The 54,658-nt window shown below is 72.1% G+C and carries 53 protein-coding genes and 1 pseudogene (2 of these 54 running past the window's edge); 24 read left to right on the top strand and 30 right to left on the bottom strand.

Annotated elements, in window-relative coordinates; genetic code table 11:
- A protein-coding gene (locus ACFVYR_RS04105) for a DUF4360 domain-containing protein (RefSeq protein WP_384248287.1) crosses the window boundary here: on the top strand, positions 1–76 show its 3' portion. It extends 572 nt beyond the left edge of the window; the window shows 76 of its 648 coding nt (coding positions 573–648); the start codon falls outside the window, past its left edge; its stop codon occupies positions 74–76.
- A gap of 20 nt (positions 77–96) precedes the next feature.
- Here the strand turns inward: ACFVYR_RS04105 and ACFVYR_RS04100 are convergent, their stop codons facing one another.
- Positions 97–2,379, bottom strand: coding sequence for an alpha-N-acetylglucosaminidase (locus ACFVYR_RS04100; protein ID WP_384248285.1), 2,283 nt, complete (start codon positions 2,377–2,379; stop codon positions 97–99).
- A 349-nt stretch (positions 2,380–2,728) separates the two neighbouring features.
- Between ACFVYR_RS04100 and ACFVYR_RS04095 the strand changes: the two genes are divergently transcribed.
- Positions 2,729–3,484: an IclR family transcriptional regulator gene (locus ACFVYR_RS04095; protein ID WP_384248283.1), complete on the top strand. Its 756-nt coding sequence runs from the start codon at positions 2,729–2,731 to the stop codon at positions 3,482–3,484.
- A 171-nt stretch (positions 3,485–3,655) separates the two neighbouring features.
- The gene (locus ACFVYR_RS04090) at positions 3,656–4,018 is read left to right on the top strand and encodes a hypothetical protein (RefSeq protein ID WP_384248281.1); all 363 of its coding nucleotides are present in this window, start codon (positions 3,656–3,658) and stop codon (positions 4,016–4,018) included.
- Positions 4,019–4,152: 134 nt separating this feature from the next.
- Here the strand turns inward: ACFVYR_RS04090 and ACFVYR_RS04085 are convergent, their stop codons facing one another.
- Positions 4,153–4,794: a TetR/AcrR family transcriptional regulator gene (locus tag ACFVYR_RS04085; RefSeq protein ID WP_384248280.1), complete on the bottom strand. Its 642-nt coding sequence runs from the start codon at positions 4,792–4,794 to the stop codon at positions 4,153–4,155.
- A gap of 204 nt (positions 4,795–4,998) precedes the next feature.
- On the opposite strand from ACFVYR_RS04085, the gene proP reads away from it, so the two are divergent.
- Together proP and ACFVYR_RS04075 are read left to right on the top strand one after the other, a co-directional pair.
- Positions 4,999–6,471 carry a glycine betaine/L-proline transporter ProP gene (gene proP / locus ACFVYR_RS04080; protein ID WP_384248278.1) on the top strand — a complete coding sequence of 491 codons (1,473 nt, stop codon included), beginning with the start codon at positions 4,999–5,001 and terminating at the stop codon, positions 6,469–6,471.
- Between the two features lie 84 nt (positions 6,472–6,555).
- Positions 6,556–6,787: pseudogene (locus ACFVYR_RS04075) on the top strand (MATE family efflux transporter); the annotation flags it as partial.
- Positions 6,788–6,818: 31 nt separating this feature from the next.
- Here the strand turns inward: ACFVYR_RS04075 and ACFVYR_RS04070 are convergent.
- Genes ACFVYR_RS04070 through ACFVYR_RS04060 form a run of 3 tightly spaced genes read right to left on the bottom strand, consistent with a single transcriptional unit; the run spans position 6,819 to position 8,208 of the window.
- Complete coding sequence (locus ACFVYR_RS04070) at positions 6,819–7,124, bottom strand: DUF397 domain-containing protein (RefSeq protein WP_384248277.1); 306 nt, start codon at positions 7,122–7,124, stop codon at positions 6,819–6,821.
- Positions 7,121–7,378: a DUF397 domain-containing protein gene (locus tag ACFVYR_RS04065; protein WP_384248276.1), complete on the bottom strand. Its 258-nt coding sequence runs from the start codon at positions 7,376–7,378 to the stop codon at positions 7,121–7,123. Before ACFVYR_RS04065 ends, ACFVYR_RS04070 begins: the two co-directional genes overlap by 4 nt.
- The gene (locus ACFVYR_RS04060) at positions 7,375–8,208 is read right to left on the bottom strand and encodes a Scr1 family TA system antitoxin-like transcriptional regulator (protein ID WP_384248274.1); all 834 of its coding nucleotides are present in this window, start codon (positions 8,206–8,208) and stop codon (positions 7,375–7,377) included. The genes ACFVYR_RS04065 and ACFVYR_RS04060 overlap by 4 nt, the downstream gene beginning before the upstream one ends.
- 156 nt (positions 8,209–8,364) lie before the next feature.
- On the opposite strand from ACFVYR_RS04060, the gene ACFVYR_RS04055 reads away from it, so the two are divergent.
- The 3 genes from ACFVYR_RS04055 (at position 8,365) to ACFVYR_RS04045 (ending at position 11,874) form a co-directional block, all read left to right on the top strand.
- A complete protein-coding gene (locus ACFVYR_RS04055) occupies positions 8,365–8,796 on the top strand; it encodes an ATP-binding protein (protein WP_384248272.1) in 432 nt (143 codons plus the stop codon).
- A 151-nt stretch (positions 8,797–8,947) separates the two neighbouring features.
- A complete protein-coding gene (locus tag ACFVYR_RS04050) occupies positions 8,948–10,258 on the top strand; it encodes a phytase (protein WP_384248271.1) in 1,311 nt (436 codons plus the stop codon).
- A gap of 137 nt (positions 10,259–10,395) precedes the next feature.
- Positions 10,396–11,874 carry a S41 family peptidase gene (locus ACFVYR_RS04045; RefSeq protein WP_384248269.1) on the top strand — a complete coding sequence of 493 codons (1,479 nt, stop codon included), beginning with the start codon at positions 10,396–10,398 and terminating at the stop codon, positions 11,872–11,874.
- A gap of 19 nt (positions 11,875–11,893) precedes the next feature.
- On the opposite strand, the gene ACFVYR_RS04040 is transcribed toward ACFVYR_RS04045, so the two are convergent.
- The gene (locus ACFVYR_RS04040) at positions 11,894–13,342 is read right to left on the bottom strand and encodes an MFS transporter (protein ID WP_384248268.1); all 1,449 of its coding nucleotides are present in this window, start codon (positions 13,340–13,342) and stop codon (positions 11,894–11,896) included.
- Positions 13,343–13,445: 103 nt separating this feature from the next.
- Between ACFVYR_RS04040 and ACFVYR_RS04035 the strand changes: the two genes are divergently transcribed.
- Complete coding sequence (locus ACFVYR_RS04035; protein ID WP_384248267.1) at positions 13,446–13,841, top strand: winged helix-turn-helix transcriptional regulator; 396 nt, start codon at positions 13,446–13,448, stop codon at positions 13,839–13,841.
- Between the two features lie 86 nt (positions 13,842–13,927).
- Here the strand turns inward: ACFVYR_RS04035 and ACFVYR_RS04030 are convergent, their stop codons facing one another.
- Positions 13,928–14,623, bottom strand: coding sequence for a DNA-binding response regulator (locus ACFVYR_RS04030; RefSeq protein WP_384248265.1), 696 nt, complete (start codon positions 14,621–14,623; stop codon positions 13,928–13,930).
- Positions 14,624–14,721: 98 nt separating this feature from the next.
- Here ACFVYR_RS04030 and ACFVYR_RS04025 point away from each other — a divergent pair, with 98 nt between their 5' ends.
- Positions 14,722–15,678 carry an aldo/keto reductase gene (locus ACFVYR_RS04025; protein ID WP_384248264.1) on the top strand — a complete coding sequence of 319 codons (957 nt, stop codon included), beginning with the start codon at positions 14,722–14,724 and terminating at the stop codon, positions 15,676–15,678.
- On the opposite strand, the gene ACFVYR_RS04020 is transcribed toward ACFVYR_RS04025, so the two are convergent.
- Positions 15,648–16,475, bottom strand: coding sequence for an endonuclease I family protein (locus ACFVYR_RS04020; RefSeq protein WP_384248263.1), 828 nt, complete (start codon positions 16,473–16,475; stop codon positions 15,648–15,650). The genes ACFVYR_RS04025 and ACFVYR_RS04020 overlap by 31 nt on opposite strands.
- 279 nt (positions 16,476–16,754) lie before the next feature.
- Between ACFVYR_RS04020 and ACFVYR_RS04015 the strand changes: the two genes are divergently transcribed.
- Positions 16,755–18,248, top strand: coding sequence for an MFS transporter (locus ACFVYR_RS04015; RefSeq protein WP_384248261.1), 1,494 nt, complete (start codon positions 16,755–16,757; stop codon positions 18,246–18,248).
- A 139-nt stretch (positions 18,249–18,387) separates the two neighbouring features.
- On the opposite strand, the gene ACFVYR_RS04010 is transcribed toward ACFVYR_RS04015, so the two are convergent.
- The 8 genes from ACFVYR_RS04010 to ACFVYR_RS03975 all read right to left on the bottom strand — a co-directional run bounded on the left by ACFVYR_RS04010 (position 18,388) and on the right by ACFVYR_RS03975 (position 26,201).
- Entirely contained in the window at positions 18,388–19,017 is a 630-nt protein-coding gene (locus ACFVYR_RS04010; protein WP_384248260.1) for a hypothetical protein, read from the bottom strand.
- A gap of 58 nt (positions 19,018–19,075) precedes the next feature.
- Positions 19,076–20,002, bottom strand: coding sequence for a TIGR03619 family F420-dependent LLM class oxidoreductase (locus tag ACFVYR_RS04005; protein WP_384248258.1), 927 nt, complete (start codon positions 20,000–20,002; stop codon positions 19,076–19,078).
- 87 nt (positions 20,003–20,089) lie between these two features.
- Positions 20,090–20,695, bottom strand: a complete 606-nt coding sequence (locus ACFVYR_RS04000) for a histidine phosphatase family protein (protein ID WP_384248257.1) — start codon at positions 20,693–20,695, stop codon at positions 20,090–20,092.
- 125 nt (positions 20,696–20,820) lie between these two features.
- Entirely contained in the window at positions 20,821–21,615 is a 795-nt protein-coding gene (locus tag ACFVYR_RS03995; protein ID WP_384248256.1) for a hypothetical protein, read from the bottom strand.
- Positions 21,615–22,913, bottom strand: a complete 1,299-nt coding sequence (locus tag ACFVYR_RS03990; protein WP_384248255.1) for a VWA domain-containing protein — start codon at positions 22,911–22,913, stop codon at positions 21,615–21,617. The genes ACFVYR_RS03995 and ACFVYR_RS03990 overlap by 1 nt, the downstream gene beginning before the upstream one ends.
- 172 nt (positions 22,914–23,085) lie before the next feature.
- Positions 23,086–24,312, bottom strand: coding sequence for an FAD-dependent monooxygenase (locus tag ACFVYR_RS03985; protein ID WP_384248678.1), 1,227 nt, complete (start codon positions 24,310–24,312; stop codon positions 23,086–23,088).
- A 35-nt stretch (positions 24,313–24,347) separates the two neighbouring features.
- The gene (locus ACFVYR_RS03980; protein WP_384248253.1) at positions 24,348–24,929 is read right to left on the bottom strand and encodes a peptidase; all 582 of its coding nucleotides are present in this window, start codon (positions 24,927–24,929) and stop codon (positions 24,348–24,350) included.
- Positions 24,930–24,989: 60 nt separating this feature from the next.
- On the bottom strand, positions 24,990–26,201 hold the full coding sequence (locus ACFVYR_RS03975; RefSeq protein ID WP_384248251.1) for a pyridoxal phosphate-dependent aminotransferase: 1,212 nt from the start codon (positions 26,199–26,201) through the stop codon (positions 24,990–24,992).
- A gap of 84 nt (positions 26,202–26,285) precedes the next feature.
- Here ACFVYR_RS03975 and ACFVYR_RS03970 point away from each other — a divergent pair, with 84 nt between their 5' ends.
- Positions 26,286–26,918: a winged helix-turn-helix transcriptional regulator gene (locus tag ACFVYR_RS03970; RefSeq protein WP_384248250.1), complete on the top strand. Its 633-nt coding sequence runs from the start codon at positions 26,286–26,288 to the stop codon at positions 26,916–26,918.
- A gap of 30 nt (positions 26,919–26,948) precedes the next feature.
- On the opposite strand, the gene ACFVYR_RS03965 is transcribed toward ACFVYR_RS03970, so the two are convergent.
- From ACFVYR_RS03965 to ACFVYR_RS03955, 3 genes are all read right to left on the bottom strand, one after another.
- Complete coding sequence (locus tag ACFVYR_RS03965; RefSeq protein WP_384248248.1) at positions 26,949–27,893, bottom strand: aldo/keto reductase family oxidoreductase; 945 nt, start codon at positions 27,891–27,893, stop codon at positions 26,949–26,951.
- A gap of 105 nt (positions 27,894–27,998) precedes the next feature.
- Entirely contained in the window at positions 27,999–28,988 is a 990-nt protein-coding gene (locus ACFVYR_RS03960) for a phospholipase (RefSeq protein WP_384248246.1), read from the bottom strand.
- Positions 28,989–29,142: 154 nt separating this feature from the next.
- Positions 29,143–29,928 (bottom strand): putative protein N(5)-glutamine methyltransferase, encoded by a 786-nt coding sequence (locus ACFVYR_RS03955; RefSeq protein ID WP_384248245.1) that lies wholly within the window; start codon positions 29,926–29,928, stop codon positions 29,143–29,145.
- 478 nt (positions 29,929–30,406) lie between these two features.
- Between ACFVYR_RS03955 and ACFVYR_RS03950 the strand changes: the two genes are divergently transcribed.
- Positions 30,407–32,572 (top strand): glycosyltransferase family 4 protein, encoded by a 2,166-nt coding sequence (locus ACFVYR_RS03950; protein WP_384248244.1) that lies wholly within the window; start codon positions 30,407–30,409, stop codon positions 32,570–32,572.
- Between the two features lie 12 nt (positions 32,573–32,584).
- Here ACFVYR_RS03950 and ACFVYR_RS03945 read toward each other — a convergent pair whose 3' ends face one another.
- The 3 genes from ACFVYR_RS03945 to ACFVYR_RS03935 all read right to left on the bottom strand — a co-directional run bounded on the left by ACFVYR_RS03945 (position 32,585) and on the right by ACFVYR_RS03935 (position 35,112).
- Entirely contained in the window at positions 32,585–33,025 is a 441-nt protein-coding gene (locus ACFVYR_RS03945) for a hypothetical protein (RefSeq protein WP_384248242.1), read from the bottom strand.
- 42 nt (positions 33,026–33,067) lie between these two features.
- The gene (locus ACFVYR_RS03940; RefSeq protein ID WP_384248241.1) at positions 33,068–33,865 is read right to left on the bottom strand and encodes an ANTAR domain-containing protein; all 798 of its coding nucleotides are present in this window, start codon (positions 33,863–33,865) and stop codon (positions 33,068–33,070) included.
- Positions 33,866–34,428: 563 nt separating this feature from the next.
- Entirely contained in the window at positions 34,429–35,112 is a 684-nt protein-coding gene (locus ACFVYR_RS03935; RefSeq protein WP_384248239.1) for a hypothetical protein, read from the bottom strand.
- A 151-nt stretch (positions 35,113–35,263) separates the two neighbouring features.
- On the opposite strand from ACFVYR_RS03935, the gene ACFVYR_RS03930 reads away from it, so the two are divergent.
- Positions 35,264–36,166 carry a HipA family kinase gene (locus ACFVYR_RS03930; protein WP_384248675.1) on the top strand — a complete coding sequence of 301 codons (903 nt, stop codon included), beginning with the start codon at positions 35,264–35,266 and terminating at the stop codon, positions 36,164–36,166.
- 128 nt (positions 36,167–36,294) lie between these two features.
- On the opposite strand, the gene aceB is transcribed toward ACFVYR_RS03930, so the two are convergent.
- From aceB to ACFVYR_RS03915, 3 genes are all read right to left on the bottom strand, one after another.
- Entirely contained in the window at positions 36,295–37,914 is a 1,620-nt protein-coding gene (aceB, locus tag ACFVYR_RS03925) for a malate synthase A (protein WP_384248238.1), read from the bottom strand.
- Positions 37,915–38,139: 225 nt separating this feature from the next.
- On the bottom strand, positions 38,140–38,817 hold the full coding sequence (locus tag ACFVYR_RS03920; RefSeq protein ID WP_384248236.1) for an NTP transferase domain-containing protein: 678 nt from the start codon (positions 38,815–38,817) through the stop codon (positions 38,140–38,142).
- A gap of 361 nt (positions 38,818–39,178) precedes the next feature.
- Entirely contained in the window at positions 39,179–40,675 is a 1,497-nt protein-coding gene (locus ACFVYR_RS03915; RefSeq protein ID WP_384248235.1) for a PLP-dependent aminotransferase family protein, read from the bottom strand.
- Between the two features lie 102 nt (positions 40,676–40,777).
- Here ACFVYR_RS03915 and ACFVYR_RS03910 point away from each other — a divergent pair, with 102 nt between their 5' ends.
- On the top strand, positions 40,778–41,299 hold the full coding sequence (locus ACFVYR_RS03910) for a universal stress protein (protein ID WP_384248233.1): 522 nt from the start codon (positions 40,778–40,780) through the stop codon (positions 41,297–41,299).
- 32 nt (positions 41,300–41,331) lie between these two features.
- On the opposite strand, the gene ACFVYR_RS03905 is transcribed toward ACFVYR_RS03910, so the two are convergent.
- Together ACFVYR_RS03905 and ACFVYR_RS03900 are read right to left on the bottom strand one after the other, a co-directional pair.
- On the bottom strand, positions 41,332–41,991 hold the full coding sequence (locus ACFVYR_RS03905) for a response regulator (RefSeq protein ID WP_384248231.1): 660 nt from the start codon (positions 41,989–41,991) through the stop codon (positions 41,332–41,334).
- Positions 41,988–43,241: a sensor histidine kinase gene (locus ACFVYR_RS03900; protein ID WP_384248230.1), complete on the bottom strand. Its 1,254-nt coding sequence runs from the start codon at positions 43,239–43,241 to the stop codon at positions 41,988–41,990. The genes ACFVYR_RS03905 and ACFVYR_RS03900 overlap by 4 nt, the downstream gene beginning before the upstream one ends.
- A 320-nt stretch (positions 43,242–43,561) precedes the next feature.
- On the opposite strand from ACFVYR_RS03900, the gene ACFVYR_RS03895 reads away from it, so the two are divergent.
- On the top strand, positions 43,562–44,653 hold the full coding sequence (locus ACFVYR_RS03895; protein WP_384248229.1) for an ABC transporter permease: 1,092 nt from the start codon (positions 43,562–43,564) through the stop codon (positions 44,651–44,653).
- Positions 44,650–45,399 (top strand): ABC transporter ATP-binding protein, encoded by a 750-nt coding sequence (locus ACFVYR_RS03890; protein ID WP_384248227.1) that lies wholly within the window; start codon positions 44,650–44,652, stop codon positions 45,397–45,399. The genes ACFVYR_RS03895 and ACFVYR_RS03890 overlap by 4 nt, the downstream gene beginning before the upstream one ends.
- Before the next feature lie 134 nt (positions 45,400–45,533).
- Here ACFVYR_RS03890 and ACFVYR_RS03885 read toward each other — a convergent pair whose 3' ends face one another.
- Complete coding sequence (locus ACFVYR_RS03885; protein ID WP_384248225.1) at positions 45,534–46,349, bottom strand: IclR family transcriptional regulator; 816 nt, start codon at positions 46,347–46,349, stop codon at positions 45,534–45,536.
- Positions 46,350–46,709: 360 nt separating this feature from the next.
- Here ACFVYR_RS03885 and allB point away from each other — a divergent pair, with 360 nt between their 5' ends.
- Entirely contained in the window at positions 46,710–48,083 is a 1,374-nt protein-coding gene (allB, locus tag ACFVYR_RS03880; RefSeq protein ID WP_384248223.1) for an allantoinase AllB, read from the top strand.
- Positions 48,084–48,088: 5 nt separating this feature from the next.
- Positions 48,089–49,204, top strand: a complete 1,116-nt coding sequence (gene alc / locus ACFVYR_RS03875) for an allantoicase (RefSeq protein WP_384248222.1) — start codon at positions 48,089–48,091, stop codon at positions 49,202–49,204.
- An 86-nt stretch (positions 49,205–49,290) separates the two neighbouring features.
- Here alc and ACFVYR_RS03870 read toward each other — a convergent pair whose 3' ends face one another.
- Complete coding sequence (locus ACFVYR_RS03870) at positions 49,291–50,031, bottom strand: 3-oxoacyl-ACP reductase family protein (RefSeq protein ID WP_384248221.1); 741 nt, start codon at positions 50,029–50,031, stop codon at positions 49,291–49,293.
- 304 nt (positions 50,032–50,335) lie between these two features.
- Here ACFVYR_RS03870 and ACFVYR_RS03865 point away from each other — a divergent pair, with 304 nt between their 5' ends.
- Complete coding sequence (locus ACFVYR_RS03865) at positions 50,336–50,944, top strand: dihydrofolate reductase family protein (protein ID WP_384248220.1); 609 nt, start codon at positions 50,336–50,338, stop codon at positions 50,942–50,944.
- A gap of 152 nt (positions 50,945–51,096) precedes the next feature.
- Positions 51,097–51,528 (top strand): ribonuclease, encoded by a 432-nt coding sequence (locus ACFVYR_RS03860; protein WP_384248219.1) that lies wholly within the window; start codon positions 51,097–51,099, stop codon positions 51,526–51,528.
- A 25-nt stretch (positions 51,529–51,553) separates the two neighbouring features.
- On the opposite strand, the gene ACFVYR_RS03855 is transcribed toward ACFVYR_RS03860, so the two are convergent.
- Complete coding sequence (locus tag ACFVYR_RS03855; RefSeq protein WP_384248218.1) at positions 51,554–51,760, bottom strand: hypothetical protein; 207 nt, start codon at positions 51,758–51,760, stop codon at positions 51,554–51,556.
- A 158-nt stretch (positions 51,761–51,918) separates the two neighbouring features.
- Between ACFVYR_RS03855 and ACFVYR_RS03850 the strand changes: the two genes are divergently transcribed.
- From ACFVYR_RS03850 to ACFVYR_RS03840, 3 genes are all read left to right on the top strand, one after another.
- Positions 51,919–53,208, top strand: coding sequence for a sensor histidine kinase (locus ACFVYR_RS03850; protein ID WP_384248216.1), 1,290 nt, complete (start codon positions 51,919–51,921; stop codon positions 53,206–53,208).
- Positions 53,205–53,876: a response regulator gene (locus tag ACFVYR_RS03845; RefSeq protein WP_384248215.1), complete on the top strand. Its 672-nt coding sequence runs from the start codon at positions 53,205–53,207 to the stop codon at positions 53,874–53,876. Before ACFVYR_RS03850 ends, ACFVYR_RS03845 begins: the two co-directional genes overlap by 4 nt.
- Positions 53,877–53,965: 89 nt before the next feature.
- On the top strand, positions 53,966–54,658 hold the 5' portion of the coding sequence (locus ACFVYR_RS03840) for a cytochrome P450 (protein ID WP_384248214.1). Its footprint extends 507 nt past the window's final position; only the first 693 of its 1,200 coding nucleotides appear in the window; its start codon is at positions 53,966–53,968; the stop codon falls past the right edge of the window.

Raw genomic sequence — 54,658 nt, 5'->3', positions numbered from 1 at the left:
CATGACGATGGACTCGACGGACGGGGACATCAGCACGGTGTACCACCTGGCGTGGAAGGAGTGCCCGCGCGCCTGAGTCCTGAGCGCGGCGCCCCTTCAGGGGCGCGGGGAACTGCGCGCTCGGCCACGATGGGCCCGCGGGTCGTGAACCGGCCTGCGGGCCCCACGCACGGCGCCGCCCGAGAGCCGCCCCCGCACCACCGCGGCGACCGCGTACGTGCTGCCCGAAGGGCGGGTCGCCAGGTGGCCCGGGTGGTGGGCCCAGGTGTTGTCGACGGTGAACCAGTCGATCTCGGCGGGCTCGCGGCCCTCCGCGAGGGCGGTGCTGAGTTCGTCGAAGTAGAGGGACCAGCGGTGGCGGTAGAGGCCGCCGACCAGACCCGCCCACTCCCGGTTGGCGTAATCGTGCAGCCCCGCCTTACTGGCCGCGCGGTCGCCCCACACCGTCAGCAGGGAGAGCTGGTCGTACGCCAGCCGATCCCGCTCCTCCTCGCCCACGCCCCACATACGTGCGTCCGCGACCCAACGGCCCAGCAGATGACGGGAGTCGGTCGCCAGGAGCCGGTCGAGCAGGGTCATGAGGGAGAGCCAGTCGCGGGTGAGCGTGTGGAAGCGGGCGGTGTCGCCGGCGTCGTACGCCTCCTCGATGCGCGGCAGCAGGACGCGGCTGCGATGGGAGAGGGCCTGCCGGGCGACGTCGAGCAGGTCGCGCCGGTACGCCGACGAGCGCCGCAGATCCCGCCGTACCGCGAGGAGTTCGCCGAGCGCGGGTTCGAAGTCGTCCGGGTCGTAGCGCAGGGACTTCGGCGACCAGGCCGCCGCCGACTTCGCGGCGAGGTCGGGCCGCGCCCCGAAGAGTCCGTCGGCGCCCTCGGCCCACCCGTCGGCGCGGGTCGTGCCGTAGGCGGTGCGGCGCAGCACGTCCCAGGCGGCCGACGCGTGCGGATCGGCGGCTCCGTAACGGTAGGCCGACCACTCGGCGAACCAGGTGGAGAGGTCCAAGCCGCCGACCCGCCAAGCCAGTTCGGAGAAGAGCTCGAAAGCAGCGGGGTTGTTGTCGGCGGCCTCCGGCATGAGTGAAATGCCGCGCAAGGCGCTGCCGTCCTTGGTGCGCCACTTCTCGAAGAGGTCGGCCCAGTCCGGGGTGTTGGCGCCGAGAGCCGTATGGCCGCCGAAGTTCCAGATCGAGCCGAAGGTGTACGGCGTCGAGCCCCAGTCCGACTCGCGGTCGGTGATGTGCGGGAAGCGGTCGGAGAGGCCGTCGACGACGAGCATCCGCTGCTTGCCGACGGCGTCGGTGATGGCCTTCGGTGGATTGTGCTGCCAGCCGAGGATGACCCAGGTAGCGCCGGGGTGTGCGGTCCGCAGGGCCTTCTCGACCCCCTTGGCGGCCTCGCCCACGGGCACGTCGCCGGGCCTTCCGCCTTCGTGGAGAAGGTCCATCTTGTACATCGTGGTCGGTCCGAACAGCTCGTCCTGCACGCGGTAGAACGCCGCGGCGACGCGCGCGAAATGGCCGGTGCGCGGATCCAGCCAGTCCGGTCGCCCGAAGCCCACCCAGTCACCCTGCGGAACCGTTTCCGCGCCGGGGTTCCTGTCGGCGAAACCGTCCGGCACGGTGCCGTAGTAGCCGGGCAGGACCGGCGTCATGCCGAGCTCGCGGAGCCGGTCGCAGATGCGGCGGCCGAGACGCGCGCGGGCGTCGAGCAGCTGCCGGGAGACCGGGTACGGGAACGACGACATGTTCTGCAGGAGCCACCACGGCTGGTGGGCGGGGGCGGGGATCCACGCCCGCAGCTCGTCGCCCGGGTAGCCGAACTCCTGGAAGGCGCGGTGGTGGACGGCGTCCGCGCCCGCGTAGACGAGGACTTCGTTGTAGCCGTGCAGGGCGAGCACGTCGATCTCGTGCTCCCAGTAGTTCCAGTCGTGGTACGCGCCGGTGTAGCCGTCGTTGGTGTCGTTGAGGACGAAGCGGTGGGGGGTGTTGGCGGCGCCGGTGAGCGGGCGGGGAGGGGCCGGGAGGCGGTCGGGGAGGTGGTCGGTGCGGCTGCCCGCCCAGGTGATGTTGGCATGCGCGACGTGCTTCAAGTAGTGGTGCAAACCGGTGAGTTGGGTGGCAGGGCCGGCCGCCGTGATCGTGATGCGGCCGCGGTGTCCGGTGATCCGGAAGGAGTCGTCGGCGCCGGCTTCCTTGGGGACGGTCCTGTACGTGATCTGGTCCCAGTGGCGGGGGAGCAGGCGCCGGGTCGCCTCGGCGGCGGCCGTCCGGCGCGGAGCGGGCGCGCCGTCGGCCGTGCTGCCGGAGCAGGCGACGGCTGCGGCTGCGGCACCGGCCGTACCGGCGAGACCGGTGAGGAGAGTGCGGCGGGGGAGAGGCATACGGGCTCCGGGGTCGGGAGGGGTGCGTGCGGTGCGTATGCGGGTGCGGGTGCGGGTGCGGGTGCGGGCGCGAGCCCGAGGGCGCGGTACGCGGGGCATGGGGCGCGGGGCGCGGTGTGTGTTCCCGAGGTGTCTCTTCCCCAGCCCGATCCTTGGCCACGCCTTCCTGGAGACGCGCTCGCGGGGGCATCGAGCCGGGAAATGGGCCTGCCTCACCCCCGTGCGGCGGAGCAGACTGGGACCGGCAGCAGGCAAGGGGCGACGGCAACAGCCCACGGGCAACGGGGTATCGACCACCGGGCAACGGCAACAGCCCACGGGCAACGTGTACCAACCAACGGGGGAGACCATGAAACGCGGACGCGCACCCACGCACGAGAGCAGCACCGACATCCCGGCAGGCCGGGGCGTACTGGAAGGGGCGTTCCTGCTGCTGGACGAGCTCGCCAGAACGGGCGACGCGGGACTGACCGACCTCGCGGCGGGCGCCGGTCTGCCGAAGGCCACCGCGCACCGGCTCCTGGACCAACTCGCCGCGGTCGGCGCGGTCGAGCGCGCGTCCGGCCGCTACCACATGGGCGCGGCGTTGGCCCGCCTGGCGCGGTCATGGGGTGCCAGTCACCCGCTGGGCAGGGCCGCCGTGCAGCCTCTGCGGCGCCTGTCGGCAGCGACCGGGGCCGCTGTGGCCCTGGCGGCTCCTGTCGGCGGCAGCATGGTGGTCGTCAGCGGAATGCCCGGTCCCGGGGACGAGGCGTTCCCCCACATGCCCGGCATGGTCCTGCCGCCCGGCAACGCGGCCGAGGCCGTCATGTCCGCGTACCGGCCGGTCACGGCGCTGCCGCCGGAACGCTCCCCGGGCGAGTGGGCCCGTCGCCTGCGCAAGGTGCGTGAGCACGGTGTGGACCTGCACCACTGCGAGGACGAGGAGCCCGCGTCCTGTCTGGTGGCACCGGTCCATGCTCCTTCGGGCGGGGTCGTGGGGGCCATCGGCGTGCGCTTCCCGGGGCACCGCCTGCCGTCGGCCAACATGGTCGATGCGACGCGGAGGGCGGCGCGGATGCTCAGCGCCAACCTGGCACGCCAGCCCCGTGCCCGAGAGCTCTGAAAGGGCTCGTTTCGGGGCGTGTTCCGCTGGGTGGACCGGAATCTGGGGGTTCGGCCACCGGGGCGTAACGCTGGACGAGCCGCATCCAGAACTCTGGGTGTGGCGCCAACTCGGCGTCTGTGTAGGCGAGTTGGGGGTCCTTGCATCGCGAGCGCGAATCGGAGAACAGCTATGAGCACAGTCAAGGCGGCCGACGCCGTCACCCCCCGGGTCACCAGGAGCAAGCAGGATGCTGCCCGGGGCGCGAGCGCCGAGGCGGTCGGCGGCAACGTCGGCGCGGTGTGGCGGGGCGTCTGGTGGTGGGGCCCGGGGAACGGGACCTGGAACCTGACGATCCCCTGGAACGTGATCAACGCGAACTCGACCGTCGTCATCACGGCCTCCGAGGTCGACGGCAACGGCACGAGGTTCGTCGGCTCGGCACCGTTCGACGTGTCGAGCATCGCCCCTCAGGCCGGCCAAGTGGTATTCAAGATCAATATCGGCTGGGGGAGCGCCATCCCGATGCGTACGGACGTACTCGTCTTCGACTGAGTGGTCCGGTCCACGGGCGAGGCCCGGGGCTCTGGGGCAGTACGCCATCCGGAGCCGCCGGTGCCGCCACCACATGCCGCCGCCGTGTGCCGCTCACGCGCGCCACGGCGGCGGCGAACTCTTTCCAGGGCGACTCAGGACCGGGTTCCGACGTCCACGCGGTGCAGGAACGCCTCGACCAGTCGGTCGGTGAAAGCCTCGCCGACGGGTTCCGCCGTCACCAGGACGCGGTGGTAGACCGGCCCCACGAGTTGGTCGATCTCCGCCGCCATGTCGAGTCCGGCGGCGAGCCGGCCGCGTGCCACCGCGCGTTCCAGCGGGAGCCGGTCGCGGCGGCGCTGTGCGTCGAGGTATCCGGAGCGCAGGGCTGCGGCGAACGCGGGATCGTGCTGGGCGTGTCCGACGAGGGCCTTGAAGACGGCGCCCGCGTCGGACCGGGTGAGGAAGAGAGCCAGTTGGCGCAGGTGGGCGCGTAGGTCCCGGGCCAGGTCGCCGTGGTCGGGCGGGGTCAGGGCTTCGGCCGCGTCCTGGAGGAAGGCGTCCAGGAGGATGTCGGTCTTGGACTTCCACCAGCGGTAGACGGTCTGCTTGGCGACGCCCGCCCGGGCGGCGATGCCCTCGATGGTGACGCCGGTGAAACCCTTCTCGACCAAGAGACCGTCGGCCGCCTCCAGCACTGCCTGCCGGGCCTGTTCGCTGCGACCGTGCCTGTTGCCGTGGTGGCGTGCCGCGGGCTCCCGCCCGGCCGCCGCAGCAGCCGTACTTCCTCGTTCCATGTCTTCGCCCGGTGGCTTCTACCCGGTGAATATGTGGTGAAACGGGCCTCAGGTCCCTGAGATCAGGGACTTGGGGCCATGTTCGTGAGGACCATCAGCGGGCACGTTCCCTGACCTGGGATTGGCAATGTTGATCGACGGTTGACGATCAATGATCGACGTCCGTCCCACGGACCCACGGCCGACAGAGAGAGTGACTGACCAGTGAGCGCGCCCGAAGCCCCTGAAGCACCGGCACCGCCGGCTCCCGAAGCCGTTGCACGGCACCGGGCGCTCTTCCGGGCGATCCACCGCCGCAAGAACCCGCGCCTGCGCCAGTCGGACATCACCGTCACGGAGGAGGCCCAGGTCAAGCGCGCGGTGAAGGCGACCGCGCTGGGCAACGCCATGGAGTGGTACGACTTCGGCGTCTACGCGTACCTCGCCGTCATCATCGGCAAGGAGTTCTTCCCCTCCGGGAACGAGACCGCGCAGACCCTCTCCTCCCTCGCGACCTTCGCGGCTGCCTTCCTGGTGCGCCCCATCGGCGGCATGTTCTTCGGCCCGCTCGGCGACCGCGTGGGCCGCAAGAAGATCCTCGCCCTCACCATGATCATGATGTCGACGGCGACGCTCGCGATCGGCCTGATCCCCAGCTACACCTCGATCGGCGTCTGGGCGCCGGTCCTCCTCGTCCTCTGCCGCATGGTGCAGGGCTTCTCGACGGGCGGTGAGTACGGGGGCGCCGCGACGTTCATCGCGGAGTACGCGCCCGACAAGCGCCGCGGCTTCTGGGGCTCGTTCCTGGAGTTCGGCACGCTGATCGGCTACACGGTCGCCGCGGTCCTCGTCACCGCCCTCACCGCGGGGCTCAGCGACGACGCCATGCAGTCCTGGGGCTGGCGCATCCCGTTCCTGGTGGCGGCGCCGCTCGGCCTCATCGGCCTCTACCTGCGGATGAAGCTCGACGAGTCGCCCGCGTTCCAGAAGATGGAGGAGGGCGACGGGCCCGCCGCCGAACGCCAGAAGAAGTCCCTCAAGGAGTCCTTCTTCGGCCAGTGGCGCGCGATGCTGCTCTGCATCGCGCTCGTCGCCGCGTTCAACGTCACCGACTACATGCTGCTCTCGTACATGCCGACGTACCTCACGCAGCTCGGCTTCGGCGAGACCGGCGGCCTGATGTCCATCGTCGTCGTGATGCTGATCCTGATGGCGCTGATCAACTCGGTCGGCCGCCTCTCCGACCGCATCGGCCGCAAGCCCGTCCTGATGGCGGGCTCGATCGGCTTCTTCGTGCTCGCCCTCCCCGCCTTCCTCCTCATCAAGCAGGGCGGCACGCTGCCCGTCTTCTCGGGCCTGCTCATCCTCGGCCTGGCCCTGGTCTGCTACCTGGGCGCCATGTCCTCATCGCTGCCCGCCCTCTTCCCGACAGACGTGCGCTACGGCTCCCTCTCCATCGGCTTCAACATCTCCGTCTCCCTCTTCGGCGGTACGACCCCGCTGGTCGTCGCCGCCCTGATCGGCGCCACCGGCAACGACCTGATGCCCGCGTTCTACACGATGCTCGCCGGTCTGGTCGGCATCATCGCGGTCACCGCGATGAAGGAGACGGCCCGCAAGCCGCTGGAGGGCTCGCCGCCGTCCGTCGCGACGGACGAGGAGGCGCGGGAACTGGTGGAGGCGCAGCGGGTGTCCTGAGGCAGGTGCCTCAGGACTTCTCCAGGGTGGCGATGGCCTCGGCCAGCCACGCCTTCTCCTCCGTGCCGGGTTCGTACCCCGATGCGGCTCTCCTTGCTGGCCAACGGACTGATCCTCGCCCGGGACGCGCGCTGTAGGGCGGCGACCGGTCCGCCCATGTCGGCCGACTTCGCCGTCCGTATGACCGGCACGCTGGCGCTTGTCGCCGTCGTGGCCCGGATCGGCGTCGACGAGGTCGCCGCGTACGGCATCGCGCATGTACGTCGCGACGATGGCCTTCTACTCCGTACGCCAGGCCGCCGCGATGGCGTGCGCGGTGGGCTCGCGGTGCGGGGCGCTGACGCGGGTCAGGGACGGGAGGCGTACGCGACGAACTCCGCCCAGGCGCGGGGTGCCAGGGCGAGTTGGGGGCCGTCGGGGTTCTTGGAGTCGCGTACGTGGAGGGTAGTGGGGCAGGGGGCGATCTCTACGCAGTCGTCTCCGTCGCCACCGCTGTAACTGGACTTGCGCCAATCCAGCGCTACTTCTACGCAGTCGTCTCCGTCCCCGCTGCTGTAACTGGACTTGCGCCAGCTGAGTGCGACTTCGAGACAGTCGCCAGAGCTGCCGCTGCTGTAGCTACTCTTGAACCAGGCCCGTTTCGGGGTGCTCATGGCGCTCCCGGGGTTCGCTCCAGCTGTGCCACGAACTGCGTCCAGGCGCGGGGGGCCAGGGCGAGTTGGGGGCCGTCGGGGTTCTTGGAGTCGCGTACGTGGAGGGTGGTGGGGCAGGGGGCGATCTCTACGCAGTCGTCTCCGTCCCCGCTGCTGTAGCTGGACTTGCGCCAGCTGAGTGCGACTTCGAGGCAGTCTCCGTCGCCGCCGCTGCTGTAGCTGCTCTTGTACCAGGCCAGTTCGGGGGTGCTCATGCCGCTCCTCGCATCCGCTCCAGCAGGCTCACCGAGTCCTCGAACGTGAGAGCCTGTGCGCGCATCCTGGCATACCGCATCTGGAGAACGCTGACTTCATGCGGATTGGAGATGAATTGGCCGCTGCGCTGCCCTTCGGAGTACGCACACCATCGATGCTCTGGCGTCTCGAGCAGGCGGATGGGGCCGTGCAGTCCGGCGTGGCTTTCCCTCACCACCGGCATGACCTGAACTTCGATGTTCCGGCGCTCTGCAAGACCGAGAACGTGGTCGATGAGTTCCATGGTGACTGCATGCCCGCCTACGCGACGCAGGAACAAGTGTTCCTCAAGGATGAAGCTGTACGCCGTGTTCGGCCGCTCCGTGAGGAGTTGTTGGCGCTCGATACGCGCCTCCAGCTGCGCCTCGATCTGGTCATCGCCCAGCGGCGGGAGCTGATTGACGAAGAGCGTCCGCGCATAGGCCCTGGTCTGCAACAAGCCCGGAATCAACCGGCACTCGTACGTGGAGAGCGCCACCGCCTCCTGCTCCAACTGCGCCCACTGGCGGAACCAGGACGCCAGACCCCGCTGTCGCGACAGCTGATTCGCCGCCAGTCGCAGCGTCCCGAACGCGTCCAGCGCCACCTCGCACTGGTCGACGAAGCGCGGCGGCGGAAAGCGGCGGCCCTGTTCGACGGAGGCGATGAAATGGGCCGAGTAGCCGATCTCGGGCGCCAGGGACTCCTGCGTGTACCCGGCGCGTTTGCGGAAGCTCTTCAGGACCGCGCCGAAGGCCTTGAGCCCATCGGTCGGTTCGGGCTCATTGCTGCCCGTCGTACTTGACGACATCACGGGTATCCCCTGACGCTCGGCTATCGGTCTGCGCCAACGCGCCCATGGTCACGTTCGGTTACCCGTACTGTCCACCCTTCGCACTCGTACACTTACGCAGCGTACGAGTTTCGTGCCTGGTATCCCCGGCCGCGTGCGGCCACCGTTGCCGCCATGTCGACGCAAACGCGCCCCGCCGCCGCACCCCGTACCTTCGCGCAACGCTTCAGTGCCACGCCCCGGGGTGCCCGCCTCGCGAGGAGGCTGACCAGGTATCACCTGGACGGCTGGGGAATCGCGTACGACACCGAACTCTCCGACGCCGCCGAGGCGATCGTCGCCGAGTTCGCGGCGAACGCCGTGACCCACGGCCGCGTACCGGGCCGCGACTTCGAGCTCGGCCTGACGCTGCGTACCGACACGCTGCGTATCGAGGTCGCCGACGCCCGCGCGGACGTCGGCTCGCACGTCGCGCGCAAGTCCACAGGCCTCGAAGGCGAGTCGGGGCGGGGGCTCGTGATCGTCGCCGCGCTCGCCGCCGAGTGGGGCGTGGCCGGACGCGAGGTCGGCAAGACGGTGTGGGCGGAGCTTCCCGTGGAGCGATGAGCGCCGCCCTCAACCCACCCGATCACAACCGGAGTTCACCCTGTGTACATTCGAGCGGGGTGTTACCCGACGTGCTGCGTACGCCACGCGGACACCGTCGGGCCCCAGTCTCACGCAAGATCCATCCGTTCCCGGGACGAGGAGACATCGCGTGACCAGACGCTGTCCGACCCGTCGAACGATCGGTTCGGTCGTGCTCGCACTGACCACCGTCCTCGCGGCGACCTCCGCCACGGCCGCCACGGCCGGCGCCGCCGACCCGCTGCCGGGGATATCCCCGCAGGTCGAGACCCCCGTCCTGCACGACGACGATGCGGGCGGCAACGCCGACGCCGACGACCCGGCGATCTGGCGCAACACCGCCGACCCGGCGCGCAGCCTGGTGATCGCCACCGCCAAGGAGGGCGGGCTGAGGGCCTACGACCTGGACGCCCACCCCGTCCAGTCCGTCGCCGCCCCGCCCGCGAAGGGGCCCGACGACGCGCCGGGCCGCTTCAACAACGTCGACCTGGTGAACGGCCTCAAGCTGTCGTCCGGCCGCGCCGACCTCGCCGTCACCAGCGACCGGGGCACCGACCGACTGCGCTTCTACCGCATCGACCGCGAGCGCACCGGCGGCCCGCTCACCGACGTCACGGACCCGGCGGTCCCGCCCGTCTTCTCCGCCGACCAGGCAGAGATCAACGAGCAGCGCACCGCGTACGGCCTCGCGACCTGGCAGGACAAGTCGAGCGGCCGCTCGTACGCCCTGGTCAGCCAACGCGAGCGCTCCAGCGTCGCGCTCCTCGAACTCCTCCCGGCCGCGGGCGGCAAGGTCACGTACCGCAAGGTGCGCACGCTGGACCTGCCGTCGTCGTTCAAGCTGCCCAACGGCACCTCGTGGACGCCGTGCGCCGGGCCCGGCGAACTGCCGCAGGTCGAGGGCATGGTCGTCGACCCGTCCAACGGCACGCTCTACGCGGGGCAGGAGGACGTCGGCATCTGGCGCCTGCGTGCCGACCTGACCGGCAAGCCCGAACTCGTCGACAAGGTACGGGAGTACGGCGTTCCCGGCGTCTATGACGAGGAGACCGAGGAGTGCGAGCCCGGCGCCGGCCCCGGGTACGGCGGCAAGCGGATCACGGCCGACGTCGAGGGCCTCACCCTCGTCAACGAAGCCGACGGGGACGGTTATCTCCTCGCTTCCAGCCAGGGCGACAACACCTTCGCCGCGTACGACCGTGAACTGAGCGACCACAACGAGTACGAGGGCGGTTTCCGCGTCACGCCCGCGGGTGGCGCGCTCGACGGCTCCGAGGAGTGCGACGGCGCAGCCGCGCTGAACGAGCCGCTGGGGCCGAAGTACCCGCACGGCCTGCTGGTCGTCCAGGACGGTCATGACGCTCCCGGAGAGGGTGACCGCCCGTCCACGAACTTCAAGTTCGTCGACCTCGGGAAGGTCATGACGGCCTTGGACGACTGACGGTCGTCGGCTGTCGGTTGCGGGCGTTGGTCGGGATAACCCCCCTGTTGATCTTCCGGCCTGCCGCATGGCCCCTGGCGGGCAGGCCAGGGATCGTCGATTCCCTGGCGCAAGGCGCGTACGGGGAAGGGAAGACAGTGCGACACAGGAGCTCCAAAGCCGCGACGGTGGCCGTGGCGCTGGCCATCACGGGCGGGGTGCTGGCGCCCGCCGCGGCGGCCCAGCGGTCGACGGGGCGGGCACCGGCGTCCGTCGACGGCGTCTGGCGCGTGGCGGGCTACGGTGCCGTCCTGACGATTGAGGGCGGACGGCTGCGGGAGTACCAGACGACACGGATCAGCTGCATGAAGGGCGACTCCGCGAAGCGGACGGGGCCGGGCACGTACCGCGGTGCCGACAAGACGGTCCTCACCGTCCGGCCGACCGGGTCTTCGCGCATGTCGCTGCACGTGTCCGGGTCGGCGGGCGACCGGCAGCTGCGGCGCGTCCAGGCGCTCCCCGCGACCTGCGACCGCGACCGGCCGAAGCCCAAGGACCCGGTGACGGCGTTCGACGTCTTCTGGCAGTCCTTCGAGGAGAACTACCCGTTCTTCGCCGCCAAGGGAATCGACTGGCATGCCGTGCGCGCCACCTACCGGCCCAGGGTGCACGCCGACACGACGAGGCGCGAACTCTTCGCCGTGTTCAGCGAGATGGTGGAGCCGCTGTACGACGCGCACGTCGCCGTTTTCGACGGCGAGCGCAGGTTCTACCGGGTCCGCCCGGGGACGACCGCGCCCAGCGAGAAGCTGGACACCAAGGTCAAGAAGTACGTGGTGCGGCGCGACCTCAAGGGCGAGAAGCCGCAGGAGTTCGCCAATGGCCGCATCAGCTACGCGGACCTGCCCGCCTCCGGGTCCGCGTCCGGTCACGGCGCCGCCTCCAGATCCGGCGCCGCCTCCGGCTCCGGCTCCGGCTCCGGCAAGCTGGGATACCTCCGCATCTCCGGTTTCGCCGGGTACGACGCGAAGGACCCCGCGTACGCCGCCCAGCTCGCCCGACTCGACAAGGCCCTGGACGCCGTCCTCACCCGCGAACGCACCACCTCCCTCGCCGGTCTGATGATCGACCTGCGGGTCAACGGCGGCGGTTCCGACGCGCTCGGCCTGCACATCGCCGGGCGCCTGACCGACAAGGCGTACGTCGCCTACCGCAAGCGCACCCAGTACACGCGCCCGCGGCCCGTCCCCGTACGGCCCGCCGAGAACGCTCCCCGCTACACGGGCCCGGTCGCCCTGCTGACCGGCGGCTCGACGGTCAGCGCGGGGGAGACCTTCACCCAGGCCCTGCTGGACCGCCCCGGCACGACGGTCCGCATCGGGGAGCCCACGCAGGGCGTCTTCTCGGACGTCATGGCCCGCAAGCTCCCGAACGGCATGGAGGCCTGGCTCCCGAACGAGGAATTCCTGACCCGCACGGGCCGGACCTTCGACGGCGCGGGTATCCCGCCCCACCTGCGTACGCCGGTCTTCACCAAGGAGGAGTTCGAGAAGAACCGCGACTCGGCGTTCGACAAGGCGGTCGCGGTTCTTCGGCACCAGCACCAGCCTCACCAGCACCAGCCTCACCAGCCCTGAGCGGCGGCCCGGCCCGGGTTCACTTGCTGCTGCCCGGCCGTAGGATCGCCGCTGCGAGGACCAAGCCCGCTGCCGCGATGGCCGCGGCCACCCAGAAGGCGAGCCGGTAGCCGTCGGCCGTGGCGGCGAGCGTTTCCGTGCCCCGGCCGGTCAGGGACTCGGTGCGGCCCGCCGCCAGGGTCGTCAGGATCGCGAGGCCCAGTGAACCGCCCACCACCTGGGTGGTGTTGAAGAGGCCGGAGGCCAGACCCGCGTCCTCCTCGGACGCGCCGCCCATCGCGAGCCCCGTCACGGCGGGCAGCGCCGCCGCGAACCCCGCGCCGAGCAGCAGCATCGCGGGCAGGACGTCGACGGCGTACGAACCGTCGGCGGGCAGGCGGCCGAGGAGGGCGAGGCCGAGGGTGATCAGGGCGAGGCCGACGAGGAGCGTGCGGTACGCGCCGTAGCGGCCGATGAGCCGGGCCGAGAGGGTCAGCATCAGGACGCCGATCACGACGGGCGCGGGAAGGAAGGCCACGCCGGTCATCAACTCGCCGAGGCCCAGGACGCGTTGGAGGTAGAGCGCGCCGATGTACTGGAAGCCGTACATCCCGGCGATCATCAGCATCTGCACGGCGTTGGCGCCCGTCAGGACGCGTGAGCGGAAGAGGCGCAGCCGGAGGAGGGGCCGGGCGGCGCGGGCCTGCCGGGCGGCGAAGGCGGCGTGGAGGAGGAGGGCGCCGACGGCGAGCGCGGCCGTCGCGACCGTGCCGTGCTCGGCGGCGGTGACGATGGCGTAGACGGTGAGCATGAGCGCGCCGGTGATGAGCGCGGCGCCGAGGTAGTCCGCGCCGCCGCCGAGACCGGTCCCGCGGTCACCCTCCAGTACGCGTACCGCCGCGATCAGCGCGACGACGCCGATGGGCAGGTTGATGAGGAAGATCCAGTGCCAGTTCAGGGTCTCGGTCAGCGCCCCGCCGAGGAACGTGCCGATCGCGCCGCCCGCCGCCCCGACCGCGCTGAACACCGCGATGGCCCCGGCCTGTTCGCGCGGCTCGGGAAAGAGCGCGACGAGCATGCCGAGCACGACCGCCGACGTCATCGCGCCGCCGACACCTTGCAGCGCGCGGGCCGCGATCAGCATCCCCTGATCGGTGGCGACGCCGCACAGCACGGACGCGGTCGTGAAGACGGCGAGCCCCGACACGAACATCCGCTTGCGTCCGACCAGATCCCCGAGCCGCCCGGCGAGCAGCAGCAGCCCGCCGAAGGCGATGAGGTAGGCGTTGACGACCCAGGCGAGCCCGGCGGCCGTGAAGCCCAGGTCGGCCTGGACGGCGGGCATCGCCACCGTGACGATGTTGCCGTCGATGATGGTCATCAGGGCGCCGGACGACAGCACGGCGAGCGACGCCCAGGGGGACGCGCGCCGACGGGACGACGGCGCGGCCGGCGCCGGGGTGTTGACCTCGGACAGGACCTGGGACATGGTGACGACCTCCGCACTTGGCACCCTTGACCTGCAAAGGTGCACGACTTGTAACGGGGCTCATCGTGGGTGACCGGGTGGGCCGGCAGAAGGAGGCACTTTGATGTCCCAGGGGAACACGCGTGTTACCGCCCAGGTGGTGAACGCGCAGGCGTGCCCGGTCCGCGAGGTTCTTGACAGGGTGGTCGGCAAATGGAGCGTGCCGATCCTCATCGCGGCGGCCCACGGCCCCATCCGCTTCACGGAACTGGAGCGCGCCATCGAGGGCATCAGCCGCCGCATGCTGACCCTGACCCTGCGCAACCTGGAGCGCGACGGCCTCCTCGTACGGACCGTGCACCCCACGGTCCCGCCGAAGGTCGAGTACGAACTGACACCCGTCGCCCTCGAACTGCACGGCACACTGCTGCAGCTCACCGGCTGGGCGGAGCGGCACCGGGTGACGATCGCGGAATCCCGGGCGGCGTACGACGAGAGACGGGAGCTGGTGGAGTCGTAGAGCGGGCGTTCGTGGGCGGAGTCGCGCCGGGTGCTCTCCGGGTGAGGTCCGACGCACTCGGCGCCGCGGCGGCGCGAGCGTTCCGCTCAGCCGTCCGTGCCCGTCTGCCCGTCGAACGCCGGCTCCCGCGCCCGCAAACCCGCCTGGAAGCGCGACGTCGCGCCCAGTGTCGTCATCAGGTCGGCCACGCGCCTGCGGTACGTGCGCAGGGACATGCCCAGCTCGCGTGCCGCCACCTCGTCCGTGTGGCCGGCGCCCAGCGCCCGCAGGACCCGGCGCGCCTCGTCGTCCAGCGCCGGGGGCCGCGTGCGGCGGAACTCCGCGAGGTCGGTGGCCGTTTCCCACGCGGCGTACACGAGTGCCCTGACTCCCTCGACCGCGACCTGGGACCGGATCACCGTGAAGGTCCGCACGCCCCGGACCGGGGCGCCGGCCAGGATCGCGACGCGCCGGTCGATGACGATCGCCTCGTGGGCCAGCGGCGCCGCCGAGATGCGTACCTGCGCGCCCGACTCGGCGATCCTCAGCAGCCGCTCCTCGGACCCCTGGTCGGCGAGCGCCCGCGGCGTGTACAGCTTGCGCATCGCCAGGCCGCCGGGGGTGAGCGGTGGCCGCCTGCCGCCGGCGAACGCGGCGTTCACCCCGGCGGAGAAGGTCACCAGGTCCGCCGCCGCGCACAGGAACTCCTCGCGGGCCCCGGTGAACAGGGAGCCCGCTCGGCGTACCAGTTCCCGCTCGCCCCGCAGGGATACGATCTGATCGTCATTCGATGTGCTCGCCATGGTGGCGACAGTCTGCGGTGCCCGGCGGAAGCGGTCAACGCTGGCAGTAAGTGGCCATGCGTTCGCTTGTGAAACGCCTACGCCGGAGGATCTGCCCCATGGCGACGACGAACAGCACCAGCAGCAGTACGAGTGCCAGCACCAGTACCAGTACGAGTGCGGGCACCAACCCCCTTCCGGCCGCGTCCGCCGGGGGTTTCCGTATCGGCGGCGACCTCCCCGTCCACCGCATGGGCTTCGGCGCGATGCGGCTGCCCGCGCCCCAGTGGGACGGGCCCGCCCACGACCCGGAGCGGAGCATCGCCGTGCTGCGCCGCGCCGTCGAGCTCGGCGTGAACCACATCGACACCGCGGCCTTCTACTTCTTCGAGGACATCGCGGCCAACGACCTGATCCGCAAGGCCCTGCACCCCTACTCCGACGACCTCGTCATCGCCACGAAGGTGGGCCCCGGGCGCCTTCCCGACGGCAGCTGGACGGACCCGGCGGACCCGGCGGAGCTGCGCGCGGCCGTGCACCGCAACCTGCGCGAGCTGGGCCGCGACCACCTCGACCTGGTCTACCTCCGGTTCCTGCGGAGCGACGGCCCCGGCGGGGACCGCTTCGCCACGCTGGCGGCGCTGCGCGATGAGGGGCTCATCCGCCACCTCGGCGTCAGCAGCGCCACGCCGGAACAGCTCGCCGAGGCCCAGGAGATCGCGCCGGTGGCCGCCGTGCAGAACAGGTTCAGCCCGCTGACGCGCGAGCACGACGAACTGGTCGGCCTGTGCGAGCGGCGGGACATCGCGTACGTCCCGTACTTCCCGTTCGGCGGCGTCGGAGCCCCCGATCTTCAGGTGCTCCGACGCGTCGCCGACCGGCACGGGGTCACGCCCGCCCAGATCTCGCTGGCCTGGCTGCTCGGCATCTCCCCGGCGATGCTGGTGATCCCGGGAACGTCGGCGCCGGACCACCTGGAGGAGAACGTGGCGGCGGCCGGGCTGCGGCTCGGCGCCGCCGACCTCGCCGAGCTCACCGCACTCTCCTACCAGACCGCTTCCACCCACTCCGGGTGATCGATGAACGGGTTCCGGTTGTGCTGGAACCTGTCGAAGATGACCTGGTTCCGGTTCTTCTCGAACGCGTCCGGCGGGTCGTCGTCGCTCCACTGCTTCAGGACCGAGAGGCGGCCGATGGCGGGCGCGCTGCCGTTGTCCACCTTGTCGTTGGGCTCCAGGTCGGGGAAGCCGTTCTCGCCGTCGTACCGCACGGCCATGTAGAGGATCATCCGGGCCACATCGCCCTTGACGGCGTCACGCGGCTCGAAGGAGTCGCCGTCGGTGAGGCTGCCGGGGGCTCCTTCGACCGCGCTGCCGCCGTTGTCGAAGTCCTTGTTGCCGCGGATGCTGTTGACCGTGACATCCTCGGGGCGCAGGTGGTGGACGTCGGTGCCGGGCCCCGTCGCCGTGCCGAAGTCGCCGTGCGACTTGGCCCAGACGTGCTCGCGGTTCCAGTCGCCCTGGTCACCGCCGCTCGCGCTCTTGCTCCGTGAGGTGCCGCTGTAGAGCAGGATCACGTTCGAGCGGTTGGCGGGGTCCTCGTCGGTGGTCTTGAGAGCGTCCCAGACCTGGTCGTACGAGAGTTTGGTCTGCTCGCTGATGATCGTGTGCAGCGCGGCCTTGAGCTCGGGGCCCGTCTTGCCGAGCGCGTCCTTGTAGTACGTGTCGTCGTACGTGGCGTGGGCGCCGACGGCCGCCGGTGCGGGTGTGGGGGAGGGCGTGGCCGTCGCGGTGGCCGGCAGGGTGATGCCGGCGAGCACCGCGGCGGCGGTCAGGGCCAGTGGTTTCCAGCGGTGTACACGCGGGAGGGGCATGTGGGGGTGTGTCCTTTCCCGGAGGCCTCGCGGGTGCCGTCCGCCGGGCTCGGGGCCATTCGGCGGGCGGTCTACGCGAGTTGACTAATCAACCATCGGGAGAGTCGCACGGATGCGCGTACGGCCGTGTGAACGGTGTGGGGTGGTTGGGTGACGATGTCATGTACACGGCCGGGTGGAAGTTGGTTGCGTGGGCCATCGAGTTGGCTTAGCGTGCTGCACGCTGCGTGCTGCCTGGTCGCCGCGCCCTGACGCCAGTTCCCTCCGCCCCGAGGAGCCATGTTGCTTGACGCCCCCTCTGCCACCGGACGAGGCGGCAGGTCGTCGGCGCCGCCCGGCAGAGGGCTGATGCTCGGCGTGCTGCTGTCGGCGATGTTCATCGTTCAGTTCGACTTCTTCGTCGTCAACGTGGCCGCGCCCTCACTGGCACGCGACCTCCACGCCGGTGCGGGAATGCTCGAACTCGTCGTAGGCGGCTACGCGTTCGCCTTCGCCAGCGGGATGATCACGGGCGGGCGGCTCGGTGACATCTACGGACACCGCCGTCTCTTCGTCATCGGTATGGCCGCGTTCGGCGTCGCCTCCCTGCTGTGCGGCGTCACGGCCACCGCGGGGCAGCTCGTGGCGGCGCGGCTCCTGCAGGGCGCCGCGGGGGCGCTGATGGTTCCGCAGGTGCTCGCCGTGATCACCGCCCACTTTCCGGCGGCGTCCAAGCCCCGGGCCCTCGCCGGCTACGGCATGGCGAGCGGTCTGGGCTCCATCGCCGGGCAGGTACTCGGCGGCGCGCTCCTCGAACCGCAGCTGTCCGTGCCGGGCTGGCGGCTGATCTTCCTGATCAACGTGCCGGTCTGCGCGGTCGCCGCGGTGCTTGCGGCCCGCCACCTGCCCGCCCCGGTTCCCGGCAGGAACGCCGGTCTCGACCCGGTGGGCGCCGTCGGGGTCTGCCTCGCACTCGTACTCGTCCTGCTGCCGCTCACGCTGGGCAGGACCTCGGGATGGCCGGTCTGGTCCTGGATCTGCATGGCGGCGGCTGTCCCGGTGACGGTCGGCACGCTGCTCTGGGAACGCGCCCTGACCCGCCGCTCGGGCAGCCCCGTCCTCGATCTCACCCTGTTCCGCAGCCGGTCCTTCAGCTCCGGGATGGTCGCCGGAATCGCCTTCCAGCTCTACTTCGGCAGCTTCATGTTCACCCTGACGCTGCTGCTCCAGTCCGGACTCGGCCTCCGCCCGCTCGCCGCCGGACTGGTCTTCGCACCCATGGGGATCCTCTTCGGCGCAAGCTCACTGCTGGGCAGAAGGCTCATCGGCCGGTACGGGATGCGGATCCTCCTCGTCGGCAGCGCGACAACGGCGTGCGGACTGCTCTCGCTGACCCTGCTGCTCCACGGGTCCGGCCCGTCCGTCGAGGCCCCCTGGGTCGTGCCCTGCCTCTGTCTCTGCCTCTGCCTGGTCGGGGCGGGAAACGGGCTCGTGCTGCCCGCGCTGATCGGCGCCGCGCTCGTCCAGGTGCGGCCGGAGAAGGCGGGGGCGGCCTCCGGAGTGCTCACCACCACACAGCAGTTCGCGAGTTCCGCGGGCGTCGCGGTGGTCGGCGCCACGTTCTTCGTCATGCTCGGCGGGGCACCGGACGCCCAGGACTACGCACGCGCCATGACGGCATCAGCGCTGATCGACGTGGTGCTGGTGGCGGCGGTCCTGTGCATGTGCTGGCTGATCATGCGCCGCACGGCCGCGGGGGCGGAGGCGGGGGCGGAGGCGGAGGCCGGAGGGTGACGGGAACAAGGTGACCTTGCGGCTGGGGCACGGCGCGGGACCGGGCGCTCGGGCACCTGCACGGGGCGCGAGGCCCTTCGACCGGCGCGCGGCTCGCGGGCCCGAACGTACGCTCCCGCCACCACGGCGGCGCCGCCCGTCACTTCCTGCGCGGCGATGCGAGAACGTACCGACCGCCCCTGCGCGGCTCGGCGTGTTCGCCGGTCTGCCAGCCCGCCCGCTCCAGCGCGGCCACGCACCCGCGCAGCCCCTCCGGCGTCGGGTCCCGCACGGCGACGGCTTCCGGCTGCGGTGTCTCCGTGACCCGGTAGCCCTCGCCGCTGGGGCCCGCCGGGCGGCAGCCCGCCGCTTCGAGGGCCAGCGCCGCCGCCTGCACCAGATGCGACCGCTCCCAGGCGCAGGGGCGGTCCCGCGCGCCGTCGTGGTTCGTCATGCGGCGCAGTTCGACCAGGCCCTCCCAGGCGCTGCGCACCTCCCGCGCGCGGGCGGGGCCCTCGGCGGCGGGCGGCTCCGTCTCCGTGCCGGTGCGCGCGGCGAAGGCGCCGTCGGACGCCGGGCGCGGCGGCTCCACGGGCGCGGGCGCGGTGCCCTCCTCCCGTACGCGATGACCGGCCGGCGTCAGGAAGCAGGCGTGCGGGGGCCGGGGATGGCGGAAGGCCAGGCGTGCCCGCACCAGGCCCGCGAGCTGGCTCTCGGTGCCGGTCAGGCGCCCGGTCTCCGGGTCCGCCGCCTCGATGACCCGTAGCTGCGCGGCTGTCGGAGGCTTCATCGCACGCCCGTCCCTTCCCCGGTGCCGGTTCCGTCGACCTGTCCGACGACTCGTCCCGTCAACTACTGGTGATGGTGCCCTGTGCCACTGACATCACGAGTTCGAGGACCCGCCGGTCGTCGTCCGCGTCCCCCCGCTCCCCGGGGCTCCCGGGATACGTGTCAAAGAGGACGTCCGTGGCGCCGAGACCCGCCAGCGTCTCCAGGTCGCCACGGATCTGGTCCACGCTGCCGTGACCGAGCGGACGTTCCGGAGTGTCCTGCTGCTGCCCGAGCCGGATCTGCAGACGCGGCACCAGGTCCGGCACGGGACGGCCCGCCGCCTCCGCCTCGGCCGTCATGCGCGGAAGCGCCGTACGCAGCAGCTCCCGGCTCGGCATGAACGGGTGCCAGCCCTCACCGAGGCGCGCCGCACGGCGCTGCGCGGCGGGGGAGTTGCCGCCGACCCAGACGGGCAGGCGGGGATGGGTCGCGGGGGCGGGGGCGGTGCGGACACCGGCGTACGAGACGTACGTGCCGTCGAAGGACGTCGGGTCCTCGCTCCACGCGGCCCGGATCGCCGCGAGGTACTCGTCGGTGATCGCGCCGCGCTCCCGGAAGGGGACGCCGAGCACCTCGTACTCCGCGGCGGACCAGCCCACCCCGGCGCCGAGGATGAACCCCGCGTCGTTCAGTCGGTCGATGTTCGCGGCCATGCGCGCGGTCTGCAGGGGGTGCCGGTACGGGATGACGGTGATGGTCGTGCCGAGCCGCAGCCCCGGTACGCGGCCCGCGAGGTACGCGGCGAGCACGAACTGGTCGTAGAAGGGCGCCGGATAGACCTCGTGGACGTCGGGCGTCACCGCGATGTGGTCGGAGATCATCGCGAATTCGAGGCCGAGGTCGCGGGCGTCGGCCGCCTGGCGCAGGAGGGAGTCGGGGGTGGTGCCGGAGCCGAAGTTGAGGAGGTTCACGCCGTATCGCATGAGCGCAGTCTTGATGATCATCGGCGAGGCTGTCGAATGCGCGGCTGTCGAATCGCGGCTGTCGGATACGGCGGGGCCCGCGGGAAGCGGAACCCCGCCGCTCTCAGTTCACTTCACCAGCTGCGGCCGCAGGTTCCAGCTCGCCACCACATGCCGCCGGTGCTCCGTGCTCAGTCGGCTCACCGTGCCGGTGGCGAGCAGGAACATCGAGCCGCCCGACGCGGGCAGGCCGAGGCGGCGGGCCGCGAGGACGCGCAGGAAGTGGCTGTGGGCGAAGAGGACGACACTGCCCTCGTTGTCGGCGAGCGCCGCGTCGACCTTGGCCAGCATTCGGTCGGCGCGCTCGCCCACCTGCTCCGGGCTCTCGCCGGGATGCTCCGGCGGGCCGGGGGCGACGCCGTCCGTGAAGAGGTACCAGTCGGGACGGGTGCGGTGGATCTCGACGGTCGTGACGCCCTCGTACGCGCCGTAGTCCCACTCGCTCAGATCCGGGTCGACCCGGGCGTGCGCGAAGCCGGCCAGCTCCGCGGTCTCCCGCGAGCGAAGGCGGGGACTGGTGAACGCCGCCCCGATCCGGAACCTGCCGATGAGCGGGGCGAGCGAGCGGGCCTGCTCCCTGCCGTTGTCCGTGAGGGGGATGTCCGTCCAGCTGGTGTGCTGCCCCGAAAGGGACCACTCCGTCTCGCCGTGCCGGACGAGGAGCAGATCACCCATGGTCGCGCCGTTCCTGTTCTTCCGGTGGTGGCGGAACCGTCCGGCACCGCCACCACCGAGCCTGCCACGCCCCGGGGACCACGCGCCCGGCGGGACCCGGCAAGCGGCTCCCCCGACCTGCCCTGCTACATGCCCTGCGGCACCCGCGCCGGACGCCCGGAGCCGCGCGTCAGGGCGTAGCCGCCGACGCCGGCGAGCGCCGCGAGGACGCCGCCGGCCGCCGTCCACAGCCAGCGCGAGGACCACCAGCCGCCCGACCAGCCGTCCTCGGGCTCAACGGCGGCCGCGGCCTGCCGCTTGCCCGCGTCGTCCGATCCCGCGCCCGGCACCAGCGGCTCACCGAGCGAGCCGTCCACCGCCTGCGCGCCGCCCGCGTCGGTCGTGGTGACCTTCGCCTCGGCCCGCACCGGAAGGCCCAGGTCGTCGGCCTTGAGGTCGCCGACCGTGAGCCGCAGGTAGTAGGTGCCCGGCAGCGGATCATTGGCCCACTGCTCCGACCAGGCCCTGACGGTACGCAGCGTGCAGGAGAGCGACACCGACGCGGCGTCCTGCGCGGCCGTCTTCGCGGGCGTGCCGAGCCGGCAGGCCTGGCGGCGCCGCAGCCCGTCGTACACGTCGACCCGCCAGGTCGACGCGGCGTGCCGGGCCGCGGCGTCGGGGAGCTGCACCGTCGCGTGCACGGTGGCGCGCTGCCCGGTGTCCACGGGGAACGCCCAGTAGAGGTAGTCGCCCGTGGAGGCCTGTGCCGAGGCCTCCTGGTCGATGCGGAGCGCGGTCGCGGTACGGAAGGACGTGCCCGCCTCCGTGACCTTCTCGGCGGGTTCGTCGTCGGCCGTCGCGACCCCCGCGGCGCAGGAGAGGGCCAGCAGGGCGGCACCGGCCACGGCGGCGAAGCGCCCCGTCACACGTGTCGTACGCATCAGTTGGTCCTCCAGACCGCGAAGCGCCAGCGTGAGATCCAGCCCCAGACCAGACCGGCGAGGAAGCCGACGAGGACGAGCAGGCCGAGCAGCCACCAGCCGTGGCCGAGCCCGAAGAAGGCGACGTCCGACGCCTCGTCGGGCGAGTCGACCAGGTCGACGGCGAGCTCGACCGGCAGGCCCGGCGTCGTCTTCACGGAAGCGGGCGCGGAGAACGAGTTGCTGACGCGCAGACAGACGGTCTCGGCCGCGGTGTTCTCGTCGTCATCGTCGTCCGCCTCCGGCGTCGGATGGCGCAGGCCGGTCGAGATCACGTCGGTGCGCCCGTCGCCGGACTCCTGGCCGCGCACCAGCTCGCGGCCCTGCGGCGTCTCGGCGCGCAGCAGCACGCCGTAGTCCTGGTTGACGGCGCGGTCCGCGGACACGCTCACGGAGGCGCGCAGCTCCTTGCCCGCCGGGACGTTCACGCGGTACCAGCGGTGCTCGCCGAACTTCTCGCGGTCGGTGTAGAGGCCCGACTTCAGCTCGGGGGCGTCGGTGCACTGCGCGGCGCCCTTCGCCTCGACGGGCGTGACGACCGGATCGGCCGCGCGGTCCACCAACTGCTTCACGCGCCCGGAGAGTTCATCGGTGTGGCGGACCGACGTGTACGTTCCGCCGGTGGCCTCCGCGATGCAGCTCAGCTGGTCGCGGGTCTTCGCGTCGGGCACCAGGCCGAGGGTGTCGATGGTGAGGTGGATGCCCTTGGCGGAGATGTCGCGGGCGACCACGCACGGGTCGAGCGGCTGGCAGGTGTCCTCGCCGTCGGAGATGAGCACGATGCGGCGGCTGCGCTCGGCGTCGTCGCCCTTCGTCAGGTCGTCGGCGGCCTTGAGGAGCGTCGGGCCGATCGGGGTCCAGCCGGTCGGCGCGAGCGTCGCCACGGCGGTCTTCGCGTCGGTGCGGCCCGCCTTGTCGAGCTGCTCCACGGGGTAGAGCAGCTCGGTGTCCTTGCAGCCCGTTTTCCGGTCGTCGCCGTGGTAGTTGGCGCCAAGCGTGCGGATGCCGAGCGCGACGTCGTCCGGGGTCGCGTCGAGGACCTCGTTGAAGGCCTGCTTCGCGGCGGCCATCCGGGACTTGCCGTCGATGTCGCGGGCCCGCATGGAGCCGCTGACGTCGAGGACCAGCTCGACCTTGGGGTTGGGCGGTGCCGGTTCGTCGTCGTCATCGGCCGCGGCGGGGCCGGCCGTGACGAGCCCGGCGGTCAGGGCGGCGAGCAGGGCGATGACCCAGGCCGCCGGCCGTTGTCTTGTGATCATCGCCGGATACTATTGATCTCGGGCGCGCATCCCCAAAACGAGGCCGGAACGGCACGCAGAGCCACGGCCTGACCACGCGTCACGCCATGACGTGAGCGCGCGTCACACCATGACGTGAGCACGCGTCACACCACCGCCGGACCACGCGTCACGCCCATCCGCACGGAGCGGGTCAGCGCTTCAGCTCCCGGCCCCCGAACGCCCCCGACCCGTCCGCCCGCTTCCACCACGACTCCATCGCCGCCTGGTCCATGGCCCGCCAGTCCGGGGTCGCCTGGACGAGCGCGCCGCCCAGGCGCCGCCCGAGGTCCACCATCGATCGGCCGGAGGCGGTGCGGTCGGCGTCGTACGCGGCCAGGGCGTCCGCCCAGTCGTCCGCGGCGGTGAGGGCGGACTCCAGGACCGTGGCGTCCTGCAGCGCCTTGACCGCGCCCGCGCCGGTGTGCGGCCGGGCCACCGCCGCCGCGTCGCCGACCAGCAGGACGCGCCCTGCGGTGCAGCGCGGCGCGGCGAAGTCGTACATGGGCTGGAGGAAGAGCTCGGCGGGCGCGGTCTCCCGCACCAGCGCGCCCCAGTAGGGCGGCAGCAGCGCGTCGGCGACGTACGCGAGATGCGCGGCGAGCGCCTCCGTGAGGCCGCCGGGCGGCAGGCTCGTGGGGCCGGTGAGCCGCAGGTCGAGGCCGAGCCCGAGGTCGAGGTCCGGGGGCGGGGCGGTGTACAGGACCCAGTTGACGCGGTGGCCGCCCGCGCCGTCCGGGATGCGGTAGACGATGAGGTGCCCGCCGGGGAAGACGGCGTACACACAGTCTTCGTCGGCCCACCGCTCCGGATCGTCGAGACGGGCCTCGGGGAACGCGCCGCGCCAGGCGAGATAGCCCGCGTACGCCGGACGTACGTCGCCGAAGCGGGCCGCGCGGACCGCCGAACGGTAGCCGTCGGCACCGATGACGAGGTCGTGGTGCGTGCTCCCCGCGTCGGTCGCCACCTCGATGCCCCTGTCGCCGGGACGCACCTCCCGCACCGTGGCGCCCGCGCGGAAGTCGACGTCCGACGGGATGCGACGGCGCAACTCCCGCCACAACGGGCCCCAGTTGTACGTGCGGAAGGGGAACGGCAGGACGGCGATCTCGCGGCCCAGCGGGGACGCGGACGCCTCGTCCCGCACGTACCAGCGCCGCCGCACGAGCTGCACCCACGGCATGCCCGCGTCCACGTACCCCGCCGATTCGAGCTCCGCGTAACGGGAGTCGTGCATGGCGAGCCCGACACCGCGGTCCGCCAGGCCGTCCGCGGCGCGCTCGTACACCGTGATCTCGTCCGCGCCGCCGCGGTGCGCGGCCAGTGCCGCGGCGCACCCGGCGATGCTGCCGCCCACGACGGCGACCCTGCCCCCACGCATCATGGCGCCATCCTGGCAGCCCCGATGACCGCCTGTCAGCCGAGCGAGACCCCGCGCCCGGCGAAGAACGGCTCGAACTCGTCGGCGGACATCTCGGCGGTGCGGGTGCGCGCGTCGATGCCGGAGGGGTTGTGGAAGTGCAGCAGCCCTTCGGGCGTACGGCGGGTGAGCAGGACCAGATGACCGCCCCGGCCCGGCGCGGGCCGGTGCGGGCGGCGGATCTCGAAGTGGACGGAGGCGACGACCCGCCGCCCCTCGTCGAGGAGCGCGCCGATCTCCGCCACGCTCAGGTGCCGGTGGACCTCGGCGCGCAGGCCGAACTCCGCGCGGGCGTACTCGGCGAACGGGGCGTAGATCATGCCCTTGATCACCCCGTCCTCCTCGGTGTACGCCCCGTACTTGAGGGCGCCGTCGCGCAGGGCGAAGAGGGACGGGGCGGACGCGCCGAGCGCCATCCGGAAGCAGGTCAGTCCGCACAGATGGCCGCACCAGCGCGCGTAGTCCTCGACGGTCGCCGCGCCCGAGGTGGGCCACGCCGGGTCCGCGGCGCGGTCGAACCCGTCGTACACGATGGGTCCGACCAGTTCGGGCGAGGCGAACTGCGTGTGGACGGGCACGGCACAGGTGGTGCAGGGCGGCACGACGCTCCCGGGGGCCGGTGTCACTGGAGGCTGGGGCTACTGACGATAGCCGCTGAGGAAGCGGCCGATGCGGCTGATCGCCGCGTCCAGGTCGTCCGCGTGGGGGAGGGTCAGGACGCGGAAGTGGTCGGGGCGGGGCCAGTTGAAGCCGGTGCCCTGGACGACCTGGATCTTCTCCTGGAGGAGGAGGTCGAGGACGAACTTCTCGTCGTCGTGGATGGGGTGGACCTTCGGGTCCAGGCGCGGGAACGCGTACAGGGCGCCCTTCGGCTTCACGCAGGAGACGCCGGGGATCTCGTTCAGCTTCTCCCAGGCGCGGTCGCGCTGCTCGTGCAACCGGCCGCCGGGCGCGGTCAGTTCGTGGATCGACTGGCGGCCGCCGAGCGCGGCCTGGATGGCGTACTGCGCGGGGGCGTTCGGGCACAGCCGCATGGAGGCGAGCATCGTCAGTCCCTCCAGGTAGTTCTTCGCGTGCTGCCGCGGGCCGGTGACGACCAGCCAGCCCGACCGGAACCCCGCCACGCGGTACGTCTTGGACAGCCCGCAGAAGGTGAGGACCACGAGGTCCGGGGCGAGCGCGGCGACGCTGTGGTGCACCGCGTCGTCGTACAGGATCCGGTCGTAGATCTCGTCGGCGAAGACCATCAGGCCGTGCCGGCGCGCCAGGTCGAGGATGCCCTCCAGGACCTCCTTCGGATAGACCGCGCCCGTCGGGTTGTTGGGGTTGATGATGACGACGGCCTTGGTGCGGTCGGTGATCTTCGAGGCCATGTCGTCGAGGTCGGGGTACCAGTCCGCGGACTCGTCGCACACGTAGTGGACGGCCTTGCCTCCGGAGAGGGTCGTGACGGCGGTCCACAGCGGGAAGTCGGGGGCCGGGATGAGGACTTCGTCGCCGTCCTCCAGGAGGGCCTGCACGGCCATGGTGACCAGTTCGGAGACGCCGTTGCCGAGGAACACGTCGTCCACGGAGACCTCGTCGAGGCCGAGCGCCTGGTAGCGCTGGGCGACGGCGCGGCGGGCGGAGAGGACGCCGCGCGAGTCCGTGTAGCCGTGCGCGTTCGGCAGCATCCGGATCATGTCCTGGACGATCTCCTCGGGTGCCTCGAAACCGAAGAGCGCGGGGTTGCCGGTGTTGAGGCGCAGGACGCTGTGGCCCGCCTCCTCCAGGGCGTTCGCGTGCTCGATGACGGGGCCCCGGATCTCGTAACAGACCTCGCTGAGCTTGCTCGACTGCCGGAACTCCATGCGGTGCGCCTCCCATGACGTGTGTTGCTTGGTTTTACCAAGTCGCCGCTTGGAAAGTCCAACAACTTGCATAGACTATGCCGCATGCCACCTCGCCGAAGCTACGACCAGTACTGCGCGGCCGCCCGGGCGCTCGACGCCGTGGGCGACCGCTGGACCCTGCTGATCGTCAGGGAACTGCTGGTCGGCCCCCGTCGCTACACCGACCTCCACGCCGACCTGCCGGGCGTCAGCACGGACGTGCTCGCCTCGCGCCTGAAGGACCTGGAGCAGCGGGGCCTGGTGACCCGCCGCAGGCTGCCCCCTCCCTCGGCAGCGTACGTCTACGAACTCACCGGCAGGGGGCGGGAGTTGCTGCCCGTCCTCGAAGCCCTCGCCGCCTGGGGCGCGCCCGGCCTTGAGGAGCGCGCGCCCACGGACGCGGTGCGGGCGCACTGGTTCGCGCTGCCGCTGCTGCGGCGTCTCGGGGAAGCCGGGGCGGAGGGTGTGGTGGAGGTACGGCTGCCCGAGGGCGGCTTCCACGTACGGCTGGCGGGCGGCGCGCGGAGCTACGGGGACGGGCCCGCGCCGGACGGTTGTGACGCGGGCCTCGCCCTGGACGCCGCCACCTGCCTGGCGGTGAGCCGCGGCGAACTCACCGTCGGGCAGGGAGTGCGGGAGGGCCGGATCGAGCTCACCGGCGACTCGGTCCTCGCGAAGGCGCTGCGCGAGACGTGACGGGACAGGCGCCCCGGAGCGGGGCGCCTGTCACGGCAGTGGCACGCCGCGGGCGGTGACCCACAGCTCGTACCACTCCTCGTGGGTGAGCTCGGGCTCGCGGGTGACCGCGTCGCGGCACGCCAGGATGCGCTCGGGCCTGCTGCTGCCGATGACCGGGGCGATACGGGCCGGATGGCGCTGGAGCCACCACAGCAGGATCGTCTCCGGCGTCGTCCGCTTGCGCTCGGCGAGGTCGGCGACGAGCCGCGCGGCCGGTGAGTCGAGAGGGCCGGTGAAGCGGCCCTGGGCCAGGGGGCCCCAGGCCTGCACCTGGACGTCGTGGGCCTGGCAGTACTCCAGGGTCCCGTGCGGGAAGCCGTTCTCGTTCGCGGCGGGCGTGTTGAGGAGCACCCCCGCCTCGACCCAGTCCCGGCTCCCCAGGCCCATCTCCAACTGGTTGGCGAACAGAGGCGGTTCGAGGTGGGCCTGGAGCCGGTCCATCTGCGCGGCGCTCATGTTCGACACGCCGAAGCGGCGCACGAGGCCCTGCCGGTGCAGGGAGGTGAGCGCCGCCGCGATCTCCTCAGGGCCTGTCAGCGGATCGGGCCGGTGCAGGAGGAGTACGTCGATCACGTCGGTACGCAGCCGGGTGAGGCTCTCCTCGACGCGCCGGACGATGCTCGGCCCCCGCAGGTCGTACATGCCGGGCAGGCCGCCCTCGGCCTGCCGGATGCCGCACTTGGTCTGCAGGACGATGCGGCTCCGCAGCTCGGGCGCCCTGGCGAGCAGTTCGCCGAAGACCGCCTCGGCCTTGCCGCGCCGGTAGATGTCGGCGTGGTCGAACGCCGTGATGCCGATGGCCAGCGCGGCCTCGACGGCGGCCTCCGCGTGCGCGATGTCCGACGCGGTGTACGGCGCGGAGTCCCAGGTGCCGCCGAGCCCCATGCACCCGTACAGCGGCTGCCCTGCGGGCGGTTCGTGCTGCGCAGTCATGTCTCTCCCTCCGTGGTGGACCCGGCCATCGTCGCGCAGACCCCGCGCCGGACGATCAGTTTCCGCAGACGATCAGTTTCGGAGAGGGGCACTCTCCGGAGAGGATCACTTTCCGAAGGGCACGTCGCGCGTGGTGGCCATCCGCCGGGTGTCGTCGTGGGCCCGTACGAACTCCTTGATGTGGCCGACGGCCTGCTTCGCGGACGACTCGTCCTTGCCGCATCCGCCGGTGCCCGGGACGCCGTCGGGGTAGCAGGAGGCCCGGTGGCCGTAGATCAGCCCGTCGGCGTCGCCACCCGACGCGTCCAGGAGGCGGTCGGTCGCCGCGCGGTCGCCCGCCGCGGTAGTCCAGCCGAAGGTGCGCGCGAGTTCGCCGCGGTCGCGTGCCTGCGACCCGAGACGCAGCTGTTCAGTCACCTTCCCGAGAACGGTCGGCAGGTTGAGGTCGAACAGGCCCTTGTCCATGACGCGCTGGTTGTGTGCCACGGCGTCGCCGTGCGCGCCGAACTGCTCGCGCACGTCGGCGGCGTCCCCACTGATGTCCACACCCTCGCGGTCGGTGAGGCCGCTGCTGACATCCTTCCAGCCGGCCCCGCCCGCGGTGCCGTAGAACCCGTACAGGACCCGTACCCCGGTGCTCTCCAGCTTGGCGCGGGCCAGGTCGCGCAGGGCCGCGACCGAGCAGTGGCGCCACTTCGCGTCACCGCTGTCGCAGTAGTCGGGGTTCTTGATGTCGAGCCAGACGAACCCGATGTTCGCGCCCGCCGCGCGCTGCCGCGCGATCCGGTCGAACATGTCCGCCACGGTGTCGCCCGCGCTGGTGGGCGTCCCGTCGTGATCGGCCCACCACCCCTTCTTCCAGGCGGTGGCGTCGATCTCCAGCGCGTTGGCCCCGTGGTCGAGCGCCTTGTCGACACCGCCGACGGTCAGGACACGGTGCGCGATGGCCCAGACGGGCCGCTTGCCCTGCGGGTCCTCGCGGGACGCGGCCGTAGCTGTCACCGAGGGACCGGCGAGCCCCATCACCAGGGCAGCGCACGCGGTGGCCAGCGTCGCGGCCCGAGCGGTCGAGCGGGTACGGGCACGATGTATCACGGTTGTCTCTCCATCCGTTCCTGTGCGCTCGCTCCGGGCGCGGCGGCGCGAGGGCGCGGCACCGCGGGAGGAGACGCGCCGTGCCCCTGATCGCGGGACCCGGCTCAGCTACCGCGCCTGCCCACGCCGTCCCACGTGAAACGCCCCTGGTCAGTCAGGAGAGGGACGCGACGATCACCGTGGCGTCGAGCTCGTCGTCGGTGGCGACCCGCGCCCGCAGCCCGGCGCCGGTGACGGCCGCGACGGCCGCGTCGGCCTGCCGCTCGCTGGTCTCGAACAGCAGGACGCCGCCGGGCGCGAGCCACTCGGCCGCACCGGCGACCACGCGCCGCAGCACGTCCAGGCCGTCCGCGCCGCCGTCGAGCGCCACGCGCGCCTCGTACTCGCGGGCCTCGGCGGGCAGCAACTCGATCTCCACCGTGGGCACGTACGGCACGTTGGACAGCAGGACGTCGACGCGGCCCTTCAGTCCGGTGGGCAGCGGGTCGAAGAGGTCGCCCTCGTACACCTCGCCGCCCGCGGCCGTGACATTGCGCCGGGCGCAGCGGACGGCGGCGGCGTCCACGTCGGACGCGTACAGCTCGACCTCGTCGAGACGGTCCGCGAGCGCCACGCCGAGCGCGCCGGAGCCGCAGCACAGATCCACGACGACCGCCCGCGGCGGCGCGAGCGCGACGGCCCGCTGAACGAGCGCCTCGGTACGCCGCCGGGGCACGAACACCTCGGCGTCCACCTCGACGCGGAGCCCGTAGAACTCCGCGTAACCGACCACGTGTTCCAGCGGCAGGCCACGGACCCGGCGCTCGACCATCGCGTCGAGTTCGGCGGGGCCGCGCGCCGCGGACATGATCATCCGCGCCTCGTCCTCGGCGAAGACGCACCCCGCGGCGCGGAGCCGGGCGGTGACGGCGGCGGACTGGTCCAGCGAGGAAACCGACATGAAGGCCTTTCGGCTGAGGGCACGGTGAGACAGCTCAGGTTATCCGGGGCCTTCTTCGTCGGCAGGGTCGGCCCGACCGGGCCGGACCCATGGCGGCGGTGACACTTCGAGCGGACTTCGAGCGGCCCCTCCCCGCTTTCCGAAAGTGAATCCCGGGCAGCGCGCGGGAGCGGAATATATTCAAAGTTGTTGAGTAAATAGAAGGCGTGACGCGTTCGTTATTGATTGGCGGGCAACCCGGAACTGCCTATTCCGAAACTTCACGATTGCTTTACCTGAATCGGTACAGCACGGACATCTGGACACGCCCATCTGCCCTGAAACCTCCCTGATAGCCACATAAGCGCGCTATCTTATGGTGGACATGTGAACACTCTGTGTATTTGAATGGCCCCGGCACGCGTCGAAGACGAGAAATTTATTTCCTCGCATTGCGTATGCGTGGACCCGTGACCAGGGCGACGCAGGAGAGCGGACAGTGAAGATCGCGTTTCTCATCAACAACGCCTACGGCATCGGCGGGACGATCCGCGCCACCGCCAACCTCTCCCGTGCGCTGGCGGCCCGGCATGACGTCGAGGTCGTGAGCGTCCACCAGGTCGGCGACAGGCCCGACATCCCGCTGGATGAGCGGGTACGGCTGACCACGCTGATCGACATGCGCAAGGACGACCCCGGCTACGAGGGCGACCATCCGCTGACCCGCCTGCCGTGCACGATGTTCCCGGACACCGGCGCCGCGGCGAACTCCGCGCGCCTGCCCTACTCGGCGTTCCAGGACGAGCGCATCGGCCAGTGGCTGAGCGGGACCGACGCCGACGTGGTGATCGCCACCCGGCCCGACCTCAACGGCTACCTCGCCCGCGACGGCCACAACCGCTACCTGCGCATCGGCCAGGAACACCTGAGCCTGGACGCCCACAACCCCGCCCTGCGCGGGTACCAGAACGAGGCGGTCGCGAGGCTTGACGCCTTCGTCACGGTCTCCGAGGCCGACGCCGCACAGTACCGCCGCGCCCTGCCGCACGTACCGGCCCGCATCCTGTGCATCCCCAACAGCGTCCCGGAGCCCGCGGTCGAGCCCGTCGACCACCGCTCACGCGTCATCATCGCCGCGGGACGGCTCGCCGCCGTCAAACGCTACGACCGGCTGATCGACGCCTTCGCGAAGGTCGCCGACCGCCACCCGGAGTGGACGCTGCGGCTGTACGGGCGCGGCCCCGAGCGGCCGAGGCTGCGCCGCCGGATCGACCAACTCGGCCTGTACGACCGGGTGTTCCTCATGGGCCCGGTCTCCCCGATCGAGACCGAGTGGGCCAAGGGCGCCATCGCCGCCGTCTCCTCCGACATGGAGTCGTTCGGCATGACCATCGTCGAGGCCATGCACTGCGGAGCCCCCGTGATCTCCACCGACTGCCCGCACGGCCCCTCGGAGATCATCGACGGGACCAACGGCGTCCTGGTGCCGCTCGCCGACGGCGTCGACGGATACGCCGAGGCACTCGACTCCTTGATGGCCGACGCGCCCCTTCGCGTACGCCTCGGGGCAGCGGCCCGCGAACGGGCCGGGCACTACGCTCCGTCCGCCGTCGCCCGGCGCTACGAGACCCTGTTCCAGCAGATCTCCACCCCCTCCCGCCGACGCCTGGCGAAGGCCGCACGCCGCGGCTCCTTATGGACCCGCCTCAGATCGACGCTGCCGACGACCCCGGCCACGCACGCCCGACCGGCGCCCGCCCCGGCTCTCGAACCCGAGCCGCAACCCCCCGCGCCGCCCGTCGCCCACGTCAGGGCCACCGCCGAAGGCGGCATCGGCTTCCGACTCGACGGGGCGTCCCTGCCGCCCGGCCCCCTCGACTTCCTGGCCCGCCTGCGCCGCGACCCCAAGGGGCGTACCGTCCGGGTCCCGCTGCCGCCCACGCCCACCACCCCCGGCGCTCCCGACCCGCACTTCACGCTCGACCCGGCCGAGTACCCGCTCGCGGAGGGCCGTTGGGACTGCTACCTCGTCAGCCGGGACACGGAGGCGGGCAGGGCACGCCTCGTCTGCGCCCTGGCGGAACAGGCGCGCGGTGTCGGCCGGGCCCCCGCCCTCGTCGACGGCAGCGTCACGGCCTGGCTCCCCTACACCACCACCGACGGCTTCCTGGCCCTGCGCGTCTGGCAGCGCGACGCGCACGCCGAAGTCACGGACATCTCCGTCGGCGGCGACGAAGCCACCGTCACCGCCCGCCTGTTCACCGCGGGCACCCCCCGCCCCCTGCACACGGCCACCGTGGTCGCCGTCTCCCGCCAGGGCGAGGCCCACGACTTCACACTCCCCGTCGACCCGGCCCCCGCGCGGTCCACCGACTTCGCCTTCACGATCCCGTACTTCAGGGCCCTCGCACGCCGCGGCAGCGAACACGACGTGTGGGACCTGCGCCTGCACCTGGGGCACAGCAGCCCGCCCATCACCATCGGCCGCATCGGCGGCGACATCGTCGACCGCAAGAAGACGGACGTGGTCCCGGCGGTCCACCTGCCGCACAGCGAACGCGGCACAACCCGCGTCAAGCCCTTCTTCACCGTGACCAACGACTTGGCGCTGAGCCTGCGGGACCACGACCGCGACCGCGACCCGGAGCCGGACCAGCCCCGTTGACCTCCGGTACTGCTACCGCACTGCTACCGCTTCGCGCGCCTCGCCGACTTCACCGCACGCCCCCGGCGCCCCGATCGTCATCGCTTCGGCGTCCACATGACCGGCCCGCGCCCACAGGCCGCGCATCGTGACGTTCGTCAGTACGAGGAAGGGCACAGGCAGCGGCGGGAGCGCCGCGGTGGACAGGGACAGCGGCAGCAGACCGAAGGCCCGTCCCTGGACGAGGGAGGCCCGAAAGCGCACCGTACCGGTCAGGGTGAGCCGGTCCGCGGCCGTGCACGAGGCGCCTTGGGCGCTGCCGTAGTGGACGCGCGACCGCCGCGCCTCGACCGAGGTCGCCCGGCAGGTGCCCGCGGCAGGGGGACAGAACAGCCCCTGCACCGTGAGGGCATCCGCGCGTAGGTCGCTGCCGCCGGCCCCGCCCGCGCAGCGGAGGAGGCCACGGTCAGGCATGCGCGCGGGGTGTGCCCGACGCGCGGCGCCGAACGGGTGGCGCTACCGCGGCCCGGGCCGGGGCCGGACGCCTCGTACGGGGACGGCGTCGGGGTCGCCGGGCGGCGGCAGGGTGGTGGTGCCGTCGACGATGTCCCGGGCGAGGTCGGTGAGGCGCAGATGGTGGTGGCGTGCGTGGGCGCGCAGACGCTGGAAGGCGGTGTCGGGGTCGGTGGGGTGACGGGCGGTCAGGAACCCTTTGGCCTGCTCGATGACGGTGCGGGTGTCCAGGGCCTGCTGGAGCTGGGCGTGGATGGTGCGGTGCTGCTCCAGGGTGGTCTGCTGGAGCAGGGAGATGGCGGTGGCGTCGGCCAGGGCCCGGGACAGGTGCCGGTCGGCCGGGGGAAGGGGGCCGGGGGTACGGCGGAAGAGGTTCAGGACGCCGAGGGTCTCCTCGCGCAGCCGGATCGGGGTGGCGTGCACGCCGTGGTAGCCGGTGCGGTGGGCGTGGGCGCTGAAGCGAGGCCAGCGCGGGGTGGGGCCGGCGAGGTGGGTGTGGTCGATCGCCGCGGCCTCGTGGAAGGCGGTGAAGCAGGGGCCTTCGCTGGCGTCGAGTTCGAAGAGTTCCACGAGGCGGACGCGTTCGGAGGAGGCGGCCACCAGGCGCAGCGGCCCGTCGTGGGCGGCGAGCATCACGCCTGCGTCGCCGATGTCCAGCAGGTCCATGCAGTGCTCGGTGACGCGGTAGAGGAAGTCGGCGGGGTCGAAATCCGCGACGAGGGTGTCGGCGAGGTCGATCAGCGCGGCGGACACCCGCATCTCGCGCGACGGGCCTGACGTGGGCAGTGGAGGGACGGGCATGGCGGCCTCCGGTCGGGTGGATCAGCGACTGGGGCCGGAAGCACGCTACGGGGTCTGGGTGTGACACCACCCGCACCGAGGCTGATGCGCCCAACGTACTCCTGGTCACAAGGCGAAACACGTCTTCCCCCCACAGAGACAGCCCGATGTGCCTTCCGTATGCCCCAAGGGGTGTATTCGGTCCCAGTTCCCACAGGAGCATCACGGTGTGCGGCACTGACCGAGTGCGTGCCGAACGGCACCGCATGAACCTGCCCGTCCCGCGAGTCAAGGCAGGGCCGCCCGGCGCAAGATGAGTCACTCGTCCGTTCGGCGGCGGCCAGACCCACCAGCGCCGCTGAGCGCAGCCTGCCACTCGTGAAAGTCCCAGTTCTCCATGCCCGTCCTCAACTCGACCCGTGGCGATCAACTTAGCGCTGGCCGCCACGTCGCAGCCGGGACGAAGGCGAAGGGCGGCCGGTCGTCGTACTTGCGCCGGGCTGACACGGAGCACGTTCCACCGCCACTTCGCCGAGCGGGGAGATCCTCACCGCGGGGCAGGGCAGCGCCCGGCCGCGCTCCGGCTACTTCTCGGCGGCGGCTCGTTCCTCCGAGGCCGTGACCGTGGCGGGCTTTCCGGCCTGGAGTTGCTGAAGACGCTTCAGCGTGGCGCTGAGCATGGCCTGCGCACCCGATGGATCACCGCCGGTGTTGCCGTCGATCTGCACGCGGATGTTGACCTTGCCCGAGCGGCTGTAGCCGTCGATGTTGTCCTCGCTTGCGCCGGGGTTGATCACGAGCGTGCTCTCGTCGCCCACCGGCGGCTTCGCGGGCTGCTCCTTGTTCTTCTCGGTGCCCTTCCACGCCATGTACGCGTTGTGCGCGTCCTTGGCCGTGTCGAAGAGGCAGATGTGAACATCCGCCATGTTGAGCGTGGAACCGTTGTATTCGTACGAGGCATCGCTGCCCCGGGCCCACCCCTTCGGGACGGAGTCGTCATCGGAGCGGTTGCAATAGGCCCCCTCGGTCACGTCCTTGGTGCCGTGCACGGTGTATCCGGGAAGTGTCTCGCCGTCGCCCAGCACCGCTTTGGTGAGGTCCGCCTGCGAGAGGTCCTTCGTGATCGGCTTCGGAGCGGGGGAGGAGACCTGCTCCTTGGCGCCCTGGGCGCCGGAGGCGGAGTTGGACTCCTCGCCGCTGGAGGAGCAGGCGGTGAGGGCGGTCATCCCGACGAGCGAGGCGGCAAGGGCGAGGCGTACGCGTGACATGAGCAGAGCCTATCCAGTGCGTGATCATGAACCGACGGGGCCCGTAGATCACTCCCGTTACTATGCTCACTTCATGGCAGAGGTGGAAAGCAGGGGACGCGGCGCTGTCGATGGATTGCCGAGTCGAGTGAATGGGCGGCCCGTGAAAGCGCTGACAGAGGTCACTGCGACCCGTTACGTCGAGCCGTTGCACACGGGCGGCTCCGTGCCCGGCGTCGTCGAGGCCGACGATCTCGGTACGTACGTCGTCAAGTTCACCGGCTCCGCCCAGGGCCGCAAGGCGCTGGTCGCCGAGATCATCGTCGGTGAGCTGGCGCGCCACCTCGGGCTGCGCTTCCCCGAGCTGGTCCTGGTGCACTTCGATCCGGCGGTCGCCGCCGACGAACCGCACCAGGAGGTCCAGGACCTGCTGCACGCCAGCGCGGGCCTCAACCTCGGCATGGGCCTGCTGCCGGGCGCGAAGGACTTCACCCCGGAAGCCATCGACGTCGACCCCCTGGAGGCCGGCAAGGTCGTCTGGCTCGACGCCCTCACGGCCAACGTCGACCGCACGGTGCACAGCTCGAACCTGATGATCTGGCCCACCTTCGGAGTCCTGCCGCCGAAGCTGTGGCTCATCGACCACGGGGCGGCCCTGGTCTTCCACCACCGCTGGGGCGCCTCCGCGCCGGACAAGGCGTACGACTTCCGCCACCACGCCCTCGGGGGGTACGGGCCCGACACGGCCGCCGCCGACGCGGAACTGGCGCCCCTGGTCACCGAGGCCGTGCTGCGCGAGATCGTCGGCCTCGTGCCGGAGGCGTGGCTGGCGGACGAGCCGGGCTTCTCCTCCCCCGCACAGGTGCGGGAGGCGTACGTCGCCTTCCTGCTGGCCCGTGCGCGCGCCTCGGCGGCCTGGCTGCCCAGGGACTTTCCCAGCCGGGGGGAGCTTGCCGCGGCGGACGCGCGGCGCGCCGCGGCAACCGAGAAGGCTCGTCCGGCCTGGCTGAAGCGGGTGCCCGATCTGCACGGGAAGCCTGCGGCTGAACAGGATTGGTCCTCGCATCTCGGTTAGCCGCGGGCTGTCTGTGGCTGAGCGCGCGGTTCCCCGCGCCCCTACGGGGCGTGGCGCCCCCCTCTGAGGCGGGCATGACTGAGCCCCCGGCGCTGTGCGGTGCCGGGGGCTCAGTCGTTGGTGCACGCTCAGCGCAGCTGCTCGTACGCCGGGAGGGTCAGGAAGTCCGCGTAGTCCGCGTCCAGGGAGACCTGGAGGAGGAGGTCGTGGGCCTGCTGCCACTTGCCGGCCGCGAAGGCCTCGTCGCCGATCTCGGCGCGGATGGCGTCGAGCTCCCGCGCCGCCACCTCGCGGGCGAGGTCGGCGGTGGCGGTCCTGCCGTCCTCGAAGACGACGCCCGCGTTGATCCACTGCCAGATCTGCGAGCGCGAGATCTCGGCGGTGGCCGCGTCCTCCATGAGGTTGAAGATGGCGACGGCGCCGAGGCCGCGCAGCCAGGCCTCGATGTAACGGATGCCGACCTGGACGGCGTTGACCAGGCCGTCGAAGGTGGGCTTGGCGTCGAGCGAGTCGATGGCGATCAGATCGCCGGGCGCGACCCGCACGTCCTCGCGCAGGCGGTCCTTCTGGTTCGGCTTGTCGCCGAGCACCGCGTCGAAGGACTTCATGGCGATCGGGACGAGGTCCGGGTGCGCCACCCAGGAGCCGTCGAAGCCGTCGTTCGCCTCGCGGTCCTTGTCGTTCTTGACCTTCTCGAAGGCGACCTTGTTCACCTCGGCGTCCTTGCGGGACGGGATGAACGCGGCCATGCCGCCGATGGCGTGGGCACCGCGCTTGTGGCAGGTGCGCACGAGCAGCTCGGTGTACGCCCGCATGAAGGGGGCCGTCATCGTGACCAGGTTGCGGTCCGGCAGGACGAACTTCGAGCCGCCGTCACGGAAGTTCTTGACGATGGAGAAGAGGTAGTCCCAGCGGCCGGCGTTCAGGCCAGAGGCGTGGTCGCGGAGCTCGTAGAGGATCTCCTCCATCTGGTACGCGGCGGTGATCGTCTCGATCAGGACGGTCGCGCGGACCGTGCCCTGGGGGATGCCGACGTAGTCCTGGGCGAAGACGAAGATGTCGTTCCAGAGGCGCGCCTCCAGGTACGACTCCGTCTTCGGGAGGTAGAAGTACGGGCCCTTGCCGAGCTCGATGAGCCGCTTGGCGTTGTGGAAGAAGTAGAGCCCGAAGTCGACGAGGGCACCGGGGACCGGCGCGCCGTCGACCTGCAGGTGGCGCTCCTCCAGGTGCCAGCCGCGCGGTCGCATGACGACCGTGGCGAGCTCGTCGGCGTCCTTGAGGGCGTACGACTTGCCGGTGCGCTCGTCGGTGAAGTCGATCTCGCGCCGGTAGGCGTTGATGAGGTTGAGCTGGCCGAGGATGACGTTCTCCCAGGTGGGAGCGGAGGCGTCCTCGAAGTCGGCGAGCCAGACCCTGGCGCCCGAGTTGAGGGCGTTGATGGTCATCTTGCGGTCGGTCGGTCCCGTGATCTCCACGCGGCGGTCGTTCAGCGCGGCCGGGGCCGGGGCGACCTTCCAGGAGTCGTCCTCGCGGACCGCGGCGGTCTCCGGGAGGAAGTCCAGGGTGGAGGTGCGGGCGATCTCGGCACGGCGCTCGGCGCGCCGGGCGAGGAGTTCGTCACGCCGGGGCGTGAACAGCCGGTGCAGCTCGGCCACAAAGGCGAGGGCCGCGTCGGTGAGCACCTCTTCCTGCCGGGGCAGGGGCTCTGCGTCGACGATGGCCAGCGGCGACGGCGCTAGTGCGGACATGAGCTGTCACTTCCTTCAGAGAGCTGCACGGACGGTGCCGGCCGAGCCGCCGGGCAGACGCGGTGGCACTGGGTGCCACAGGAGCCGAGGTGCGGCTGTGGGCCCCGTCCGAGATAACGGGCCTTCTGGTCAGTGGATACTAGTTTCCTCATGGTGGAAGTTCAATGGTTTGTTGATGTCGAGATTCTTCTTGTCGACAGAACGTGTCGCTGAGTGCCACGCCGGTCACTCCACGTGGGCCGTGACGCCGGAGGCTCCGGAGGCCGCGGTTCCCGGTCCCGGCTCCAGGCGGCTCAGATCGGCGGCCGTGTCGATGTCGTACGCCTCGGCCACGTCCCCGCACTCGATGAGCGCGATCTCACCCGCGTGCTCCCGCAAGTAGTCGCGTGCCCCCCGGTCGCCGACCGCACTCGCCCCGATCCCGGCCCAGTGCCCGGAGCCGAACAGGACCGGGTGACCCCGCTTCCCGTCGTACGCCGCCGCCGCGAGCGTCCCTGGCGAGCGGTACGCGGCGCGTACGCGGGCGGTGGCCTCCGCGCCGATGCCCGGCTGGTCGACGAGTGAGACGAGAGCGGCGCCCGCGCCGGTGCCTCGCAGCGAAGCGAGGCCCGCCCGCAGGGAGGAGCCCATGCCCTCCTCCCACTCCGGGTTGTCGATCAGTACGCAGCCGGGGAGCGAGGCCCGTGCGCGTACGGTGTCGGCGGACGCGCCGAGGACCACGTGCACTCGTGTGCAGCCGGCGTCGCGCAGTACGCGTACGGCGTGCTCCACCAGGGGGCGGCCCCGGTGCTCCAGGAGGGCCTTCGGGTGTCCGCCGAGGCGCCGCCCGCCGCCTGCGGCGAGCAGCAGGCCGATGATCTCCCCCGCCTCGTCGGTCCGTGCGTTCGTCTCTTCTGTCGTCATGCCTCCTGGATACACCTAGCCGGCGCTGCCGCGGTTCGCGGTGGGTGGGTCGGCCCCCGCCGGACAGGACCGCCGCTTCGCGGCGGATGTATCCCACCCACCCACCCGTTTGCCCCGCAGCGCACGGCGGAGGTAGGGGCGGGGGCGTTTGCCCCGCAACGTACGGCAGGACGGGTCAGCCCCCACCGGGCCGCAGCCGCGAGACCGGCCGGAGGGGACGTGGGGGTATGTGCGAACGGAGCACCGAGCACGCTGTAGCCCCGTTGTTCGTGCAGCGTGACGCAGGGATAGCGAGTACGCACATACCCCCGCGGCCCCGCCCCACAACCGAACAACAGGCGCCCCAGCCCTCCCAGGCGAGTCACGCCACCCAATGCCGGTGCCCATCACCCCCACCATCCGCACCACCCCGCAAGCCATCCGCACCACCCCGCAAGCCGCAGGCCAACGTCGTCGACAGGCGCAGCACCGCCTCCTCCGAACGCTCCGGCGGCAGCGTGTAGGGAACGCGCAACCGGTGCTCATGCGTCCCCGGATCCGCACCGAACCGTGAGCCGCCCTCGATCCGTACGCCCCGTGCGAGCGCCGCCCGCGCCAGCGACGAAGCGATCGGCCGGCCCAGGTCCACCCAGAGCGAGAGCCCGCCGGGCGGCAACTGCCAGCGCCACTCCGGGAGGTGGCGGGTGAGGGACGCCGCGAGCGCGTCCCGCTGGGCCCGCAGCCGGGGCAGCCGCTCGCGCAGCACGTCGTCCATGCCGCGCAGCAGATGGAGCGCGACCAGCTGCTCGATGACGGGCGTCGCCATGTCGCCCGGCACACGTTTCGTGGCGAGTTCGGTGATCAGCCCCGACCCGGCCCGCACCCACCCGATCCGCAGCCCGCCCCAGTGCGTCTTGCTCAACGACCCGACGGTGACCACCTGTTCGCCCGCGCCGTGCGGTGCGAGCGAGGCGAAGGGGGCGGGCGGCGGCCCGTCGAGCGCGATGTCGGCGATGGTCTCGTCGATCAGCAGCCAGGTGCCCGTGGCGCGGGCCGTCTCCATGATGCGTACCCGCTGCTCGCGCGGCATCAGACGGCCCGTCGGGTTCTGGAAGTCCGGTACGAGGTAGGCGATGCGGGGCGCCGCCTGCCGCAGCGACGACTCGACGAGACCGCTGTCCCAGCCGTCCTCGGTGACCGGCACCGGCACCGCGCGCAGCCCCGCGCCGCGGATCGCGTCGAGGGCGTTCGGGTACGAGGGGTTCTCGACGAGGACGCGGTCGCCGGGCCTGCCCAGCAGGGAGAGGGTGAGGGACAGCGCGTGCTGGGCGCCGGTGGTGATCAGGATCTGGTCCGGCAGCGTGGACAGCCCGCGCCGGGTGAAGCGCTCGGCGACGGCGGCCCGCAACTCCGGTATCCCGTACGGGTGATAGCCCGGCGTCGGCGCGTGCTCGGCCAGCATCGCACCCGCCGCGGCCAGCGCCGCCGAGAGCTCGGCGGCAGGCGCGCCGGGCGCGGCGATCGCGAGATCCAGCACGTCGTCGTCCGCCATGAACGCCACGACGTTGGACGGCCGTCGCCCGTGCGGCAGCTCGGTCCAGGTGCCGGCGCCGCGGCGGCTGTGTGCGTAGCCGCCCTCGCGCAGCACGTCGTACGCCGCCGTGACGGTGGCCCGGCTGACGGTCAGCGCCGAGGCCAGTTCACGCTCGGCGGGCAGCCGGGTGTGCAGCGGGATGCGGCCGTCGAGGAGGAGGGTGCGGACGCCGTGGGCGAGCGCGCGGTAGCCGGGGCGCTCGCCGCAGGCGCTGGTCAGCAGCCCGGCGAGCAGGCGGCTGCCGAGCCTCCTGTCCATGGTGGGGACCGCTCGTGCGTCTGCCATGCCAACTCCCGCTGATTGGCCCTGCTCTCCAGGCCAATCAGCGTACAGACTCCCTTCCGAACGGCATCGGTTGACTTGGTTTGGCCTGGGAGGAACAGAGCGATGGCACGGACGGAGAGCGGGGACCGGGACGAGGGGCGCGTCGTCGTGGGAGTGACGGGTTCGCTCGCGAGCCTCGCGGCGCTGCGCGCGGGCGCCGACGAGGCCCGGCGGAGCGACCGCGTGCTCGTCGCCGTGATCGCCTGGGAGCCGCCGGAGGGGGAAGCGCGGTATGTGCGCCACCCCGACGCGAGATGGGCACGGTACTGGGAGGCCGAGGCGCGGGCCCGCATCGACCGGGCCTTCGACGAGGTCTTCGGCGGCGCGCCGGACGGCGTGCGGGTCGAGCGCAGGGTCGTCAGGGGCCGGCCGGGTCGCATCCTGTGCGAGCTGGCGAAGGGGCCGGACGACATGCTGGTCGTCGGGGCCAGGCAGGGCAGGCGCCGGATGACCCGCCTGCACCGCTACGTCACGTCTCGCGCGCGCTGCGCCGTCTTCACGGTCCCGGCACCGCCCGTGCCGCGGGGGCTGCGCCGGGCGCTGCGCAGGATGACAGCGGACGACTTCGCCCTGGTCGGACACTGACGGCCTCGCCCCGAGCCTCGACGCGAGTCTCGTCAGGGTTGCCGTCGGATCAGGCCCCGCGTCGTCGCCGCCGCGACCGCCGCCGTGCGGGAGTCGACCTCCAGCTTGGCGTAGATGTGCACCAGGTGGGACTTCACCGTGGCCTGGCTGAGGAACAGTTCTCTGCTGATCTGCTGGTTGGACAGGCCGTCCTTCACCAGCCGCAGCACCTCCAGCTCGCGGCGGCTCAGCGCCTGGGCGGGCGCCCGCATCCGGTCCATGAGCCGGTGCGCGACCGAGGGGGCGAGCGCGGAACGGCCGGAGGCCGCCGTGCGGACCGCCGCGGCCAGTTCCTCGGGCGGCGCGTCCTTGAGCAGGTACCCCGCGGCGCCCGCCTCCACCGCCGCGAGGATGTCCGCGTCCGTGTCGTACGTGGTGAGGACGAGGACGCGTGGCGCGCCCGCGCGGGCGGTGATCGCCGCGGTCGCGGCGGCGCCGTGCATCCCCGCGCCGAACTGCAGGTCCATCAGGACGACGTCGACGCGGCCGGGACCCTCGGCCGCGGCCCGCTCCACCGCGGCCTCCGCCGTCGCCGCCTCCGCGACGATCTCGAAGTCGGGCTCCGCGTCGAGGACCGCGCGCAGCCCGGCGCGTACGACGGGATGGTCGTCGGCGAGCAGCAGCCGGACCGTCGTGCCGGGCGACCACGTCATGCGGCGGCCTCCCTCGGCGACGCGGGCAGCGGCAGCGAGACGGCCACCGCCGTGCCCTGACCCGGGCCGGACTCGACCGTGAACGTACCGCCGAGCGACCGCGCGCGCGAACGCATCGCGGGCAGCCCGAAGCCGCCGTCGCCATCGGTGGCGCAGCCGTCGCCGGTACGTTCCACCGCCGCGGGGTCGAAGCCGCGGCCGTCGTCGACCACGTCCAGCGTCACCGAGGCGTCCATGAACGTCAACGTGATCTCGGCGCGGGCCGCACCGGCATGCCGCACCGTGTTGGCGAGGGCGGACTGCGCGACGCGGAGCAGCGCCACCTCGTACGGCGTGGGAAGCTCCGTCGGCGTACCGCTGAGCGAGAACCGGACACGCGGTCCGGGGCTCGCCGCGCTCAGCCGCTCCAGGGCCCCGGCGAGCGAGCCGTGCGCCAGGTCGGGCGGGGAGAGCGCGCGGACGAACCGGCGGGCCTCGGCGAGGTTGTCCTGTGCGGTCGCGCGCGCCCGTTCGATGTGCGGGGCGGCGGGGGCGTCGGACGGCAGGGCGCGCAGGGCCGCGCGCAGCAGGAGCTGGATCGAGGACAGCCCCTGGGCGAGCGTGTCGTGGATCTCCCGGGCCAGGCGCTCCCGCTCCGCCAGCGTGCCCGCGGTGCGCTCGGCGGCGGCGAGTTCGGCGCGCGTGGCCATCAGCTCGTCGATGAGCTCGCGGCGCCGTTCGCTTTCGCGGTACAGCGCCTGGTAGCCGAGGACGGTGGCGACGGCCACGGCGGCGCCGAGCAGCGGCCCGATGAAGCTGCCCGGTGTGACGCGCTCGCTGTGCACCAGGAAACTCGCGATGGCGGCCACCGCGGTCACCAGGACCGCGGGCAGCGCCCGGCGCGTCGGCAGCAGGTGCAGCTGCAGGAAGTAGAGGGGGAAGGCGGCCCACAGCCCGTCCGGCGAGAGGACGAGCAGCACCAACCAGCACGCGCCGAGCGCCACGAGCCACCAGGCCGCCGCGCGCCCCGGGCGGGTCACGGCGGGACCGACCGTACCCGCGGCGTAGACACCGGCCATGAGCAGCGCCGCCGCGACGGCGGCGGCGGGATGCTCCGCGCCACCGGCCACCGCCTTGACCGCGGCGAGCGCGAGCAGCCCCGCGAGGAGGGCGTGCAGGCAGAGGCGGAGGGTGAGGGAGACGGGGGTGAGGACGGCGGGACCGGCCTCGGCGGGGGCTGCGGCGGGGGCGTTTGCTCGGGTGGGCGTCATGGGGTGATGGGGTGAGGGTCCTGGGGCTGGGGTGGCGGTCAAGGGGGCGGGGCAGGTCCGGCGCGTTGGCGGACCAGGCCGGGCCTGGGTCGTACACCCCGGGGGGCTGGGGCGGCCGGGGCCCGGTGTGTGGGGTGCGCCGCGCGGCGTACGTCGGGTGAGGCGCGCCCCGCGACCGGATGCCGTCCTCCCTCCACCGTACGGCCGTCCCCGCCCCCGCTCGTCAATCGAAAGGTTGATGCTCGGTGCCCCCCTTCGATTCGGGTGAACGCTGCTGTGGCGCGATGCCAGGGCGCCCGGCGTGGCCGCAGGGTGGGGGCATGTTCGTCGCATGGAGAGACCTGCGGTTCGCCAAGGGGCGGTTCGCCCTGATGGGAGCCGTCGTCGTGCTGATCACCCTGCTCGTCGGCCTGCTGTCCGGGTTGACCGCCGGGCTGGCCAGGGAGAACACCTCGGCCATCACGGGGCTGCCCGCCGACCATCTGGCGTTCGCCGCGCCACCGGACGGCCGGTCCGTCTCCTTCACGAGCTCGACCCTGGACCGGGACGCCTGGGAGACCTGGGCGGGCCGCCCGGGTGTCACCTCCGCGCAGCCCATTGGCATCAGCACCCTCGACGCCACATCGGGCGACCGGTCGGGCGCCGTCTCCGCGTTCGGGGTCCGGCCCGACGCCGGGATCGCCCCGGACGGCGTCGCCCCGGGGCGGGCCGTGCTCTCGCGGAAGGCCGCCGCGGACCTCGGGGTCGGCGTCGGGGACCGCGTCAGGCTCGGCGGCCGGGCGGTCGAGGAGCGGGTGGCGCGGGTCGCGTCCGACGCCTCGTACAGCCACACGCCCGTGGTCTGGATCTCCCTCGGCGACTGGCAGGGCCTCGGCCACCGCGGTACGCCCGCGTCGGGCGAGCAGGCGACGGTGGTGGCGCTGCGGACGGCCGACGGGGTCGACCTGGCCGCGGGCGACGCGGCGGCGGGGACCGAGACGACGTCGCTGGAGGGCGCGCTCCCGGCCATCGGCTCGTACCAGGCCGAGAACGGGTCGCTGCAGTTGATGCGCGGGTTCCTGTTCGTGATCTCCGCGCTGGTGATAGGCGCGTTCTTCACCGTCTGGACGATCCAGCGGAGCGCGGACATCGCTGTGCTGAAGGCGCTCGGCGCCTCCACCCGGTACCTGCTGCGGGACGCGCTGGGGCAGGCCGTGATCGTGCTCGTCGCCGGAACGGCGCTCGGCACCGGGATCGCGGCAGCCGTGGGCGGGGCGGCGCTCGCCGGCGGTGACGTGCCGTTCGTCCTTGAGTCGTCGACCGTGCTGGGACCCGCCGGAGTGATGGTCGCGCTCGGGGTGGTCGGGGCCGGTCTGTCCGTACGGCGGATCACCGCTGTCGATCCGCTGGTCGCGTTGGGAAGTGCACGATGAGGACGAAGCACGAGTCCGCATCCGGCCTGCTGATCGAGGACGTCACGCTGACGTATCCCGACGGGGCCGGGCGGCTGACCGCGCTGGACGGAGTGGGGCTCGACGTGCCGGGAGGGACGATGACGGCGGTCGTCGGGCCTTCCGGGTCGGGCAAGTCGAGCCTGCTGGCCGTCGCGGCGACGCTGGTCACGCCCGACCGGGGGCGGGTAGTGGTGGACGGCGTGGACACGGCGGGGCTCGGGCGGGCCGAGAGGACGGAGCTGCGGCGGCGGCGCCTGGGGATCGTCTTCCAGCAGCCGCATCTGCTGGCGTCGCTCACGGCGCTGGAGCAGCTGGAGCTGATGGCCCATGTGGACGGACGGCGACGCGGCGCGCGGAGCGGTCAAGTGCGGGAGCGGGCGCGGGAGTTGCTGGCCGAGGTGGGCCTTTCGGCGGAGGCGGGACGGCGCCCGCACCAGCTGTCGGGCGGGCAGCGGCAGCGGGTGGGGATCGCGCGGGCGCTGATGAACGGCCCGGCGGTGCTGCTGGTCGACGAGCCGACCAGCGCCCTTGACCACGAGCGCGGGGCGGCCGTCCTGGACCTGCTGGCCGGGCTCACGCGGGAGCGAGGCACGGCGACGGTACTGGTCACGCACGACCGGGCGCTGCTCGGGCGCGCGGACCGGGTGGCGGAAATGAGGGACGGCCGACTGACGACGACCACGACTACGGCTCCGGACGGTCCGACCGCTCACGTCCCGAGGTGACCTGACCGGCGGGACCGTCCGACGCCCGATGCCTTACTCAGCCCTACATCACGGGGCAAAACGGGCGGGGGGGGGAAGCGTCCGCCGCGCAGCGGCGGCCCGTCCACCCCGCACCGACCACCCAGGTCAAAGGCTCAGGAGGCCGCCCCCGCGCTCGCCAGCGCCGCCGACAACTCCACCGCCACCTGCTGCAGCACCGGCACGATCCGGTCCGTCGCGGTCTCGGTCACCCGGCCCGCGGGGCCGGAGATGGAGATCGCCGCCGCGGTGGGGGAGTTCGGCACCGGCACGGCCAGGCACCGTACGCCGATCTCCTGCTCGTTGTCGTCCACCGCGTACCCCGAGCGGCGGACCTCGTCGAGCGCCGCGAGGAAACCCTCCGGCGTGGTGATCGTCTTCTCCGTGGCGGCGGGCATCCCGGTGCGGGCGAGCAGCGCCCGCACCTCCTCCGGCTCCGTGTACGCGAGCAGCGCCTTGCCGACCCCCGTGGAGTGCGGCAGGACCCGCCGGCCGACCTCGGTGAACATCCGCATGGAGTGCTTGGACGGCACCTGCGCGACGTACACGATCTCGTCGCCGTCGAGCAGCGCCATGTTCGCCGTCTCGCCGGTCTCCTCGACGAGGCGCGCGAGATAGGGCCGCGCCCACGTGCCGAGCAGCCGCGACGCGGATTCGCCGAGGCGGATCAGGCGCGGGCCGAGGGAGTAGCGGCGGTTGGCCTGCTGGCGTACGTATCCGCAGGCGACCAGCGTGCGCATGAGGCGGTGGATCGTGGGAAGCGGCAGGCCGCTGCTGGCGGAGAGTTCGCTGAGACCGACCTCGCCCCCCGCGTCCGCCATCCGCTCGAGCAGATCGAAGGCGCGCTCGAGGGACTGGACACCACCGCTGGCGGCGGGGGCTTTGGCTGCGGCGATCTCAGCAGGGGCGTCGCTGGCGCTTGACGTCGGCACGGCGCGTTCCTTTCGGTGCTGGCGGGCAAGGATGCAGCCTACCGGTCGGTTCTTCACGAGGGCTCTTGCCGGCCCTGCCGTTGTCGCCGGTCAGGGGGTCTTTGTCCGCGTCTCCGCGGGGTTGTCCCCGGCCCCTTGGGCGCTCGTGTTGTGCGTAGCTACGTTCTGGTAAGCGGAATTCTAATTCCACGTTGTGGAAACGTCCAGTGCGCACCGGAATGCGGGGTGCGCCGTGACGAGGTGCCGAAGCCCACCCTTGACGCCGTGCTCCCCAGCGTGAAAACTCCTTCAACAGAACGTTGAATTCCGTTAAGCGGAAGCAAAAGGTCTGTGCAGCGGAACAGAAGAAAGGGGACGCGGGTGTCCGGACAGGACGTGGACGTGGACGCGACGGCGGGCGCGAAGGTGGAACTGGTGCTCCGCTCGACCCGCGTGGTCACCCCGGAGGGAACGCGGGCCGCATCGGTCGCCGTATCGGGCGGGAAGATCGTGGCCGTGGCCGCGTACGACGCCGAGGTGCCGGACGGCGCACGCCTGGCGGATCTCGGCGACGACGCCCTGCTGCCGGGCCTGGTCGACACGCACGTCCACGTGAACGACCCGGGCCGCACCGAGTGGGAGGGCTTCTGGACCGCCACCCGCGCCGCCGCGGCCGGTGGCATCACCACCCTCATCGACATGCCCCTCAACTCGCTGCCGCCCACCACGACCGTCGCCAACCTGCGCACCAAGCAGGAGGTGGCCCGCAGCAAGGCCCACGTCGACGTGGGCTTCTGGGGCGGCGCCCTCCCCGACAACGTGCAGGACCTCAAGCCGCTGCACGACGTCGGTGTCTACGGTTTCAAGTGCTTCCTCTCGCCCTCGGGCGTCGAGGAGTTCCCCGAGCTGAACCAGGACCAGCTCGCCGCCTCCATGGCCGAGATCGCCGGGTTCGGCGGACTCCTCATCGTGCACGCCGAGGACCCGCACGAGCTGGACGCGGCCCCGCACACGACCGGCCCCAAGTACGCGGACTACCTCCGGACCCGGCCCCGTATCTCCGAGGACACCGCGATCGAAGGCCTCGTCGCCGTCGCCAAGCGGATCGGCGCGCGGGTCCACGTACTGCATCTGTCCTCCTCCGACGCCCTGCCGCTCATCGCCGCGGCCAAGCGTGAGGGTGTCGAGCTCACGGTGGAGACCTGCCCCCACTACCTCACCCTGACCGCCGAGGAAGTCCCGGACGGGGCGAGCGAGTTCAAGTGCTGCCCGCCCATCCGGGAGGGCGCCAACCAGGACCTGCTGTGGGAGGCGCTGGCCGACGGCACCATCGACTGCGTCGTCACGGACCACTCCCCGTCCACCGCCGACCTGAAGACCGACGACTTCGCGACCGCCTGGGGCGGCATCTCCGGGCTCCAGCTGAGCCTGCCCGCCGTCTGGACCGAGGCCCGCAAGCGCGGTCACTCCCTCGATGACGTGGTGCGGTGGATGTCCACCCGTACCGCACAACTGGTCGGACTCGACCACAAGGGCGCCATCGAGGCCGGCCGCGACGCCGACTTCGCGGTACTCGCGCCCGACGAGATCTTCACCGTGGACCCCGCGGAGCTGCAGCACAGGAACCGGGTCACGGCGTACGCGGGCAAGACCCTCAGCGGCGTCGTGAAGTCCACCTGGCTGCGCGGCGAACGCATCCTGCACGGCGGCGAGTTCAGTGAACCCGCAGGCCGACTTCTGGAAAGGAACAACTGAGTACTGTGACGGCGATACCCCACTTCACCGGCGACGCCAGCCCCTACGGCGGCGGCGAGCCCTACGCCGACTACCGCACGGCCGACTTCCCCTTCACCCAGTACGCCAACCTCGCCGACCGGCAGCTCGGCGCCGGTGTGATCGCCGCCAACGACGAGTTCTTCGCGATGCGCGAGAACCTGCTGCTCGCGCACCCTGCCGTCTTCGACCCCGAGCACTTCGGCCACAAGGGCAAGGTCATGGACGGCTGGGAGACCCGCCGTCGGCGCGGCGTGTCGGGCGAGCACCCGTGGCCCACCGCGGACGACCACGACTGGGCGCTCGTCCGGCTCGGCGCCTCGGGCGTCGTGCGCGGCATCGTCATCGACACCGCCCACTTCCGCGGCAACTACCCGCAGGCCGTCTCCGTCGAGGGCACCAGCGTCGACGGTTCGCCGACGCCCGAGCAGCTCTGCGGCGACGACGTGAAGTGGACGACCCTCGTCCCGCGCACGCCGGTCGGCGGCCACGCCGCCAACGGCTTCGCCGTCGACGTCGAGCAGCGCTTCACGCACCTGCGTGTCAACCAGCACCCGGACGGCGGCATCGCCCGCCTCCGTGTCCACGGCGAGGTCGTCGCCGACCCCAAGTGGCTCGCCGCGCTCGGCACGTTCGACGTCGTCGCGCTGGAGAACGGCGGCCAGGTCGAGGACGCCTCCGACCGCTTCTACTCCCCGGCCACCAACACCATCCAGCCGGGCCGCTCCCGCAAGATGGACGACGGCTGGGAGACCCGCAGGCGCCGCGACAACGGCAACGACTGGATCCGCTACCGGCTCGTCCAGCAGTCCGAGATCCGCGCCGTGGAGATCGACACCGCCTACCTCAAGGGCAACTCGGCGGGCTGGGCGTCCCTTTCGGTACGCGACGGGGAGTCGGGGGAGTGGGCCGAGGCGCTGCCGCGCACCCGACTGCAGCCCGACACCAACCACCGCTTCGTCCTCGACGCGCCGGTGGTCGGCACGCACGTGCGCGTCGACATCTTCCCCGACGGCGGCATCTCCCGCCTGCGCCTGTTCGGTTCGCTGACGGAGGACGGCGCGGCCAAGCTGGCCGCCCGCCACCAGGAGCTGGGCGGCTGACTCGCCCCCATGAACGCGGGGCGCACCGGGTGGACAGCCCCGGTGCGCCCCGCACCCATGTCCGGCCCGCGCCGGGACCGGCCGGTTCAGGCCGCGTGACCGCCGTCCACCGACAGCTCGGTGCCGGTGACGTACGCGGCCTCGTCCCCGGCGAGGTAGCCGACCATGGACGCCACCTCGCCGGCCGTCCCGAAGCGGCCGAGCGCGGTCATGGCGCTCTGGCCGTCGGCGAAGGGGCCGTCCGCCGGGTTCATGTCGGTGTCGATCGGGCCCGGCTGGACGAGGTTCGCCGTGATCCGGCGCCCGCCCAGTTCCCGGGCGAGCGCCTTGTTGAGCCCGATCAGCGCGGCCTTGCTGGTGGCGTAGAGCGTGCCGCCCGGCCCCGGCACCCGCTGGGCCATGCAGCTGCCGATGGTGATGATCCGGCCGCCGTCCCGCAGCCGTCCCGCCGCCGTCTGCGAGGCCAGGAAGACGCCGCGGACGTTGACGGCGAGGACGCGGTCGAGGTCGGCGAGCGTCAGATCGCCGACGGGGCCGAGGACGCCGATGCCCGCGTTGTTCACCAGGATGTCCAGGCCGCCCAGGTCGTCGGCCGCCCGGTCCACCGCTCCCGCCGCGTCCCCGGCGTCCGCCGCGTCCGCCCTGAGCGCGAAACCGCGCCGCCCCATTGACTCGATCTTCGCCACGACCTCGCGGGCCGCGTCCTCGTTGTGGACGTACGTGATCGCGACGTCCGCGCCCTCCTCGGCCAGCCGCAGCGCGATCGCCGCGCCCATGCCGCGGCTGCCGCCGGTGACCAGGGCGGTCTTGCCGTTGAGAGAAGACATGTCCAAACCTCTTCCGCAGATGTACCGGTGAAGTGCACCGGTGGTTCCGCACCGCTCCGGGCGAGAAGTGCTTGCGGGTTCAATGAAAGTCGTCCGGGGCGGCGTGGGCTGGCGGCAATCGGACGCGGATCTCGGCGGCCGGGCGGTGAGCGATGACTTCCGGGCGGCCCCGGGGTCTCAGTGGGTGAGAGCCGAACGAACCGCGCACAAGAACCGCCCGCAAGAACCGCCCGCATGAACCGCCGCATGAACCGCACACACGAACCGCCCACACGAACCGCCCACCGGAGAGAAGGCGTTCACCATGAAGCTCACCCTCACGCAGTTCCTCACCCTCGACGGCGTCTTCCAGGCACCTGGCGGCCCCGACGAGGACCGCAGCAACGGCTTCGAGCACGGCGGCTGGTCGGTGCCCTACGGCGACGAGGACTTCGGCGCCTTCATGACCGAGGTCTTCGACCGGGTCGACGCCTTCCTGCTCGGCAAGGGGACCTACGAGATCTTCGCCGGGTACTGGCCGAAAATGACGGACCCCGCCGACCCGATCGCCTCGCGGCTCAACTCCCTGCCGAAGTACGTGGCGAGCACCACCCTGACCGCCGCCGACTGGCAGGGCACGCGGATCATCGGCCGCGACGACCTCGTCAAGGACGTCACCGCGCTCAAGGAGCAGCCGGGGCGCGAGCTGCAGATGCACGGCAGCGGCGGCCTCGCCCGGTCCCTGATGGCGCACGGCCTGATCGACACCCTGCACCTGCTGACGTTCCCCGTCGTCCTCGGCACGGGCAAGCGCCTGTTCACCGAGGGCGCCCCGCCCACCGCCTTCCGGCACGCGCGGTCGCGTACGACGTCCAAGGGCGTGGTCATCAGCACGTACGAGCGCGAGGGGCGGCCGGAGTACGGCAGTTACTAGGAGGGCAGTTCCTGGCCGGCCGGGGGTGAAGGAGCCGAGGGAGACGGCGAGCGGTCCATCGCGTGGCCGCTCGGCGGCGCCCGGTTAACTCCCGGAAAACTTCACAGACTTGACGTTGACACGCCAACCTCTACGCGCGTCACACTGGACCCATGCGAATCCCCCCACGAAACCGCATCCTCGGCGCGGCCACGCTCGCCGCCGCCCTCCTCCTCGGCGGCCCCGTCGCGGCCACCGCGAACGCCACGCCCGTAGCCCCGGCCGCGCACTCCGTCACCGTCACGCATTCCGTCACGGCGGTCGGCAAGGTCTGCTACTCCGCGCTGCCCTCCCAGGCGCACGACACCCTCGACCTGATCAAGGCGGGCGGCCCCTACCCGTACCCGCAGGACGGCACGGTCTTCCAGAACCGCGAGGGCGTGCTGCCGAAGCAGAGCTCCGGTTACTACCACGAGTACACGGTCGTCACGCCGGGCTCGGGCGACCGCGGCGCCCGCCGCATCGTCACCGGTGACAGGAGCCAGGAGGACTACTACACCGCCGACCACTACGCGTCGTTCGCCCTGGTCGACCGCGGCTGCTGAACCACGGCTGCCGAAGGGCGCGGGCTCACTCCACCCGTCGGCTCCGCGCGGCGGCGAAGAGCGCGCAGGCCAGCACGGTGAGCGCCACGCTCACGTAGGTCTCGTAACCGTCGAGGAATCCGAGGCGCTGCACGAGGCCCCATCCGTGCAGCTCACCGGTGAACCTGTGGACCAGGCCGCCCGCGCCCTGCAACAGCAGCACCACACCGAGAATCTCCAGTATCTGCTTCATGGCGCAGATCCTCGCCCCGCACCTTCCCCGCGGACATCCGCCGCAGGGCGAGGACTCTCCCCGTGGACGGTCCGAAAGTCGGCGACCTGCTCGACTTTGGTAGATGATCATGCGCGAGGCGCCGCCGCGACCGTCACCGGTGCGTAGATTTGTCGACCATGAGCCGTACTGATCCCACGGGTGGGCCCGCGCGCGAGCCCGAGCCGAGGGCCGAGCCGGGGCGCGGACCCGAAGGCCTGGTCAAGCGGCCCTGGGCGCTGCCCTCCGCCATCGCCCGGGAGCTCGACCCGAGCCGCGCCGGGAGCAGGGCCCGGCGGACCGCGCGCGACTGGCTCGTCGACTTCGGCTGCTTCTTCGTCGCCGTCCTCATCGGGATGATCGGCGCCGACGCGATCAGCGCGAACCCGCACGTCTCCCAGGGCGCGGCCGACTTCGACCAAGTGACCGGCGCGGTCGCCTGCGCCGCGGTCTGGCTCCGCAGACGGTGGCCGCTCGGTCTCGCCATCGCGATGGTGCCGGTCTCGGTGGTCTCCGACACGGCGGGCGGCGCCGCGGCGGTGGCCCTCTTCACCCTCGCCGTGCACCGGCCGTTCCGGTACGTCGCGTGGGTCGGCGGGGCGTCGATCGCGGCGGTCCCGGTCATGTACCGGCTGCGGCCCGACAGGGAGATGCCCTACGCGGTCGCCATCGGGTTCGGCGTCCTCGCGACCGCGGCGGTCATCGGCTGGGGCATGTTCGTACGCTCCCGCCGCGAGCTCCTGCTCAGCCTGCGCGACCGCGCCGTCCGCGCCGAGAACGAGGCCGCGCTCCGCGCCGAACAGGCCCAGCGGCTCGCCCGCGAGGACATCGCCCGCGAGATGCACGACGTCCTCGCACACCGCCTCACCCTGCTCAGCGTGCACGCGGGAGCCCTCGAATTCCGCCCCGACGCACCCCGACCGGAGATCGCCAGGGCGGCCGGCGTCATCCGGGAGAGCGCCCACGAGGCCTTGCAGGACCTGCGCCAGGTGATCGGCGTCCTGCGCGGAGGGGACGCCGACGCCTCCGGCCGCCCGCAGCCCACACTCGCCGCCCTGGACACCCTGGTCGCCGAATCCCGCGAGGCAGGCATGAAGGTCGTCATCGACAACCGCGTCCCCGACCCCGCCGCCGTACCCGCCGCCCTCGGCCGCACCGCCTACCGCATCGCGCAGGAGGGCCTGACCAACGCCCGCAAACACGCCCCCGGCGCCGAGGTGACCGTGGCCGTCGCGGGCGCGCCCGGCGCAGGCCTGACCCTGTCCGTGCGCAACCCGGCGCCGCCCGGCCCCGTACCCGAGGTGCCCGGCTCCGGGCAGGGGCTGATCGGGCTCGCCGAGCGGGCCGCGCTCGCGGGCGGCCGGCTCGCCCACGCGCCGGGGCCCGACGGCGGATTCGACCTGGAGGCCTGGCTACCGTGGGCGCCATGAAACCGATCAGGCTGCTGCTCGTCGACGACGATCCGCTGGTGCGCGCCGGGCTCTCCTTCATGCTCGGCGGCGCGGACGACATCGAGATCGTGGGCGAGGCGGGCGACGGCACCGAGGTCGCCCCGCTGGTCGGCGAAGTCCGCCCCGACGTCGTCCTGATGGACATCCGCATGCCCACGATGGACGGCCTCGCCGCCACGGAGGCCCTGCGCAGGCGTCCAGGCGCCCCGGAGGTCATCGTCCTGACCACCTTCCACGCCGACGAGCAGGTGCTGCGTGCCCTGCGCGCGGGTGCGGCGGGGTTCGTCCTCAAGGACACCGCGCCGGCCGAGATCGTCGCCGCGGTACGCGCGGTGGCCGCGGGTGATCCGGTGCTCTCACCGACGGTGACCCAGCAGCTGATCACGCGCGTGACCGGTGTCGACCCGCGACTCGACCGCAGGCGGCGGGCGCTGGAGCGTCTGGAGACGCTGGGGGAGCGGGAGCGCGAGGTGGCCGTCGCGATCGGGCGCGGCGGGTCCAACGCGGAGATCGCGGCCCAGCTGTACCTGAGCATCGCCACGGTCAAGGCACACGTGTCCCGGATCCTGACGAAACTGGACCTGAACAACCGCGTGCAGATCGCCCTGCTCGCGCACGACGCGGGCCTCCTGGACCTGGACGGCTGAGAGGTGCTGGGGGCGGTCGGGGGAGGAGGGGCGGGAACTGATTCATCCGGCCCGCGCGTTGCCCGGGTGAGCACCTTTAGGAGACCCGCATGGCGGACACCATCGACCTCGCGGCGGACGGCGAGCGGTTCAGAAAGGACCCGCACTCCGTCTATGCGGAACTGCGCGCCCTCGGGCCCGTCCACCGCGTCCGCCTGCCACCCCCGGAGGACATCGGCGACTTCTATCTGATCGTCGGGTACGAGGAGTGCAGGACCGCGCTCACCGACCGCCGCTTCGCGAAGTCCTCGGCGAGCACGGGCTTCGCCTTCCACGAGGAGGAGCTGATCGGCACGCACCTCCTGATAGCCGACCCGCCCCACCACACCCGCCTGCGGGCGCTGGTCGCCCGCGAGTTCACCATGCGCAGGGTCGAGGCCCTGCGCCCCCGCGTCCAGCGCATCACGGACGACCTCCTCGACGCGATGCTCCTGCGGGGCGAATCGGCGCGGACCCGCCGCGGCGACCTGTTCGAAGCGCTGGCCTTCCCGCTCCCGATCACCGTCATCTGCGAGCTGCTCGGCGTCCCCGACATCGACCGCACCGCCTTCCGCCGGATGTCGAACGGCGTCGTGGCCTCGCCGACCCGGGAGGCGGAGCGCGCCGCCTTCGTGGAACTGGCGGGCTATCTCACCGATCTGGTCGCGGCCAAGCGCGCGGCGCCCGGCGACGATCTGATGAGCGCGCTGATCCGCACCACCGACGAGGACGGCGACCGGCTCTCGCCCGACGAACTGCGCGCC

Source organism: Streptomyces sp. NPDC058284 (assembly GCF_042881135.1).
GTDB lineage: Bacteria > Actinomycetota > Actinomycetes > Streptomycetales > Streptomycetaceae > Streptomyces.
The sequence above is the reverse complement of the archived record's forward strand: the minus strand, read 5'-3'. Positions and strand labels throughout refer to the sequence as shown.

Excerpts from the sequence above, each read along its gene's own strand:
- ACFVYR_RS04100 (WP_384248285.1), bottom strand. The coding sequence starts at position 2,379 with ATGCCTCTCCCCCGCCGCACTCTCCTCACCGGTCTCGCCGGTACGGCC.
- ACFVYR_RS04095 (WP_384248283.1), top strand. The coding sequence starts at position 2,729 with ATGAAACGCGGACGCGCACCCACGCACGAGAGCAGCACCGACATCCCG.
- ACFVYR_RS04090 (WP_384248281.1), top strand. The coding sequence starts at position 3,656 with ATGAGCACAGTCAAGGCGGCCGACGCCGTCACCCCCCGGGTCACCAGG.
- ACFVYR_RS04085 (WP_384248280.1), bottom strand. The coding sequence starts at position 4,794 with ATGGAACGAGGAAGTACGGCTGCTGCGGCGGCCGGGCGGGAGCCCGCG.
- ACFVYR_RS04070 (WP_384248277.1), bottom strand. The coding sequence starts at position 7,124 with ATGAGCACCCCGAAACGGGCCTGGTTCAAGAGTAGCTACAGCAGCGGC.
- ACFVYR_RS04065 (WP_384248276.1), bottom strand. The coding sequence starts at position 7,378 with ATGAGCACCCCCGAACTGGCCTGGTACAAGAGCAGCTACAGCAGCGGC.
- ACFVYR_RS04060 (WP_384248274.1), bottom strand. The coding sequence starts at position 8,208 with ATGTCGTCAAGTACGACGGGCAGCAATGAGCCCGAACCGACCGATGGG.
- ACFVYR_RS04055 (WP_384248272.1), top strand. The coding sequence starts at position 8,365 with ATGTCGACGCAAACGCGCCCCGCCGCCGCACCCCGTACCTTCGCGCAA.
- ACFVYR_RS04040 (WP_384248268.1), bottom strand. The coding sequence starts at position 13,342 with ATGTCCCAGGTCCTGTCCGAGGTCAACACCCCGGCGCCGGCCGCGCCG.
- ACFVYR_RS04035 (WP_384248267.1), top strand. The coding sequence starts at position 13,446 with ATGTCCCAGGGGAACACGCGTGTTACCGCCCAGGTGGTGAACGCGCAG.
- ACFVYR_RS04030 (WP_384248265.1), bottom strand. The coding sequence starts at position 14,623 with ATGGCGAGCACATCGAATGACGATCAGATCGTATCCCTGCGGGGCGAG.
- ACFVYR_RS04025 (WP_384248264.1), top strand. The coding sequence starts at position 14,722 with ATGGCGACGACGAACAGCACCAGCAGCAGTACGAGTGCCAGCACCAGT.
- ACFVYR_RS04020 (WP_384248263.1), bottom strand. The coding sequence starts at position 16,475 with ATGCCCCTCCCGCGTGTACACCGCTGGAAACCACTGGCCCTGACCGCC.
- ACFVYR_RS04015 (WP_384248261.1), top strand. The coding sequence starts at position 16,755 with ATGTTGCTTGACGCCCCCTCTGCCACCGGACGAGGCGGCAGGTCGTCG.
- ACFVYR_RS04010 (WP_384248260.1), bottom strand. The coding sequence starts at position 19,017 with ATGAAGCCTCCGACAGCCGCGCAGCTACGGGTCATCGAGGCGGCGGAC.
- ACFVYR_RS04005 (WP_384248258.1), bottom strand. The coding sequence starts at position 20,002 with ATGATCATCAAGACTGCGCTCATGCGATACGGCGTGAACCTCCTCAAC.
- ACFVYR_RS04000 (WP_384248257.1), bottom strand. The coding sequence starts at position 20,695 with ATGGGTGATCTGCTCCTCGTCCGGCACGGCGAGACGGAGTGGTCCCTT.
- ACFVYR_RS03995 (WP_384248256.1), bottom strand. The coding sequence starts at position 21,615 with ATGCGTACGACACGTGTGACGGGGCGCTTCGCCGCCGTGGCCGGTGCC.
- ACFVYR_RS03990 (WP_384248255.1), bottom strand. The coding sequence starts at position 22,913 with ATGATCACAAGACAACGGCCGGCGGCCTGGGTCATCGCCCTGCTCGCC.
- ACFVYR_RS03985 (WP_384248678.1), bottom strand. The coding sequence starts at position 24,312 with ATGCGTGGGGGCAGGGTCGCCGTCGTGGGCGGCAGCATCGCCGGGTGC.
- ACFVYR_RS03975 (WP_384248251.1), bottom strand. The coding sequence starts at position 26,201 with ATGGAGTTCCGGCAGTCGAGCAAGCTCAGCGAGGTCTGTTACGAGATC.
- ACFVYR_RS03970 (WP_384248250.1), top strand. The coding sequence starts at position 26,286 with ATGCCACCTCGCCGAAGCTACGACCAGTACTGCGCGGCCGCCCGGGCG.
- ACFVYR_RS03965 (WP_384248248.1), bottom strand. The coding sequence starts at position 27,893 with ATGACTGCGCAGCACGAACCGCCCGCAGGGCAGCCGCTGTACGGGTGC.
- ACFVYR_RS03955 (WP_384248245.1), bottom strand. The coding sequence starts at position 29,928 with ATGTCGGTTTCCTCGCTGGACCAGTCCGCCGCCGTCACCGCCCGGCTC.
- ACFVYR_RS03945 (WP_384248242.1), bottom strand. The coding sequence starts at position 33,025 with ATGCCTGACCGTGGCCTCCTCCGCTGCGCGGGCGGGGCCGGCGGCAGC.
- ACFVYR_RS03940 (WP_384248241.1), bottom strand. The coding sequence starts at position 33,865 with ATGCCCGTCCCTCCACTGCCCACGTCAGGCCCGTCGCGCGAGATGCGG.
- ACFVYR_RS03935 (WP_384248239.1), bottom strand. The coding sequence starts at position 35,112 with ATGTCACGCGTACGCCTCGCCCTTGCCGCCTCGCTCGTCGGGATGACC.
- aceB (WP_384248238.1), bottom strand. The coding sequence starts at position 37,914 with ATGTCCGCACTAGCGCCGTCGCCGCTGGCCATCGTCGACGCAGAGCCC.
- ACFVYR_RS03920 (WP_384248236.1), bottom strand. The coding sequence starts at position 38,817 with ATGACGACAGAAGAGACGAACGCACGGACCGACGAGGCGGGGGAGATC.
- ACFVYR_RS03915 (WP_384248235.1), bottom strand. The coding sequence starts at position 40,675 with ATGGCAGACGCACGAGCGGTCCCCACCATGGACAGGAGGCTCGGCAGC.
- ACFVYR_RS03910 (WP_384248233.1), top strand. The coding sequence starts at position 40,778 with ATGGCACGGACGGAGAGCGGGGACCGGGACGAGGGGCGCGTCGTCGTG.
- ACFVYR_RS03905 (WP_384248231.1), bottom strand. The coding sequence starts at position 41,991 with ATGACGTGGTCGCCCGGCACGACGGTCCGGCTGCTGCTCGCCGACGAC.
- ACFVYR_RS03900 (WP_384248230.1), bottom strand. The coding sequence starts at position 43,241 with ATGACGCCCACCCGAGCAAACGCCCCCGCCGCAGCCCCCGCCGAGGCC.
- ACFVYR_RS03895 (WP_384248229.1), top strand. The coding sequence starts at position 43,562 with ATGTTCGTCGCATGGAGAGACCTGCGGTTCGCCAAGGGGCGGTTCGCC.
- ACFVYR_RS03890 (WP_384248227.1), top strand. The coding sequence starts at position 44,650 with ATGAGGACGAAGCACGAGTCCGCATCCGGCCTGCTGATCGAGGACGTC.
- ACFVYR_RS03870 (WP_384248221.1), bottom strand. The coding sequence starts at position 50,031 with ATGTCTTCTCTCAACGGCAAGACCGCCCTGGTCACCGGCGGCAGCCGC.
- ACFVYR_RS03865 (WP_384248220.1), top strand. The coding sequence starts at position 50,336 with ATGAAGCTCACCCTCACGCAGTTCCTCACCCTCGACGGCGTCTTCCAG.
- ACFVYR_RS03860 (WP_384248219.1), top strand. The coding sequence starts at position 51,097 with ATGCGAATCCCCCCACGAAACCGCATCCTCGGCGCGGCCACGCTCGCC.
- ACFVYR_RS03855 (WP_384248218.1), bottom strand. The coding sequence starts at position 51,760 with ATGAAGCAGATACTGGAGATTCTCGGTGTGGTGCTGCTGTTGCAGGGC.
- ACFVYR_RS03850 (WP_384248216.1), top strand. The coding sequence starts at position 51,919 with ATGAGCCGTACTGATCCCACGGGTGGGCCCGCGCGCGAGCCCGAGCCG.
- ACFVYR_RS03845 (WP_384248215.1), top strand. The coding sequence starts at position 53,205 with ATGAAACCGATCAGGCTGCTGCTCGTCGACGACGATCCGCTGGTGCGC.